This window comes from Gordonia marina, assembly GCF_052036135.1.
GTDB lineage: Bacteria > Actinomycetota > Actinomycetes > Mycobacteriales > Mycobacteriaceae > Gordonia.
In genome coordinates this window covers 1-57475 of the sequence record NZ_JBPSDN010000007.1, presented here as the reverse complement: position 1 = coordinate 57475, position 57475 = coordinate 1, and the positions used below count along the sequence as shown (strand labels likewise).

Annotated in this window: 55 protein-coding genes (1 of these 55 cut by a window edge); 16 read left to right on the top strand and 39 right to left on the bottom strand. The window is 71.1% G+C overall.

The genetic code is table 11. The features are described 5' to 3' along the window. The 10 genes from ACSEEN_RS05940 to lspA all read right to left on the bottom strand — a co-directional run. Positions 1-66 carry the 5' end (the start) of an MCE family protein gene (locus tag ACSEEN_RS05940; protein WP_247868042.1) on the bottom strand. It extends 1227 nt beyond the left edge of the window, so the window shows 66 of its 1293 coding nt (coding positions 1-66); its start codon is at positions 64-66; the stop codon falls past the left edge of the window. Between the two features lie 9 nt (positions 67-75). Beyond that, positions 76-942 (bottom strand): ABC transporter permease, encoded by an 867-nt coding sequence (locus ACSEEN_RS05935; protein ID WP_247864000.1) that lies wholly within the window; start codon positions 940-942, stop codon positions 76-78. 1 nt (position 943) lies between these two features. Further along, complete coding sequence (locus tag ACSEEN_RS05930) at positions 944-1810, bottom strand: MlaE family ABC transporter permease (RefSeq protein WP_371308603.1); 867 nt, start codon at positions 1808-1810, stop codon at positions 944-946. Between the two features lie 363 nt (positions 1811-2173). Then, complete coding sequence (gene ilvA / locus ACSEEN_RS05925) at positions 2174-3571, bottom strand: threonine ammonia-lyase IlvA (protein ID WP_247864001.1); 1398 nt, start codon at positions 3569-3571, stop codon at positions 2174-2176. After that, complete coding sequence (locus tag ACSEEN_RS05920; RefSeq protein ID WP_247864002.1) at positions 3540-3815, bottom strand: hypothetical protein; 276 nt, start codon at positions 3813-3815, stop codon at positions 3540-3542. The genes ilvA and ACSEEN_RS05920 overlap by 32 nt, the downstream gene beginning before the upstream one ends. An 87-nt stretch (positions 3816-3902) precedes the next feature. After that, positions 3903-4517 (bottom strand): IMPACT family protein, encoded by a 615-nt coding sequence (locus ACSEEN_RS05915; protein ID WP_247864003.1) that lies wholly within the window; start codon positions 4515-4517, stop codon positions 3903-3905. Between the two features lie 16 nt (positions 4518-4533). After that, positions 4534-8073, bottom strand: coding sequence for a DNA polymerase III subunit alpha (gene dnaE, locus ACSEEN_RS05910; protein ID WP_440712625.1), 3540 nt, complete (start codon positions 8071-8073; stop codon positions 4534-4536). A gap of 118 nt (positions 8074-8191) precedes the next feature. Further along, on the bottom strand, positions 8192-8692 hold the full coding sequence (locus tag ACSEEN_RS05905; RefSeq protein ID WP_371308607.1) for a hypothetical protein: 501 nt from the start codon (positions 8690-8692) through the stop codon (positions 8192-8194). Next, positions 8682-9608, bottom strand: a complete 927-nt coding sequence (locus tag ACSEEN_RS05900) for an RluA family pseudouridine synthase (RefSeq protein WP_371308608.1) — start codon at positions 9606-9608, stop codon at positions 8682-8684. The genes ACSEEN_RS05905 and ACSEEN_RS05900 overlap by 11 nt, the downstream gene beginning before the upstream one ends. Beyond that, a complete protein-coding gene (gene lspA, locus ACSEEN_RS05895) occupies positions 9601-10254 on the bottom strand; it encodes a signal peptidase II (protein ID WP_440712624.1) in 654 nt (217 codons plus the stop codon). The genes ACSEEN_RS05900 and lspA overlap by 8 nt, the downstream gene beginning before the upstream one ends. A gap of 35 nt (positions 10255-10289) precedes the next feature. Here lspA and ACSEEN_RS05890 point away from each other — a divergent pair, with 35 nt between their 5' ends. Continuing rightward, positions 10290-11243, top strand: a complete 954-nt coding sequence (locus ACSEEN_RS05890; RefSeq protein ID WP_440712623.1) for a hypothetical protein — start codon at positions 10290-10292, stop codon at positions 11241-11243. Between the two features lie 112 nt (positions 11244-11355). Here ACSEEN_RS05890 and ACSEEN_RS05885 read toward each other — a convergent pair whose 3' ends face one another. Further along, positions 11356-11958, bottom strand: coding sequence for a WKL family lipoprotein (locus ACSEEN_RS05885; RefSeq protein WP_247864009.1), 603 nt, complete (start codon positions 11956-11958; stop codon positions 11356-11358). A gap of 176 nt (positions 11959-12134) precedes the next feature. Between ACSEEN_RS05885 and ACSEEN_RS05880 the strand changes: the two genes are divergently transcribed. After that, positions 12135-13073, top strand: a complete 939-nt coding sequence (locus ACSEEN_RS05880) for an asparaginase (protein WP_298446723.1) — start codon at positions 12135-12137, stop codon at positions 13071-13073. A 159-nt stretch (positions 13074-13232) separates the two neighbouring features. Here ACSEEN_RS05880 and ACSEEN_RS05875 read toward each other — a convergent pair whose 3' ends face one another. Beyond that, positions 13233-14585: a DNA polymerase IV gene (locus ACSEEN_RS05875; protein ID WP_440712674.1), complete on the bottom strand. Its 1353-nt coding sequence runs from the start codon at positions 14583-14585 to the stop codon at positions 13233-13235. A gap of 71 nt (positions 14586-14656) precedes the next feature. Beyond that, positions 14657-15112 carry a nitroreductase/quinone reductase family protein gene (locus tag ACSEEN_RS05870; protein ID WP_247864011.1) on the bottom strand — a complete coding sequence of 152 codons (456 nt, stop codon included), beginning with the start codon at positions 15110-15112 and terminating at the stop codon, positions 14657-14659. A gap of 99 nt (positions 15113-15211) precedes the next feature. Here ACSEEN_RS05870 and ACSEEN_RS05865 point away from each other — a divergent pair, with 99 nt between their 5' ends. Further along, entirely contained in the window at positions 15212-15949 is a 738-nt protein-coding gene (locus ACSEEN_RS05865) for a TetR/AcrR family transcriptional regulator (RefSeq protein ID WP_247864012.1), read from the top strand. On the opposite strand, the gene ACSEEN_RS05860 is transcribed toward ACSEEN_RS05865, so the two are convergent. After that, on the bottom strand, positions 15888-16571 hold the full coding sequence (locus ACSEEN_RS05860) for a type 1 glutamine amidotransferase domain-containing protein (RefSeq protein ID WP_440712622.1): 684 nt from the start codon (positions 16569-16571) through the stop codon (positions 15888-15890). The genes ACSEEN_RS05865 and ACSEEN_RS05860 overlap by 62 nt on opposite strands. A gap of 113 nt (positions 16572-16684) precedes the next feature. Between ACSEEN_RS05860 and ACSEEN_RS05855 the strand changes: the two genes are divergently transcribed. Next, the gene (locus ACSEEN_RS05855) at positions 16685-17263 is read left to right on the top strand and encodes a TetR/AcrR family transcriptional regulator (protein ID WP_440712621.1); all 579 of its coding nucleotides are present in this window, start codon (positions 16685-16687) and stop codon (positions 17261-17263) included. Between the two features lie 88 nt (positions 17264-17351). Continuing rightward, complete coding sequence (locus tag ACSEEN_RS05850; RefSeq protein WP_440712620.1) at positions 17352-18275, top strand: acetoacetate decarboxylase family protein; 924 nt, start codon at positions 17352-17354, stop codon at positions 18273-18275. A gap of 21 nt (positions 18276-18296) precedes the next feature. On the opposite strand, the gene ACSEEN_RS05845 is transcribed toward ACSEEN_RS05850, so the two are convergent. Next, positions 18297-18494, bottom strand: coding sequence for a hypothetical protein (locus tag ACSEEN_RS05845; protein ID WP_247864016.1), 198 nt, complete (start codon positions 18492-18494; stop codon positions 18297-18299). Positions 18495-18525: 31 nt separating this feature from the next. Here ACSEEN_RS05845 and ACSEEN_RS05840 point away from each other — a divergent pair, with 31 nt between their 5' ends. Next, positions 18526-19290: an SGNH/GDSL hydrolase family protein gene (locus ACSEEN_RS05840; protein ID WP_440712619.1), complete on the top strand. Its 765-nt coding sequence runs from the start codon at positions 18526-18528 to the stop codon at positions 19288-19290. A gap of 325 nt (positions 19291-19615) precedes the next feature. Here the strand turns inward: ACSEEN_RS05840 and ACSEEN_RS05835 are convergent, their stop codons facing one another. The 22 genes from ACSEEN_RS05835 to ACSEEN_RS05730 form a co-directional block, all read right to left on the bottom strand. Further along, positions 19616-20461 (bottom strand): phosphatase PAP2 family protein, encoded by an 846-nt coding sequence (locus ACSEEN_RS05835; protein ID WP_440712618.1) that lies wholly within the window; start codon positions 20459-20461, stop codon positions 19616-19618. Then, on the bottom strand, positions 20462-23632 hold the full coding sequence (gene ileS / locus ACSEEN_RS05830; protein WP_440712617.1) for an isoleucine--tRNA ligase: 3171 nt from the start codon (positions 23630-23632) through the stop codon (positions 20462-20464). Positions 23633-23898: 266 nt separating this feature from the next. Then, the gene (locus ACSEEN_RS05825) at positions 23899-24762 is read right to left on the bottom strand and encodes a hypothetical protein (RefSeq protein ID WP_440712616.1); all 864 of its coding nucleotides are present in this window, start codon (positions 24760-24762) and stop codon (positions 23899-23901) included. 45 nt (positions 24763-24807) lie between these two features. Continuing rightward, the gene (gene wag31, locus ACSEEN_RS05820; RefSeq protein WP_247864021.1) at positions 24808-25608 is read right to left on the bottom strand and encodes a DivIVA-like cell division protein Wag31; all 801 of its coding nucleotides are present in this window, start codon (positions 25606-25608) and stop codon (positions 24808-24810) included. A gap of 283 nt (positions 25609-25891) precedes the next feature. Then, complete coding sequence (locus ACSEEN_RS05815; protein WP_247864022.1) at positions 25892-26188, bottom strand: YggT family protein; 297 nt, start codon at positions 26186-26188, stop codon at positions 25892-25894. 60 nt (positions 26189-26248) lie between these two features. Beyond that, a complete protein-coding gene (locus ACSEEN_RS05810; RefSeq protein WP_247864023.1) occupies positions 26249-26974 on the bottom strand; it encodes a cell division protein SepF in 726 nt (241 codons plus the stop codon). A 55-nt stretch (positions 26975-27029) separates the two neighbouring features. After that, entirely contained in the window at positions 27030-27767 is a 738-nt protein-coding gene (locus ACSEEN_RS05805) for a YggS family pyridoxal phosphate enzyme (RefSeq protein WP_440712615.1), read from the bottom strand. Continuing rightward, positions 27764-28492: a peptidoglycan editing factor PgeF gene (gene pgeF / locus ACSEEN_RS05800; RefSeq protein WP_440712614.1), complete on the bottom strand. Its 729-nt coding sequence runs from the start codon at positions 28490-28492 to the stop codon at positions 27764-27766. Before pgeF ends, ACSEEN_RS05805 begins: the two co-directional genes overlap by 4 nt. Then, positions 28492-29655, bottom strand: coding sequence for a cell division protein FtsZ (ftsZ, locus tag ACSEEN_RS05795; protein WP_440712613.1), 1164 nt, complete (start codon positions 29653-29655; stop codon positions 28492-28494). The genes pgeF and ftsZ overlap by 1 nt, the downstream gene beginning before the upstream one ends. A 136-nt stretch (positions 29656-29791) precedes the next feature. Then, positions 29792-30559: a cell division protein FtsQ/DivIB gene (locus ACSEEN_RS05790; protein WP_247864027.1), complete on the bottom strand. Its 768-nt coding sequence runs from the start codon at positions 30557-30559 to the stop codon at positions 29792-29794. After that, positions 30556-32016 (bottom strand): UDP-N-acetylmuramate--L-alanine ligase, encoded by a 1461-nt coding sequence (murC, locus tag ACSEEN_RS05785; protein WP_440712612.1) that lies wholly within the window; start codon positions 32014-32016, stop codon positions 30556-30558. The genes ACSEEN_RS05790 and murC overlap by 4 nt, the downstream gene beginning before the upstream one ends. Beyond that, complete coding sequence (gene murG / locus ACSEEN_RS05780; RefSeq protein WP_440712611.1) at positions 32013-33149, bottom strand: undecaprenyldiphospho-muramoylpentapeptide beta-N-acetylglucosaminyltransferase; 1137 nt, start codon at positions 33147-33149, stop codon at positions 32013-32015. The genes murC and murG overlap by 4 nt, the downstream gene beginning before the upstream one ends. Beyond that, positions 33146-35155, bottom strand: a complete 2010-nt coding sequence (gene ftsW / locus ACSEEN_RS05775) for a putative lipid II flippase FtsW (protein ID WP_440712610.1) — start codon at positions 35153-35155, stop codon at positions 33146-33148. Before ftsW ends, murG begins: the two co-directional genes overlap by 4 nt. 1 nt (position 35156) lies before the next feature. Then, a complete protein-coding gene (gene murD, locus ACSEEN_RS05770) occupies positions 35157-36707 on the bottom strand; it encodes a UDP-N-acetylmuramoyl-L-alanine--D-glutamate ligase (RefSeq protein WP_440712609.1) in 1551 nt (516 codons plus the stop codon). Then, positions 36692-37774, bottom strand: a complete 1083-nt coding sequence (mraY, locus tag ACSEEN_RS05765; RefSeq protein ID WP_247864032.1) for a phospho-N-acetylmuramoyl-pentapeptide-transferase — start codon at positions 37772-37774, stop codon at positions 36692-36694. Before mraY ends, murD begins: the two co-directional genes overlap by 16 nt. Positions 37775-37898: 124 nt before the next feature. Next, positions 37899-39974 (bottom strand): UDP-N-acetylmuramoyl-L-alanyl-D-glutamate--2,6-diaminopimelate ligase, encoded by a 2076-nt coding sequence (locus ACSEEN_RS05760; protein ID WP_440712673.1) that lies wholly within the window; start codon positions 39972-39974, stop codon positions 37899-37901. Between the two features lie 107 nt (positions 39975-40081). After that, positions 40082-41926 (bottom strand): peptidoglycan D,D-transpeptidase FtsI family protein, encoded by a 1845-nt coding sequence (locus ACSEEN_RS05755; protein WP_440712608.1) that lies wholly within the window; start codon positions 41924-41926, stop codon positions 40082-40084. Positions 41927-41948: 22 nt separating this feature from the next. After that, positions 41949-42803 (bottom strand): cell division protein FtsL, encoded by an 855-nt coding sequence (ftsL, locus tag ACSEEN_RS05750; RefSeq protein WP_440712607.1) that lies wholly within the window; start codon positions 42801-42803, stop codon positions 41949-41951. After that, the gene (gene rsmH, locus ACSEEN_RS05745; protein ID WP_440712606.1) at positions 42800-43822 is read right to left on the bottom strand and encodes a 16S rRNA (cytosine(1402)-N(4))-methyltransferase RsmH; all 1023 of its coding nucleotides are present in this window, start codon (positions 43820-43822) and stop codon (positions 42800-42802) included. Before rsmH ends, ftsL begins: the two co-directional genes overlap by 4 nt. Positions 43823-43980: 158 nt before the next feature. Then, a complete protein-coding gene (gene mraZ / locus ACSEEN_RS05740; protein WP_247864037.1) occupies positions 43981-44418 on the bottom strand; it encodes a division/cell wall cluster transcriptional repressor MraZ in 438 nt (145 codons plus the stop codon). Positions 44419-44832: 414 nt separating this feature from the next. Further along, positions 44833-45225: an SCO2097 family morphological protein gene (locus ACSEEN_RS05735; protein ID WP_247864038.1), complete on the bottom strand. Its 393-nt coding sequence runs from the start codon at positions 45223-45225 to the stop codon at positions 44833-44835. Between the two features lie 140 nt (positions 45226-45365). After that, positions 45366-45845: an SAV_6107 family HEPN domain-containing protein gene (locus tag ACSEEN_RS05730; protein ID WP_440712605.1), complete on the bottom strand. Its 480-nt coding sequence runs from the start codon at positions 45843-45845 to the stop codon at positions 45366-45368. 251 nt (positions 45846-46096) lie between these two features. Here ACSEEN_RS05730 and ACSEEN_RS05725 point away from each other — a divergent pair, with 251 nt between their 5' ends. Both ACSEEN_RS05725 and ACSEEN_RS05720 read left to right on the top strand, forming a co-directional pair. Continuing rightward, positions 46097-46777 (top strand): GNAT family N-acetyltransferase, encoded by a 681-nt coding sequence (locus ACSEEN_RS05725; protein ID WP_247864040.1) that lies wholly within the window; start codon positions 46097-46099, stop codon positions 46775-46777. 4 nt (positions 46778-46781) lie between these two features. Beyond that, positions 46782-47636 (top strand): LppM family (lipo)protein, encoded by an 855-nt coding sequence (locus ACSEEN_RS05720; protein ID WP_440712604.1) that lies wholly within the window; start codon positions 46782-46784, stop codon positions 47634-47636. Positions 47637-47658: 22 nt separating this feature from the next. Here the strand turns inward: ACSEEN_RS05720 and metF are convergent, their stop codons facing one another. Further along, positions 47659-48618 (bottom strand): methylenetetrahydrofolate reductase [NAD(P)H], encoded by a 960-nt coding sequence (gene metF / locus ACSEEN_RS05715; protein ID WP_440712603.1) that lies wholly within the window; start codon positions 48616-48618, stop codon positions 47659-47661. Positions 48619-48773: 155 nt separating this feature from the next. On the opposite strand from metF, the gene ACSEEN_RS05710 reads away from it, so the two are divergent. From ACSEEN_RS05710 to ACSEEN_RS05695, 4 genes are read left to right on the top strand one after another with little or no spacing between them, the layout of a single operon-like run. Beyond that, the gene (locus tag ACSEEN_RS05710; RefSeq protein ID WP_440712602.1) at positions 48774-49892 is read left to right on the top strand and encodes a polyprenyl synthetase family protein; all 1119 of its coding nucleotides are present in this window, start codon (positions 48774-48776) and stop codon (positions 49890-49892) included. Positions 49893-49901: 9 nt separating this feature from the next. Further along, on the top strand, positions 49902-51407 hold the full coding sequence (crtI, locus tag ACSEEN_RS05705; protein WP_440712601.1) for a phytoene desaturase family protein: 1506 nt from the start codon (positions 49902-49904) through the stop codon (positions 51405-51407). Beyond that, on the top strand, positions 51404-52996 hold the full coding sequence (gene mptB, locus ACSEEN_RS05700; protein WP_440712600.1) for a polyprenol phosphomannose-dependent alpha 1,6 mannosyltransferase MptB: 1593 nt from the start codon (positions 51404-51406) through the stop codon (positions 52994-52996). The genes crtI and mptB overlap by 4 nt, the downstream gene beginning before the upstream one ends. Beyond that, on the top strand, positions 52989-53912 hold the full coding sequence (locus ACSEEN_RS05695; protein WP_440712599.1) for a phytoene/squalene synthase family protein: 924 nt from the start codon (positions 52989-52991) through the stop codon (positions 53910-53912). The genes mptB and ACSEEN_RS05695 overlap by 8 nt, the downstream gene beginning before the upstream one ends. A gap of 52 nt (positions 53913-53964) precedes the next feature. On the opposite strand, the gene ACSEEN_RS05690 is transcribed toward ACSEEN_RS05695, so the two are convergent. Then, on the bottom strand, positions 53965-54333 hold the full coding sequence (locus ACSEEN_RS05690) for an Rv2175c family DNA-binding protein (RefSeq protein WP_371308626.1): 369 nt from the start codon (positions 54331-54333) through the stop codon (positions 53965-53967). A gap of 87 nt (positions 54334-54420) precedes the next feature. Between ACSEEN_RS05690 and ACSEEN_RS05685 the strand changes: the two genes are divergently transcribed. From ACSEEN_RS05685 to ACSEEN_RS05670, 4 genes are all read left to right on the top strand, one after another. Further along, positions 54421-55731 carry a protein kinase domain-containing protein gene (locus ACSEEN_RS05685; protein WP_440712598.1) on the top strand — a complete coding sequence of 437 codons (1311 nt, stop codon included), beginning with the start codon at positions 54421-54423 and terminating at the stop codon, positions 55729-55731. A gap of 155 nt (positions 55732-55886) precedes the next feature. Beyond that, positions 55887-56399, top strand: a complete 513-nt coding sequence (locus ACSEEN_RS05680; RefSeq protein WP_440712597.1) for a DUF4352 domain-containing protein — start codon at positions 55887-55889, stop codon at positions 56397-56399. Continuing rightward, the gene (locus ACSEEN_RS05675) at positions 56396-56896 is read left to right on the top strand and encodes a hypothetical protein (RefSeq protein WP_440712596.1); all 501 of its coding nucleotides are present in this window, start codon (positions 56396-56398) and stop codon (positions 56894-56896) included. The genes ACSEEN_RS05680 and ACSEEN_RS05675 overlap by 4 nt, the downstream gene beginning before the upstream one ends. A 278-nt stretch (positions 56897-57174) precedes the next feature. Further along, positions 57175-57475 (top strand): hypothetical protein (locus ACSEEN_RS05670; RefSeq protein ID WP_440712595.1); only part of this gene is annotated, 301 nt, incomplete at its 3' end.

Genomic DNA, 57475 nt, shown 5'->3' with positions numbered 1-57475 from the left:
GAAGGCGACGCCACGCCAGAAGTACTGCGCGACCGAGGGGTCGCGGCCGCCGGTATCGACTCTCACCATGGTCAGTTACCCCGAGATCTGGATTCCGGCGGTGGTGCCCCAGAACACCAGCGTCAGAATCAGGTTGGCGAAGACGATCGTGATGATCGACAGACGGATCGCGTGGCCGGCCGCCACGCCCACTCCCTCCGGGCCGCCGGAGGCGAAGTACCCGTAGTAGCACTGGATGAAGGTCGTGAGCAGCACGAAGACCACGACCTTGAGGAAGGAGAAGAGCACGTCCGTGGACAGCATGAACTGCTGGAAGTAGTGGACGTAGGTGCCGGCACCCTGACCGCTCTGCACCTGGAAGATCAGCTGGGAGGCGATGTAGTTGGCCGCGAGCGCCACCGCGTACAGCGGGACGATGGACAGCACGGCGGCGGTCATCCGGGTGGTGACCAGATACGGCAGCGGGCGGATGGCGATGGCCTCGAGCGCGTCGATCTCCTCGCTGATCCGCATGGAACCGAGCTGCGCGGTGAAGCGGCAGCCGGACTGGGCGGCGAAGGCGGTGGCCGCCAGCAGCGGGGCGATCTCGCGGGTGGTCGCGAACGCCGACAGCGCGCCGGTCAGCGGTTCCATGCCGAGCAGGTTCAGGGCGGTGTAGCCCTCGATGCCGACCGTGGCGCCGCCCATCACACCGAGGATCACCATGACGCCGACGGTGCCGCCGCCGACCACGATGGCGCCGTTGCCCCAGGCGACGTCGGACAGCAGCCGCCAGACCTCCTTCTGGTAGTGCCGGAAGGTGATCGGCGCGAGGCCGATGGACTTGATCAGGAAGGTGATCAGGTGGCCCATCGAGACGATGCCGTCGCGCGGGATCTCCCAGAGCTTCTTCAGCCATTCGAAGGGCCGCAGGATCGGCGCGGTATAGCGGGATGCGGTCACGTCACACCACCTTCGCCGGAACGACGAGCGCGAACACCTGGGTCAGCACCACGTTGACGGTGAACAGCAGGATCACCGAATTGACGACGGCCGCGTTGACCGAGTTGGCCACACCGGACGGGCCACCGCTGGTGGTGAGACCGCGGTCGCAGGCGACGATCGCCACGATCGCGCCGAAGATCACGGCTTTGACCAGCGCGAAGATCAGGTCGGGCGTGCCGGCGAACGACGCGAACGTGCCCGTGTAGCTGCCCGGTGTCCCGCCCTGGAAGTAGACGTTGAACAGGTAGCCGGTGATGAAGCCGACGAAGCAGACGAAGCCGCAGAGCAGGAAGCTGACCACCATGGTCGCCAGCAGGCGCGGCGAGATGAGGCGTTCGACCGGGTTGACGCCCATCACCTTCATGGCGTCGATCTCGTCGCGGATGGTGCGCGAGCCGAGGTCGGCCGCGATGGCCGAGCCGATGGCGCCGGCCATGATGAGCGCGGTGACCAGCGGGGCGCCCTGCCGGATCACGCCGAGGCCGGTCGCGGCGCCGGCGAACGACGTCGCACCGATCTGGCCGGCGATGTTGGACACCTGGATCGAGACGATCACACCGATCGGGATGGCGACCAGCAGCGTCGGGAACACCGACGTCGAGGCCATGAACCCGCACTGGCGGACGAACTCGGCGAACGGGAAGCGGCCCTTCGCGAGGTCGGTGATGAGGACCTTGAAGACCTCGACGAACATCGCGAGCTGGCGGCCGAAGGTCTCGAACGACTTGGTGATGTGCTCGCGCCACCACTTGCCGAAGCCGGTGTCCGAGAACCGGCGGCGACTCCGGGCGAGCGGTACGCCCGCATCGGCTGCGTCTGTGCTCACTCCCCTGCCTTCACGATCGTCGCTGCGGCCTCACACCCCCGTTAGCGGATGACCTGACCCGTGAGTAGGGATACTACAGCCTGAGAAAATCATTTGTGTCAGGGGTCACGATATTTGCCGAGTGTGTCCTAAGCGACCCTCGGTCCGCTCCGCTAAACTACGCCGGACGTGCGATAAGCCTGGTTACGCCGCCGGCCGGGCGATGTCGCACGAGCGATCCGGCGTGTCGCCGACGGCCCCTTTCGGCATCCGCGGCGCTCGTCGCGAACGATTCAGCCGGGCACATCCGAGGCACTCGCCGATGACGCGGATGTGCCCCGGCGCCGCCGATGCGGGGCCGGGCGTCGCGGCTCACCGCGCCGATCAGGTGAGGTAGTCGTAGGCGGGGGTGCCCGGTTCCAGCAGCTCGACGTCGAGGCGGGAGTGCGCCATCCGGTCCATCAGCGCACCGAACGACTCCCGGCTGCCGAGTTCCACGCCGACCAGCGCGGCGCCGGTCTCCCGGTTGTTGCGCTTGACGTATTCAAAGAGGGTGATGTCGTCGTCGGGGCCGAGGACGTCGTCGAGGAAGCGGCGCAACGCACCCGGCTCCTGCGGGAAGTTGACCAGGAAGTAGTGCTTCAGTCCACGGTGCACCAGTGAGCGCTCGATGATCTCGCCGTAGCGCGACACGTCGTTGTTGCCACCGGAGACCAGCACGACCACCGACGCACCGGCCGGCAGGTCCAGTTCGGCGAGCGCGGTGGCGGTCAGCGCACCGGCGGGTTCGGCGATGATGCCCTCGTTCTGGTACAGCTCCAGCATCGTCGAGCAGATCGCGCCCTCGTCGACATGGGTCACGGTGACACTGCCCGGCGCGAGGTCGATCTGATCGCGGGAGATCACCGGAACCTGGGGGTCGTCGGTGATGGTGGCGAAGACCGGGTGGTCGACGACGCGGGCGCCGGCCTGTGCCATCACCCGGTGTCCGAGGCCGCCGATCCGCTTGACCGCGGCACCGTCGACGAACGGGTCGATGTCGTCGAGCGTGTACGGCTCCCCCGCCACCAGCGCGGCGGCCAGCGAGACGGCCCCGGCGGGCTCGACGCCGACGATCGCGGTGTCCGGGCACGTCGCCCGCAGGTAGGTCACGATGCCGGCCAGGCAGCCACCGCCGCCGACCGGCAGGATCACCACGTCGGGGGCGGTACCGAGTTGCTCGACGATCTCCTTGCCGATAGTGCCCTGACCGGCCGCGGTCCGGGCGTCGTCGAAGGCGTGGATCCAGGTGGCGCCGGTGCGCAGCACGTCGGTCTGGGCGGCGGAGGCGGCGGCGTCGTACGTGTCGCCGACGGCGAGCAGTTCCACGAACTCTCGGCCGTGCCAGGAGATCCGGTCACGCTTCTGCTTCGGCGTCGTGGTCGGGACGTAGATGCGGCCCTTCACACCCATCGTGCGACACGCGTACGCGACGCCCTGGGCATGGTTTCCGGCGCTCGCGGCGACGACACCCGCAGACAGTTCCTCCGGCGTCAGCTGCGCCATCACGTTGTACGCGCCGCGAATCTTATAGCTCCGGACGGTCTGCAGATCCTCCCGCTTGAGGCGCACCTGCGTGCCGGTGGCCTCGGAGAGGCGCGGGCAGGTTTCGAGGGGCGTGCGGGCGACGACGCCGTCGAGCCGGTCGGCGGCGGCTTCGATGCTGGCCCGGTTCAGGCCAGGTACGACCGCGTCGTCGGGGGTGGAGACGTCAGAAGTGGGTGCGGTGGTCACGACCACCATCGTCCCACCGCGCCGCCAGTGCGGCGCGCTCGCCCCACCAGACCAGCAGCAGCGCGGACGCGCTCGTCCACATCGCGGTGGCGCCGGACCCACCGGCGGCCAGAACGACCACCAGCACCAGACCCGCGACCGCGAGCGCGTGCAGCTTGTACAGCGGCCACGAGACGCCGAACACCTCTGCCGCGGGCACGGCGTGCCGAATCCGCGTTGCGGGCTGGGTGACAGTGTGGTTCAGCGTGGTCACAACTTCAGGATAGCACCAACCGGAGAGATATTGTTCGGGTGACCGAATTCATGGGTGCGGTACGCCCGCCGGCCGGATCGACGACGGTCACGCGAGGTGGTGGACCGCGTCGAGCACCTCCGCGGCGCCGGAGGTCACCGACAGCACACGGTCACGGAGTGCCGCTTCGGCGGCCGCGGCCACGTCGACGGTGAAGGTCACACTCTCCGCTCCGTAGTCGACCGCACCGACGTCACCGGCGGCGTAGAGGACCTTCTCGACCCGGCCGGCCATCTCGATCGGCACCCGGAGGCGGAGCGTCGCACGCTCGCGGGCCGCCCGGAGCGGAGCGGCGTCGAGCACGGCGCCGGCGGCACCGCCGTAGGCGCGGACCAGTCCCCCTGCACCCAGCTTGATGCCGCCGAACCAGCGGACGACGACGATCGCGGCCCCGGTCACCTCACGCGATTGCAGTGCGGCGAGGATCGGCGGGCCTGCGGTGCCGCCGGGCTCGCCGTCGTCGCTGCACCGGGCGATCTGTCCGGGGCCGCTGCCGATCACCGCACCCCAGCAGGCGTGGTTCGCCGACGGGTCGCGCTTGCGCGCGATCAGCGCGGCGAGTTCGGCTTCGGTGGAGACCGCCGCGAGAGTCGCGACGAACCGCGACTTGCGGATCGTCGTCTCCGTGACGATCTCGCCGGACGACCTGTCGAGAACCAGCACCGCTCGTCCGGTCCGTTCAGCTCAGGCAGCTCGGACCGAGGAGGGCCTTCAGGTCGCCCATCAGGGCCGAGGACGGGGCGACGCGCAGCGACTCGGTCAGCCGCAGCCGGGTCTCCTTCTTGTCGCTGATCAGCGTCACGTGGACGTCCGACGTCCCGGCGTGCCGCTGCAGCACCTGCTTGAGCGAGGCCACGGTCGACGGTGTGCAGGCCCGTGCCTGCAGGGTGAGGCTCAGCGGTTTGGTGGTGCCCGCCGCGGCCAGATCGGGGACGGCGAGGTCGTTGGCGCTGATCATCATCGAGTCGTCGCGCTTGTTGACGCGCGCCTTGACCAGCACGATGTTGTCGACCGTCAGGTCCATGCCGAAGGCCATATAGGCGCGCGGGAAGAAGTAGACCTCCACGCCACCGACCATGTCTTCCACGGTCACCGCGGCCCACGGCTCGCCCTTCTTGTTCACCCGCCGGGTGACCGAGGAGATGATGCCGCCGATGGTGATCTGCGCGCCGTCGGACACCTGGTCCTCCAGCAGCTGGGTGATCGAGGTGTCGGTCTGCGCGGCGAGAGCGTGCTCCACCCCGGCGAGCGGGTGCCCGGAGACGTACAGGCCGAGCATGTCGCGCTCGAGCGCCAGTTTGTGCTTGGACTCCCACTCCTCGTCGGGCACCTTGACGGCGAACACCTCGGACAGCGATTCGTCGCCGCCGCCCATGTCGCCGAACAGGTCGAACTGCCCCATCGCCTCGGCCTTCTTGGTGCCGAGCACCGAGTCGACGGCGTCGGCGTGCACCAGGAACAGACCCTTGCGCGGATGCTCGAGCGAGTCGAACGCGCCGGCCTTGACCAGCGATTCGGTGACCTTCTTGTTGCAGGCGGTGACGTCGATCTTCGACAGATAGTCCGAGAAGTTGGTGAACGCGCCCTTTTCTTCCCGGGAGGCGATGATCGAGCTGACCACGCCCGAGCCGACGTTGCGGATCGCCGCCAGCCCGAAGCGGATGTCCTCGCCGACGGCGGCGAAGTCGGCGCGCGACTCGTTGACGTCGGGCGGGAGCACCGTGATGCCCATCTTCCGGCAGTCGGCCAGGTAGATCGCCGACTTGTCCTTGTCGTCGCCGACCGAGGTCAGCAGGCCCGCCATGTATTCGGCCGGGTAGTTGGCCTTCAGGTACGCGGTCCAGAACGACACGAGGCCGTAGCCGGCGGCGTGCGACTTGTTGAACGCGTACCCGGCGAACGGGAGAACGGTGTCCCACAGCGCGGTGATGGCGCCCTGGGAGAAGCCGTTCTTCTTCATGCCCTCGGCGAATCCGCCGTAGGCCTCGTCGAGGATCGCCTTCTTCTTCTTACCCATGGCACGACGAAGCAGGTCGGCTTCACCGAGCGAGTAGCCGGCCACCGTCCGGGCGATCGCCATGATCTGCTCCTGATACACGATCAGGCCGTAGGTCTCGGCGAGGATGTCGCGCAGCGGCTCCTCCAGCTCCGGGTGGATCGGCTTGATCTCCTCCAGGCCGTTCTTGCGCCGGGCGTACGAATGGTGGGCCCCGACGTCCATCGGGCCGGGCCGGTACAGGGCGAGCACGGCGACGATGTCCTCGAAGCCGGTCGGCTGCATCATCTTCAGCAGTTCGCGCATGCCCGCGCCGTCGAGCTGGAACACGCCGAGCGTGTCGCCGCGCGCCAGCAGCTCGTAGGTCGCGGTGTCCTCCAGCGGCAGCTTGTCCATGTTGAGGTCGATGCCGCGGTTGGCCTTGATGTTGTCCAGCGCGTCACCGATGACGGTGAGGTTGCGCAGACCCAGGAAGTCCATCTTCAGCAGGCCGATGGCCTCACACGACGGGTAGTCCCAGCCGGTGATGATCGCGCCGTCCTGCGCGCGCTTCCACACCGGGATCGCGTCGGTCAGCGGGTCGCACGACATGATCACCGCGCAGGCGTGCACGCCGGCGTTGCGGATCAGGCCTTCCAGACCGAGCGCGGTGTCGTAGATCTTCTTGACGTCCGGATCGGTCTCGATCAGGGTCCGGACCTCGGCCGCCTCGGCGTAGCGCTCATTGGACGGATCGGTGATGCCGGCGACCGTGATGTCCTTGGCGGCGACCGGCGGCGGCAGCGCCTTGGCGATACGGTCGGCGATCGCGAAGCCGGGCTGCCCGAACTGCACGCGCGCCGAGTCCTTCAGCGCGGCCTTGGTCTTAATGGTGCCGAAGGTGATCACCTGGGCCACCTTGTCGTGGCCCCACTTCTGGCTGGCGTAGGTGATCATCTCGCCGCGGCGACGATCGTCGAAGTCGATGTCGATGTCGGGCATGGACACGCGCTCGGGGTTGAGGAAGCGCTCGAACAGCAGGCCGTGCGGAATCGGGTCGATATTGGTGATGCCGAGCGCCCAGGCGACCAGCGAACCGGCGGCCGAGCCACGGCCCGGGCCGACGCGGATCCCGACTTCCAGGGCGTGCGCGATGAGGTCGCCGACCACCAGGAAGTACGCCGGGAAGCCCATCTGGTTGATCACGCCCAGTTCGTAGGCGGCGCGCGTCACGTACTCCTCGGGCACCGGGCCGCCCTCGAACCGGCGATCCAGGCCCTTGTCGACCTCCCGCTCCAGCCAGGTCTCCTGGGTGTAGCCGTCGGGCACCGGGAAGATCGGCATCCGGTCGCGGTGGGTGAACACCTCCTGGTACGACGAGACGCGCTCCCCGATCTCCAGGGTGTTGTCGCAGGCCCCGGGCACCACGTCGTCCCAGAGCGCGCGCATCTCCTCGGCGGACTTGAGGTAGTAGCCGTCGCCGTCGAACTTGAACCGCGTCGGGTCGGAGAGCGTCTTACCGGTCTGCACGCACAGCAGTGCCTCGTGCGCCGACGCGTGGTCGCGCGTCACGTAGTGACAGTCGTTGGTGACGATCGGCTTGATGCCGAGCTTGCGGCCGATGTCGAGCAGTCCGTTGCGCACCCGGCTCTCGATCTCCAGCCCGTGCTCCATCAGCTCCAGGTAGAAGTTCTCCTTGCCGAAGATCTCCTGCCACTTGCCCGCCGCTTCGAGCGCCTCCGCGTCGTGCCCCAGCCGCAGACGCGTCTGCACCTCGCCGGACGGACAGCCGGTGGTGGCGATGATGCCCGACGCGTGCTCGGCGATGATCTCGGCGTCCATCCGCGACCACTTGCCGAGCTGGCCCTCGATCGAGGCCAGCGACGACAGCCGGAACAGATTCCGCAGACCGGTCGCGTTCTCGGCGACCATCGTCATGTGCGTGTACGCACCCGAACCGGAGACGTCGTCGCTCTTCTGATCCCGGGTGCCCCACAGCACGCGCTTGGTGTTGAACCGCGAATCGGGCGCGATGTACGCCTCGATCCCGATGATCGGCTTGATGTCGTGCTTGATCGCGGCGTTGTAGAACTCGCTCGCACCGAACATGTTGCCGTGGTCGGTCATCCCGATCGCGTTCATTCCGAGGCGCTGCGCCTCCGCGAACAGCGGAGACACCTTCGCCGCACCGTCGAGCATCGAGTACTCGGTGTGATTGTGCAGGTGAACGAACGAACCGGCCACGCGGCAACGCCTCCTATCGGAACTGGACCACCCCACTGTAGGCGGCCCCTCCGACAAGCCTGGATCGGCTCGCCCGGGGTGTGACGAATGAGGCCCCGGGGATCCCGGCGGAGCCTGTTCAGCCGTCGCCGGGCTCCAGCGCCGAGTGCCTCGTCGGCGCCAGTGCCCGGCTCCAGATCTCCCTGATCGCGACTCCGGCGAGGACGAGCGCGAACAGCAGTTCCGATCGCAGCAGCACGTTCCCGATACCGCCGCACGACGCCACGAACACCAGCACCCCGCCGGCTGCCGGGGCGACGACCGTCAGCACACCGCTGGCCCAGTGTCCGCCCAGCACCGCCTCGGCGACCGCGGCCGCCAGGACGATCACGCCCGCGGCCAGAACACAGCCGGTGAAGAGTGACACGGGCACAGCGGCACCACCGACCGTCGTGTCGCCGGTCGACGCGTACGCGGACCACCAGGGTCGCTCATACGACAGGTAGTCGGCGTAGCGCCGCGGCATGGTCGAACCGTTGCGGCCCGACGACAGGAGGACGAACAGCGCAGCGACCACATACAGCCACCACGCGCCGTGACCCGCGGCGCGGACGAGCCGCAGGCCCCTTTCAGGCGTCACGCAAGACGTCCAGCGCGTGTGTCAGATCGTCCGGGTAGGGCGCGGTGAATTCGACGCGGCGGCCGTCGGCGGGGTGCGCGAAGGCCAGCGAGCGGGCGTGCAGCCACTGCCGGTCCAGGCCCAGCCGGGCCGCCAGCTTCGGGTCGGCGCCGTACGTCGGGTCGCCGACGCACGGGTGGTGCAGCGCCGAGAAGTGCACGCGGATCTGATGGGTGCGCCCGGTCTCCAGGTCGATGTCGAGAAGGCTGGCGGCCGCGAACATCTCCACCGTCTCGTAGTGCGTCACCGATTCCTTGCCGTTCGACGTCACCGCGAACCGCCAGTCGGAGCCGGGATGGCGGCCGATCGGCGCGTCGATGGTGCCCACCGGCGGATCCAGGTGTCCCTGCACCACCGCGTGGTAGACCTTGTCGACCTCGCGCTGCTTGAACGCCCGCTTGAGCATCGTGTACGCGTGCTCGGACGCCGCGACGACCATCGCACCGGACGTGCCGACGTCGAGCCGGGACACGATGCCCTGCCGTTCGGCGGCCCCGGAGGTGGAGATCCGGAAGCCGGCGGCGGCCAGCGCGCCCACGACCGTCGGCCCGGTCCAGCCCTGCGACGGATGCGCGGCCACCCCGGGCGGCTTGTCGACGACGATGATGTCCGAGTCGTGATAGAGCACGTCGAGGTCTTCCACCGGGGTCGGCTCCACGCGCAGCGGTCGTTCCGGCCCGGGCAGCGTGACCTCGAGCCACGTCCCGGCGCGCAGCTTGTGAGATTTGGGGACGGTCGCACCGTCGACGGCGACGTCGCCCGCGTCGGCCAGCGCGGCGGCGGCGGTCCGGGACAGCCCGAGCAGCCGGGCGACGCCGGCGTCGACCCGCAGCCCGTCCAGTCCGTCGGGCACCGGCATCGCTCGTGACTCACGCATCGCGGTCCCCCTCGTCATTCGCGTGCTCGTCGGTCAGGTCCTCGTCGGTCAGGTCCTCGTCGGCCGGCGGGTCGTTGCGGGCCGCCCAGCCCGATCGCGAGCCGTCGTAGTCGTAGCCGAGCACGGTGAGCGCCACCAGCAGCACGGCGCCGCACACCACCGCCGAATCGGCGACGTTGAACACCGGCCAGCGGCCCCAGGAGAAGCCGAACGACAGGAAGTCGACGACGTGCCCGCGCAGCGGACCGGGCTCCCGGAAGAACCGGTCGGTGAGATTCCCGAGTGCGCCGCCGAGGATCAGCCCGAGGCCGATCGCCCAGCCGGCCGAGCCCAGCCGCCTGCTGAACCGGATGATCGTGATCACGACCGCCAGCGCGATGATGGTGAGGATCCAGGTGTACCCGGTCGCCATCGAGAACGCGGCGCCGCTGTTCCGGAGCAGCGTCAGCCGGAAGAAGTCGCCGATCACCCGCGTCGGCTCGTCCGGGTCCAGATGACGGACGGCGAGCGTCTTGGTGCCGAGATCGGCCAGGTACACCAGGACGGCGACCGCGGCCAGGGCGATCAGCAGGGTGCGCGACCGGCCGGTGTCCGGCGGCGAATCGTCCTGGGTGCCGGGTGCACCGAGCGGTGCGGCGTCGTTCATGCCTTCGATTCTCCACATGTCCTAGGGTGGGACGCGTGTCGGCCCCACGTCTCTCCCCGTTCCGGATCGGTCTGCTGCCCGTCGCGTGTGCGACCGCACTGGTACTGACCGGCTGCGGCGACGATGCGAAGCCCGCCGCCGACGCCGACCGCCCGTGCACCGCGGAGACGTCGGTGGCCGGCGCGTCGACCATCGACCTCTCGCCGGCCACCGTCGCGGTGACCAGCCCCGGAACCGGCACCCTCCGGGTCCCGGCGCCCGTGCCGCGGACCGACGCCGCGCAGAAGGTCACGCTGAGCACCGAGTCGAAGGAGACCAGCGTGGTCAGCGGCCAGAATCAGCCGCCGACGTCGACCGTGGAATCGGTGACGCTGCCGCTGACCACCCGCGCCGGGTGCACCGACCCGAAGTTCGCCGATTTCACCTTCGGCACCCCGACCACGCCCGATACGGCGCTGAAGCCCGACCTCGCCGCGTTCGACGGCGCCGAGGGCGGGGTGCGCTACGCCGACGGTCTGGTGACCACCGAATTGCAGATCGCGCCGCCGAAAGATGCGCAGGCTCCGGCCAGTCGTGCCATCGAGCAGTCGCTGACCAGCGCCTTCACGTATTCGGTGCCGCTGCCCACCACGCCGATCGGGACCGGTGCCACGTGGCGGGTCACCCGGACCGTCACCGCGGCGACCACCGTCACGCAGACCATGGACGTCACGATGACGTCGTGGACGGGCGACCGGCTCACCCTCGACGTGCACGTCTCGGAGGAGCCCGACCAGCCGATTTTCCGGATCCCGGGATCGGACAAGACACTCGATCTGAGCAGGTTCCTCAACGCGGGGTCGGGCACCGTCGTCGTCGATCTGACGCGGCCGCTGCCGGTGTCCGCCGAGGTGGCCCTGTCCGGGGCCCGCGAGCTGGTCGGCGACGACCCCGCCAAGCCCATCGTGCAGCAGACCTCGTTCACCCTGCGCTGGACGTCACCGTCCTAGGTCGTGTTGCGAGAATCCCTTTGCGGGCCTCGTCGGCGAAGACTTTCGCAACACGACCCAGCGCGAACGCCGCCCGCGCGGTGCGCGAGCGGCGTTCGGTACGGCGTGCCGGTCAGCCGGCCGACTTGGTGGTGGTCTTCGCCGGCTTCTTGTGCGGAGACGACGCGCTCGGCGCGATCGAGTTCTCCGGGCACAGCGGCGTGGCGACCTCACCCATCTTCAGCAGCGGGCAGACGGTGGTCTTCGACAGCTTCCAGCGGCCGTTGTCGAAGACGATCGCGGCGTCCAGCGGCTGCGGCGGGTTGTCCGGGAGCTTCACCTCGACCTTGACGCTGTAGCGCTTCGGGCCGTCCTTGGTGATCGGGTTCTTGATCTTGTAGGTGACGCCCGGGTTCTCCTTCTTCGCCTTCACCAGCTGGTTGAAGAGGCTCGGGTCGACCTCGGAGCCCTCGACCAGGTCGGTCTTGTCCTTGGCCGGAATGCTCGGATCCAGCGCCTTGTCGAGCATGTCGTTCAGCGCGGCGACCGTCGGCTTCTTGTTCGGATCGGTCAGCTGGGCGTCGAGGCTGTTGTCGGCGCTCGTCGCCGCGGCGGACGTCGTGGTGGTGGCCGGCGGCACCGGCGGCTGGTCCGACTTGTCGTCCGAGCCACAGGCCGCGGTGAGGGTCACCGCGCCGGCGACGACACCGACCAGCAGGAACTTACGGAACTTCACCGAATCAAACCTCCATTGAGAATCCGCTCGGCCGTTCGGGATCCGAGCTTTCCCCACTATGCCAAAGAAAGCTGAGGCCGCCCACAGGTTCCCACAAGCAACAGTCATCACATGTGCCACATCGCGAGGGCGGCGACCAGCGCACACGCCCGCCGCCGAAGTGCAAGAATCGGGACATGAGCCCACGCCAGGTTGTGATGATCACCACCGGCGGCACCGCCGCCTCCCGCACCACCGACGACGGCGCCGTTCCCGTTCTGCACGCCGCCGACCTGATCCCGGCCGGGCTCGACGACGTCGTCGTGCGGCCGGTCGACCTGATGGCCGTGGACTCGTCGGCCATGTCCGTGCGCCAGCAGTTCGCGGTCTGCGCGGCGATCGCCGAGGCGTTGCGGGACGACGAGGTGACCGGCGTCGTGGTGACACACGGCACCGACACCCTGGAGGAGACCGCGTTCCTGGCCGATCTGTTCGCGCACGACCCGCGGCCGGTCGTCTTCACCGGCGCGCAGTACCCCACCGATCACCCGATGTCCGACGGCCCGGCGAACATCGCGGCCGCCATCGCGCTCGCCGCCGCCTCCGAGACCAGCGGGCGCGGTGTGCTGGTCGCGCTCGGCGGCCAGGCCCTCGGCGCCCGCGGGACGTTCAAGGTGTCGACGACCTCGGTCGACGCCTTCGATACGGTGCACCCTCAGCTGCCGCGGCCCCTGCTCGACGCCCCGGTCCCCGGCGGCGTGCCCGCGCGCGTGGATCTGCTCGCGCTCTACCCGGGTGTCTCCCCGGGACTGATCGCCGCGGCCGTCGCACAGCGCGCCGCCGGCATCGTGCTGTCGGCGACCGGATCGGGGAACACGCACCCGGACATCACCGCCGAAGTGGCCCTCGCCCAGCAGCGGAACGTCCCGGTCGTCGTCTCCACTCGCGTGCCCTACGGCAAGGTGGAGGCGACCTACGGCGGCGGTGGCGGCGGCGTCGACCTGGCCCGCGCCGGCGCCGTCATCTCCCCGTGGCTCCGTGCGCCGCAGGCCCGCATGGCGATGATCGCCCTCCTGACGACCGGCGCCGCGCGCTCGGAGATCGCCGACTTCTTCCGCGCCTCCGAGCCCGACTGAGCGCCTGGCCGGAAACCACCCCACCCCGCCCGTCGAGCACCCCGAACCACCCCGCCCCTGCCCGTCGAGCACCTCCGAGCCACCCCACCTTGCCCGTTGAGCACCTCCGAGCCCCCAGGGCGAGGAGGTTGTCGAAACGACCCCCACGGCCGCGAGCCGTCACTCCGACGCGACATCCTCCCAGGCCAGGCTCGCGAGCGGGTCGGCCCGGGCCAGCCGGTCCTCGGGCAGCCGGAACGTGTGCGCGCGGCCGGGACCGGTCGCCCGCGTCTCGAAGCGCACGGTCACGAAGCCGTGTCCGCCGCCCTGGACCCAGCCGTGCCCGAAGTCCGGATGCGTCACGTCGGTGCCCGTCGGCCACTCCTGGAACGACGCCGAATGACGTGGCGGCACCACCGTCTCCGGTGCGGTCTCGGCGTCGTCGCCCGGCGCCCCGCCCTCCGATTCGGCATCGCCGAACTCCCCGAGGTCCGGGAACAGGCTGTACTGCTCGGTGTCGGTGAGGCCGGAGTAGCCGACCCCGACCAGCCGGATCGGCCCGACCTCGAGCGGGTCGAGCACGATCCGCTGTGCGGCGGCGGTCAGCACGTCGAGGTCGGTGCTGGCCGACGGCATGGTGATCGACCGGGTGAGGATCGACATGTCGGCGCGGCGCAGCTTCACCACCACCGTGCGCGCGCCGCGCCCGTCGGCGGTCAGCCGCCGGTAGGCATCGGCGGCGGCCGACGAGACCGCCGCCCGCAGGCGTACCAGATCGATGATGTCGACGGCGAAGGTCGACTCGGCGCTGATCTGTTTGGCCTCGGCGCGTTCGGCGACCGGCCGGTCGTCGATGCCCTGGGCGAGCCGGTGCAGGGCCAGCCCCACCGTCGCGCCGAGCACGGACACCACCTCGGTGGGCGCCATCGCGGCGAAGTCGCCGATGGTCTCGACACCGAGCCGGGCGAGCCGGTCACCGGAGACCGGACCGATCCCCCACAGCTTCCGCACCGGAAGCTCCTGCAGAAAGGCCAGTTCACCGCTCGGCGCGATCACCGCGACGCCGTCGGGCTTGGCCTGACCGGAGGCGATCTTGGCGATCTGTTTGCCCGAGCCGAAGCCGACCGAGGCCGGCAGTCCGGCCTCCGCCCGGATGGCCGCCCGCAGTCGTTCGGCGAACTCCCGGGCCTGCGCCGCGGTGGCGCCGGCCAGTTCGGCGGGCTCGCCGAAGGCCTCGTCGAACGAGAGCGTCTCGATCACCGGGACATACCGGCGGATGATCCCGAAGACGCGGCCGCTGACCTCGCGATACACGCCGCCGCGCGGCGGCACGACCACCGCGGACGGGCCGACCATCCGCCGTGCCTGGTGCATCGGCATCGCCGAGCGGGCCCCGAAGGCCCGCGCCTCGTACGACGCGCCGGCCACCACCCCGCGCCCGCCGGCCCCGCCGACCAGCACCGGCCGCCCGGCCAGCGTCGGCCGAGTGAGCTGCTCGACGGACGCGAAGAAGGCGTCCATATCAAGGTGCATCACCCAGCGCGCACTCGTCTCGGCCGCGCGGAACTCCACCGCCCGATGGTATCGGCGGACCCGGACACGACTCAGGCCGCGCGCACCTGGAAGACCGGCACCAGGTCGAGATGACGGCGCAGGGTGTCCGCGTCGGCGTCCGGGGTCAGCCCGTCGGGCAGCAGCCGCCCGACCTCCCAGCCCCACCGGGCGAGGTACCGCTGCAGCACGACGACGTGCCGGTCGGCGTCGCCGCACTCGTCCAGCACGACGTCGGTGACGCGCCGGCCGCGCCGCAGCTGCGCCTCCGGGTGGACGCGCACGTTACGCACCCAGTCGGTGACGCCGCGCGGCGCGACCAGGTAGCGCACCCCGTCGACGGTCACCGGATTCACCGGAACCCGGTGCGGCACACCGGATTTCCGTCCGGTGACGGTCAAGGTCTGCGCACCGGCGAGATTTACACCGCGGTCGGTGAGCCAGCGGACGGCACCGTTGAAGACGCGGTCCGCCCGGGTGACGGGCGCGTGGCTGGTCTGCTCGGTCATCGGATTCTCCATTCTGTGAGCACTGCTCTCGTTTTCGAGTGTGCGCCGGACACCCGGATAAATCAAGAGCACCGCTCTCGAATGTGCGAGAATCACGTCATGACCACTCCGCGCGCACGGCGCAGGCAGGAGATCGAGACCGACGTCCTGCGCCTCGGCCGGGCCCAGCTGGCACAGGTCGGCGCCGCCGCCCTGTCGGTCCGGGCGATCGCCCGCGACCTCGGGCTCGCCTCGTCGGCCGTCTACCGGTACGTCGCCAGCCGCGACGAACTGCTCACCCGGCTCGTCGTCGCCGCGTACACCGAACTCGCCGACGCCGTGGAGGCCGCGGTCGCCGGGCACGACGGCCCGCCCGGCGAGCGTCTGCGCACCGCCCTGCGCGCCTATCGCGCCTGGGCCGTCGCCCACCCGGCCGACTTCTCCCTGCTCTACGGCAGCCCGGTCCCCGGCTACGACGCACCCGCCGAGCGGACCACGCCGCCCGGCATCCGGGTGATCGGCCTGCTCCTCGGATTGCTGTCCGAGGCCGCCGACTCCGCCCCGGCCGACGGCCCGGACCCCGATCTGCCCGCGCCGCTGCACGACGAACTGCGCGCCGTCGCCGACGAATTCGGCGCCGATCTCGACGATGCGGCGCTGATCGCCGGTCTCGCCCTGTGGACATGGCTGATCGGTGCCGTCGGCCAGGAGGTGACCGGCGGATTCGGCGACACCACCTTCGCCGACCCCGCCGCGATCTTCGACGCCCAGCTCGACCGGCAGGCGTCGGCGGCACTCAGAGCAGCGCGGCGACCCGCTCGGCCGTCTCCTTCGCCGAGCCCGGATTCTGCCCGGTGACGAGGTTGCCGTCGACCACCGCGCTCGAGACGAACGGCAGCAACGCCTTCTCGTAGCGCGCACCGCGCGCCTTCATCTCCGCCTCGACGTTGTACGGAACCAGCTTGTCGACCCGCGCGAGGACCTCCTCGCGCCACGAGAAGCCGGTGAGACGACGCCCGGCGACCAGGTACGAGCCGTCGGACAGAGTGACGTTGAGCAGGCCGCAGTAGCCGTGGCAGACCGACGAGACGATGGCGCCGCGCTCGAACATCTCCCGGGTGATGCGTTGCAGGTCCGCACTATGGCGGAAGTCGAACATCACGCCGTGTCCGCCGGTGTAGTAGATCGCGTCGAACTCCGCCGCGTCGATGGCACCGGGCTCGGCGGTGGTCTCCAGCAGCGCCATCCGTGCCGGATCGCCGTGCCACGCTTTGGCCGTCTTGTCGTAGTTGGGAAACTTCAGCGAGCGCGGCTCGAGCGGCGACGGCCCGCCGCTCGGGCTGACCAGCACCTGCTCACACCCGCGTTCGGCGAACACCTGCCAGGCGTGGGTCAGCTCGGACAGCCAGAGCCCCGTCGGATGCGACGGGTCGTCGTAGTGGCCGACGTTCGTGACGACGTGCAGAACTCGCGGGGCCATGGGATTCCTTCCGGAGGGTCGCCGAGACTTTCGGTGTAGACAGCGCTTACATTAGGCCGCGCCGGAGAGTCCCGTCAACAGCCGACCCCGCCCACCTTGATAAATTCGCGACCATGGAACCGCGTTCGGCGTACCACCACGGCGACCTGCCCGCCGCACTAGTCCGGGCCGCTCTCGAACTCCTCGATGCCGACGGAGCCGAGGCCGACCTGTCGCTGCGCGCCGTCGCCCGGCGCGCCGGCGTCTCGGCCGGCGCCCCGTACCGGCACTTCGCCGACCGTAACGCATTGCTCTCCGCCGTCGCGGCCGTCGGCTATCGCGAACTCGCCGACAGCCTGGCCGCCGCGGCACCCGATGCGCACACACCCGACGACCTGGCCGCGATCGCGGTGGCCTACGTCCGCTTCGCCCTCGACCGGCCCGGCCTGTTCCGGGTGATGTTCGGCGGACTCTGCGACACCGACAACGCCGATCGGGTCGCCGCCGTCACGGCGATCAACACCTATCTGACGAACGTCATCGCCCGCACTGTGACGTCGGACGACCCCGCGGTCGCCGCCACCGGCGCCTGGGCGCTGGTCCACGGACTGGCATTCCTCTTCCTGGACGGCAAGCTCGATGCGTCGTCGCCCGACCAGGTCGCGGAGACCGTGCGCACCGTCGTGGTCACCACATTGCACCTCGGTGCCTGAGAATCCACACCGGGAGTGACTCCCGACACTTCGATGTTGACGATGTTCACACCACGCTCGTAGCCTCATGTGAACATCGACCACATTGATGAGGAGCCCGCTCGTGACCACTTCCACCACCGTCGACGTCGATCTCGCCGGCCGAACCGTCCCGGTTCCCGCCGGCGGTCTGTACGACCGCTACCGCATGCGGGCACCGTTGAGCGCCGTCGCCGGCGATCCCCGCGTACCCGGGGTCGACTTCTTCGAACGGCTGCCTAAGACGCAGGTGCAGTCGCCCGTCGGCACCACCGCGACCCCGAATTTCTACTACGCGATGAGCTCGGCCCGACTCACGATGCTCGCCCCGTCGAAGGCCATCCGCGCCCGGATCCCGGCGGAGCTCACACCGCTCGAGGTGGCGCCCGGCCTGGGCCTGGCGTCGCTGATGCTGTTCCGCTACGACGTCTGTGACATCGACTTCTACACCGAGGCCGCCGTCGGTGTCGCCGTGCGGCCGGCTCGCCACGGCGGACGGAGCACGGCCGCCGCCGAGCTGATCACCGCCCTCGGCGACGACCATCTGCACACGTACGTGCTGTCCCTCCCGGTCAACACGGCGATCGCGCAGGTTCGCGGCCACGACGGCTACGGCTTCCCGAAGTGGGTCACCGACCTCGACGTCGAGATCGATACCCGGCGCACCACCGCTCGCATCGCGAACGACGCCGGCGGCGTCGACCTGGCGTTCTCCGCGCCGACGCCCCGGCAGCGCACGTATCGCAGCGGCGAGCGGGTCGGGGCTCTCACCTCCTACACGCAGCGTGACGGTGCCTGGCTGGCGACGCTCAACCAGACCAATGTCCTCGCCACCGGCCGCGCACGACTGCCCGGCGGCTACGACCTCACCCTCGGCGAGGGGCGCATGTCCGAGGACCTGCGCGCGCTCGGCGCCCGACGGGCCCTGGCCCTCGATGTGACCACCCGCGCGCAGGCGGCCCTGCACATGCCGGTCCCGGTATCGGTCCGCTGAACCCTTCCGGCCGGTCCGGCGCTACCCCGACGCCTCGGCGTCCGGGTTGGCCGCGCACCACTGCGCCACGCGGGGGTCGTCGCTCACCAGGCGCCCCATCTCCTCGCCGCCGTCACACGTCAGCAGCGCGACGGTCGTCGTACCGCCGCGGGAGGCCAGCACCCGGAACAACGCACCGGACTCCACCCAGCGCCGTAGCCGGTCGAGGTCGTCGGACATGCCTCCAGAGTAGGACGGCTACCCTGATCCGATGACGTTCACTCGCTATGTGGCCCTGGGCGATTCGTTCACCGAAGGGGTCGGCGACGACGCCCCGCAGCTGCCGAACGGCGTCCGCGGCTGGGCCGATCGGGTCGCCGAAGCGCTCGATGATGCGTACGGCGGCGTCGAGTACGCGAACCTGGCGATCCGCGGTCTGAAACTGCGGCCGATCGTGGTCCGGCAGGTGCCGTCCGCCCTCGCGATGAAGCCGGACCTGGTGTCGATCCACGCCGGCGGCAACGACATCCTGCGTCCGCGGGTCGACCTCGACGACCTCCTCACCTACTACGACGACGCGGTCGCGCGCCTCACCGAGTCCGGCGCGACGGTGGTGCTCTTCACCCCGCACGACCCCGCCGAGGCGCCGCTCATCAGGCGCCTGCGCGGACGATTCGCGATCTTCGCCGAGGGCATCCGCGAGATCGCCGACCGGCGCGGCGCGGTGCTGGTCGACTACTGGCGGATCCGCGACTACGACGACCCGCGGATGTGGGCGTTCGACCGGCTGCACATGTCGCCCGCCGGGCACCAGCGGATGGCGATCGCCGTGCTCGACGCCCTCGGCGTCCCGCACGACCTCGCGCCGCTCGAACTCCCGGACGTGCCGGCGCGGTCCCGCCGCGACGACCTGCGGTGGACCCGCGGCTTCCTGGCGCCCTGGCTGGGCCGCCGCCTGCGCGGCGTGTCATCCGGCGACACCCTCGCCCCGCGCTACGGCGAGCCGACGGCGGTCGAGACGATCACCACGGGCTGACCGACCCCGGCCACCTCGACGCCGTCACCCGGAAGCCGGCCTCCCATCCGAACACTTGTTCTTGTCGGTGGTGAGATGTAGCTTATCGGTACGGAGGTGATCCGGCCGGTGCCCGCACCGTCGCGGCCCACCTTCGTGAGGCCATACCGGAGCGATCCGGCGCGGTGTGTTGTTTGAGAATTCCATACTCCTGCGACACCCTCGGGTGGCCGCACCCGACGTCGCCCGAACGACAGGCCGGGCGTCGTCGGCCCGATCGGCGCCTCCCCCTGCTCCGATCGGGCCGCCCGGTGCGGCTACCCGTGGCCGTCGACCGTGTCGCGTGTCAGGCCGATTCGAGGCGGTGCCACGACCACCAGGCCAGCAGGATGGTCAGCACCGACCCCACCGACGCCAGCGTCTGCGCCGCCAGATAGAGGTTGAAATCAGCGACGTCGCCGGGTGTCTGGCCGGCCCCGGCCAGGCCGACGTAGACGCCGGTCGCCCCGGCGCCGAACACGTACACCGCCGCGAGCACCACCAGCACGGTCCGGACGGGCGCACGGCGATCGGCCGGGACCCGGCGCACCAGTCCCCGCCGTACCAGATAGAGCGCACCGAGCGAGGCCGCCAGCAGTGCGATCGCATCGGCGCCGAGGGTGTCCGACAGCCGGTGCCACCGCGCGATCACCGTGTACGCGCCGACACCGACCGTCCACGTCGTCACGATCAGCATCGCGACGGTCCGCCACCGCCAGGAGATCACCAGCAGAGTCGCGCAGGCCACCGCCATCGCGACCGTGGTGTGACCGCTCGGGAAGCTGTTGTGCAGCCACTGCGGCGGGCCGTCGACCAGGTCGGGCCGACGCAGGACGTAGCGTTTGAGCACCTCCGTCGCCGCGGACGCCCCACCGACCACGGCCACCGCGACGACGGCCAGCCGGAATCCACCGCGCACCCATCCGATCACGGCGAGGATCACCACGGCGACCGCCAGGCTGCCGACCGTGAGCGTCGCCAGCGCGTTGTCGGCGGCGGTCACCTGATCGGCGTTGATCTGGTACGACCCGCGCAGGGCGGCGTTCTCCACCCGCTGCCCGGTGTAGGTGCGCACCGCCGCCCAGTAGACGCCGATCAGCACAGCCAGCGCGCCGACGGCGAGCACCGCCCAGCGGGCTCTCCCCGCGGCCACTCAGGCCTTGCGGAGGTCGGCCGTGACGCCGTCACCCAGTTCGATCGCACCCGCGGGCCCCTCGGCGACGCTGAATTCGGTCGCCAGGACCTCCCCGGAGATCAGGCCGGCGTGGGTCTGGGCGGTCGCCACCTTGTCGGCGGGCACCACCAGCCGCACGACGATCCGGTCGGAGATGTCGAGCCCGGCGCCCCGGCGCGCATCCTGCAGCTCGCGGATCCGGTCCTTGGCCCAGCCCTCGGCCTCCAGTTCCGGTGTCACCGCGGTGTCCAGCACCACGAGGCCGCCGCCGTCGGGCAGCTCGCCCGTCGACTCCGGGGCCACCGCGACGAGCTTGCGGGTGAACTCCTCGCCGCGCAGCTCGATGCCGTCGGCGATCACGACGGGCTCCCCGTCGGCGCCGGTGGACAGCTCGTAGTTCCCGGACTTGACCGCCTTGATCGCCCGCTGGACGTCTTTGCCGATGCGCGGTCCGGCGGCGCGGGCGTTGACCGCGACCTCCACTTTTCCGTAGGCGTCGACGTCGGTGGACAGTTCGACGTTCTTGACGTTCATCTCGTCGGCGATCAGACCCGCGAACGGCGCCAGCGCCTCCGCGTTCGGTGCGGCGACGGTCAGGCTCGGCAGCGGCAGCCGCACCCGCAGCTTGTTGGCCTTGCGAACGCTCGAGGCCACCGAGCACACCGACTGGACGGCGTCCATCGCCGCCACCAACTCGGGATCGGCGGGCAGGTCACCGGCGGCCGGCCAGTCGGTGAGATGCACCGAGCGCTCACCGGTCAGACCGCGCCACATCGCCTCGGTCGCCAGCGGCAGCAGCGGCGCGGCGAGCCGGCCGGCCACCTCGAGCACCGTGTACAGGGTGTCGAAGGCGTCCGGGTCGGCGTCCTGACCGGCCCAGAAGCGGGCGCGGGACCGTCGCACGTACCAGTTGGTCAGCGACTCGCAGAAGGTCCGGAAGCTGTCGCAGGCACCGGCGATGTCGTAGACGTCGAGGGCCGCGGTGATCTCGTCGCGGGTCACCGCCAGCTTGGCCAGGATGTACCGGTCCAGCACGTTCTCCGAGTCGGTCCGCCACGTGGCCGGACGCTCGGCGTACAGCTGCAGGAAGCTGTAGGCGTTCCACATCGGCAGCAGCGCCTGGCGCACGCCCTCGCGGATGCCGCGCTCGGTGACCACCAGGTTGCCGCCGCGCAGGATCGGGCTGGCCATCAGGAACCAGCGCATCGCATCGGAGCCGTCGCGGTCGAAGACCTCGTTCACGTCCGGGTAGTTGCGCTTGGACTTGCTCATCTTCTGCCCGTCGTCGCCGAGCACGATGCCGTGCGCCGCGACGGTCTTGAACGCCGGGCGGTCGAACAGCGCCGTCGCCAGGACGTGCAGGTTGTAGAACCAGCCGCGCGTCTGACCGTTGTATTCGACGATGAAGTCGCCCGGATTGTGCGCGATCTCGCCAGTCGAGGAGTCGCCGTCGAACCAGGAGGTGTTCTCGAACGGGTAGTGCACCTGCGCGTACGGCATGGAGCCGGACTCGAACCAGCAGTCCAGCACCTCGGGTACGCGGCGCATCATCGACCGCCCGGTCGGATCGTCCGGGTTCGGGCGCACCAGATCGTCGATCTCCGGCCGGTGCAGGTTGGTGGGCCGCACACCGAAGTCGGCCGCCAGCTCGTCGAGGCCGCCGTAGACGTCGATCCGCGGGTAAGCGGGGTCGTCGGACATCCACACCGGGATGGGTGCACCCCAGTAGCGGTTACGGCTGATGTTCCAGTCCTTGGCGCCCTCCAGCCACTTGCCGAACTGGCCGTCCTTGATGTGCGCGGGCGACCAGGTGATCTCCTGGTTCAGCTCCAGCATCCGGTCCTTGATCTTGGTCACGGCGACGAACCACGACGGCACCGCCATGTAGATCAGCGGCTGTCCCGACCGCCACGAATGCGGGTAGGAGTGCTCGATGGTCTCGTGTCGCAGGACGCGGCCCTTCGCCTTGAGATCCCGGATGATGTTCGGATTGGCGTCGAACACCATCTGACCCTGGTAGTCGGGCACCAGCTCGGTGAACTTGCCGCCCGGATCGAGCGGCTGCACCGTTGAGATGCCGTGCGCGGTCGCGACGTCCATGTCCTCCTCACCGAAGGCCGGGGCCAGGTGGACCACACCGGTGCCGCTGTCGGTGGTCACGTAGTCGGCGGTCAGGATCACGTGGGCGTTCGGGTGCCCGAGGAAGTAGTCGAACGGCGGGCGATAGCTCAGTCCGGCCAGATCGCGGCCCAGGTGAGTGCCGACGGTCTCGGTCTCCCCCAGCTCCTTCGCGTACGCGCCGACCAGGGCACTCGCCAGCAGGTACTCGGTCCCGTCGGCGGTGCGCACGTGCGCGTACTCGGTGTCCGGGTGCACGGCGATCGCCAGGTTCGACGGCAGCGTCCACGGGGTGGTCGTCCAGATCAGCGCGTTGACGCCGTCGAGCGACGAGCCGGGCGCCACCAGCGGCATGGTGACGGTCAGCGCCGGGTCCTGACGCATCCGGTAGGCGTCGTCGAGCTTCGCCTCCTGATTGCTCAGCGGGGTCTGCTCGTACCAGGAGTACGGCAGCACGCGGTAGCCCTGGTAGACCAGCCCCTTGTCGTACAGGCGCTTGAACGCCCACATGACCGACTCCATGAAGTCCAGATCGAGGGTCTTGTAGTCGTTGTCGAAGTCGACCCAGCGAGCCTGGCGCGTCACATAGGTGCGCCACTCGCCGGTGTAGCGCAGCACGGAATCGCGGCAGTACTCGTTGAACTTGTCGACGCCCATCACCTCGATCTCCGACTTGTCGGTGATCCCCAGCTGGCGCTCGGCCTCCAGCTCGGCCGGCAGACCGTGGGTGTCCCAGCCGAAACGGCGCTCGACCTTCTTGCCGCGCATCGTCTGGTAGCGCGGCACGATGTCCTTCACGTAGCCGGTGAGCAGGTGCCCGTAGTGCGGCAGGCCGTTGGCGAACGGCGGGCCGTCGTAGAAGACGAATTCCGGCGCATCGGCGCGATTGGCGATCGAGGCGGCGAAGGTGTCGTCGTCGGCCCAGTAGTCCAGGACCCGCTCCTCGACGTCCGGGAACGACGGCGCACCGGGACCGGTGCCACCGGTCAAGTCGACGAGCGGATAGGCGCGTGCTGGGGGGTTCTCGGTCATCGGCGTGCTCCTCGTGCCTGCACGTCAGCCGCGGCTGACTCACTTCGGGCACGGGGACGCGTTCGTCGTTCTCGGCGGACGCGCGGTACCACCCCGCTTGCAGCGCTGCGGCGCTGCCACTCGGCGGAAGCCCCCGGAGGTGACTTCTCAGCGGCTGTCTCGGGCCGCACCCGCCCGGTTCTACTGGGATCGCGGCCCGAGGGCGGCTATCCGTTCTTCCAGGAGCTCCCCGGTGATGGCCGGATCAACGCTGTCGCGTGAAGAGTCTACTCCTCGTCACCGGCGTAGCTGATCTTGGGCAGCGGACCGGTATGGTCGTGCACGACGATGCCGTCGCCCGCCCGCTCGGCGACCGCATCGGCCCGATGGGTGTCCGCGGCCTCGGGATCGGCCGCCGCCGGCTCCGGACCGGTCGCCGCGGGCGTCTCGCCGGTGTCCGGGGCGTTCTCCGTGTCGGCGTGGCGGCGGCGCCGTCCCACGTAGGGAGACTGCGCGCGGATCGGGCCGGTGTCCGGGCCGCTGTCGGCGTGCACCGGTGCCGGGGCCGGGCCGGGCTCGCTCGCCGCGTCTTGCGCGAACGGGCTCGCGGCCACCGGCCAGGAACCCGACGACGGCGGCACCGACGGGATCGGGCCCGATTGAACCGGGAACGAGCCGGTCACCGACTTGATGTAGTCGTTCGCGTCGCCGGTCACCGTCTCGTCGTCTCCGACGGGCTCGGGCTCCTCGGGCGCGGTGGCCCCGGGGACGACCAGTCCGCCCAGGCCAGTGTCCGAGACATCGGCCGGACCGGTGTCGGTCACGGTGTCCGCGGTCACGACCGTCGCGTACTCCTCGACCACCGTGTCCGGCGCCCCGCCGGCGGGCGGCGTGGCCTCGGCGGCCGGCGATTCGTCGCCGAGGAGCGGCGCGGGACGGCTCTGCGGCGCGTCGTCGCGGATCGTGAACAGCGGCTCGTCGGCGTCGGCGGCCGAGCGGCGGCCCGAACGGAGCGCATCGGCCAGCAGGATCAGCAGACCGATCGCGCAGACGACGATGCAGGCCACCGCGAGCCAGAAATTACTCGTGATCAAGGCCACCACGAGGAGGCCGAAGCCGACCAGCGTCGCGGCCAGTGCCAAGGTCAGCATCGACAGCCTCTTATCAACTCGTCCAACGACTCGCCCGGGGTGAGATCAGCCCTGCGGGTAGCCGGTCTCCTGACCGTAGCCCTGCTCCACCGGGGCCGCGCTGCCGCGCTGCTGCAGCTCCTCGAGCTGCGACTCCAGGTAGGTCTTCAGGCGGGTACGGTACTCGCGCTCGTAGGTCTTCAGCTGCTCGATGCGACCTTCCAGCACGGTGCGCTGCTGGTTGATGGTCGACATGATCTCCGAGTGCTTCTGCTCGGCGTCACGCTGCAGGAAGTCGGCGCGCTCCTGCGCCTGACGGACCTGGGTCTCGGCGCGGGTCTGCGCATCGGCCAGCAGCGCCTCGGCGCGCTGGCGCGAGTCGGCCAGGGTGGCGTCGGCGGTGGCCTGCGCCTCGTTGACCATCGCGTCGCTGCGGTGGCGCGCGTCGGCGAGCAGGGCCTCGGCCTCGCTGCGGGCGCTGCCGGTGACGCGGTCGGCGGTGTCCTGGGCCAGCGCGAGCACGCGGGCGGCGCGGACGCTGGCGTCCTCGTCGAGCACCGGCTGCGGCGCGGGCGCCTGCTGCGGGGCCGGCTCGGGCGCGGCCTGGACCGGGACCGCGGCGGTCTCGGCCGGCGCGGCGGCGGCGAAGACCTGGGTGCGGTCGGCGCCTCCGGCGCGCGCGGCGTTCAGCTCGGACTCCAGATCGGCGTTGCGCTGACGCAACTCGGAGTTCTCGTCGAGCAGGCGTGCCAGCTCGGCCTCGACGAAGTCGAGGAACTGATCCACCTCGTCCTCGTTGTAGCCGCGCTTCCCGATCGGCGGTTTGCTGAACGCGACATTGTGCACATCAGCTGGTGTCAGCCGCATTTCGGTTTCCCCTTTGGTCGTCGAGTGAGTCCGTCGAGCACGCACCGCTGCGCGCTCGATCGCCGGCGACAGGCCGGTCGCAGTTCTATTAATACCAGTAGCACTGCGTAACTAGCGTGTCATCTTGTCACATCCGGACCAAGTTCTGTTGCCCGGCTGCGTCCTGTTCGCAACCAAAACTCCGCCCGGCCGTGTTCCACGACGACCCCGTCGGCCGACCCGGTCGCCTTCACCGACATGCCCCTGACCAGCGATTACTCCGGGCGTGTCGCCGCGCGGGCCGCTACAGGACCGTCGCGTAGGTGCGCGAGATGCTCATCCCGATCGATACCACAATCAACACCAGAAACAACGACAAATCCAGTCGCACTGATCCCAAATCCACCGGCTTGAGGACGCGGCGGATGGCCTTCAGCGGTGGGTCGGTGAGGGTGAAGACGGTCTCGACCACCACCACGGTGAAGCCTCGCGGGCGCCACCGGCGCGCGATGGACTGGACGAACTCGACCACCAGCCGGGCGATCAGCAGCAGCCAGTAGAGGAAGAGGACCAGGTAGAGGATCCAGAGGAAAGTCACCACGATGTCTACAGTGCCAGACGGGGCGCCGGGTCAGCCCCGGCGCCCCGCGTGGCGATCCTCTCAGCTCTGGCTGTGGAAGCCGGTTTCGGCGAGGCGGCGACGATCTTCCGGGGTCACCTCGACGCCGGCCGGCGACAGCAGGAACACCTTGGTCGCGACCTTGTCGAACGAGCCGCGCAGCGCGAAGACCAGGCCGGCCGCGAAGTCGACCATGCGCTTGGCGTCGTCGTTGTTCATCTCGACCAGATCCATGATCACCGGGCTGCCGCTGCGGAAGCGCTCGCCGATGGTGCGGGCCTCCGAGTAGTCGGCCGGACGCAGGGTGGTGATCCGGCTCGCGGTCTCGGCGACCACCTCCGGCCGCACCTCGGGGGCGAGCGCGTTGGCGCCGCGGACGGCCATCACACCGCCGCGGGCGGTGACGTTGGCGCTCCGCGAGAGCGGCTCCAGGCGGCCACGCATCGGCGCCGGGCCCAGGTCGGCCTCCACGTGCACGGCGCGGGCGGCGTACACCCGATCGTCACCGCGGCGGGCGTAGTCGACCTCGGCGTAGTCGGCCTCGTAGGGCTCGTCGTAGTACTCGTCGTGCGCACCGGCACCGCGGTAGCGCTCCATGTACAGGCGCTCGCGGGCGCTCATCGCCTCGCCGTGGCGGGCGGGCGCCGGAGCGTAGGCGTCGCCCATCGGCGCGGGTGCGCGGTCGGCCGGATCGGTCAGGTAGTCGTCCTCGTATTCACTCGGAGGCACCATGCCGAAATATGCCTTGAACTTCTGCATCGTCGTCATCGAGATGCCTTCCTGGTGATGAATGATCTTTTTGGTTCCCGTGTGACCAATGTGACTAGGGCGAGAGTAACGGCCGCGGCCCCATGATTGCGGTTCCGACACGCACACACGTCGATCCGTGTGCGATCGCCGCCTCCAGGTCACCGGACATGCCCGCGGACAGTTCGGCGGCATCCGGATACGCGCCGCGGAAGCGCTCGGCGATCGCGGCCGCCTGTGCCAGGTGCGCATCCGGGTCGCCGTCGAGCGGCGCGACGACCATCAGGCCGTCCAGGCTCAGGATGCCGCCGTGCGCGGTCACCGCGTCGGCCAGTGCGGGCAGATCGGCCTCGATCACTCCCCCGCGCGCCGGGTCGCCGTCGAGGCTGATCTGCAGCAGGACGCCGAGCGGCGTATCGCGCTCGCCACGCTCGAGCGCGGCCGTCGTGGCGGTCGCCAGCGCCGCCACCAGTTCCGGCGAGTCGACGGACTGGACGCGCCGGGCCCAGCGGGCGATGGTCTTGGCCTTCTTGCGCTGCACCGAACCGATCATGTCCATGGTGAAGTCGGCGCCGGGCAGATCCGCGCGCACCTGCGCCACCTTCCGGCCGGCCTCGGGCTCGCGGTTCTCGCCGAACTCGGTGGCGCCCAGCCGGACCAGGCGGGCCAGATCGTCGGCCGGAAAGTACTTGGTGACCACCATCAGCCGGGCGCTGCCGGGTGCCCGGCCGGCGACCGCCTCGGCCGCGGCGATCCGCTCCCGGGTGGCGGCCAGCCCGGCCGCCAGCTCGTCGCTCCGCGGGTCAGCGCTCACTCCCGCTCCATCCAGATCACCGACGCGAGACGGCCGGTGGGCGCGCTGCGGCGATGGCTGAACAGGTCCGGGTCGGCGATGGTGCAGCGCGGGTCGACGGCGATGCCGGTGACCCCCGCGGCGCGGAGCTGGCGCTCGATGCCGGCCCGAAGGTCGAGTCCGGCGGTGCCCTTGGCGGTGCGGCAGGCGCTGCCGGGCAGATGCTTCTCCACGTCGCGCTGCATCTCCGGCGGCACCTCGTAGCGCTCGCCGGACGCCGCCGGGCCGAGCAGCACACCGATGCGCTCCGGCCGGGCGCCCAGACCGATCATGGTGTCCAGGACGGCCGGCACGATACCGATACGCGCGCCCACGCGCCCGGCGTGCACGGCGGCGATCACGCCGGCCTCGTCGTCGCTGAGCAGCAGCGGGACGCAGTCGGCGGTGAGGACGGCCAGGGCAAGGCCTTCCGCGGTGGTGACGAGGGCGTCGGTGGCCGGCACCGGCTCGGTGACGGGGCCGTCGACCACGGTCACGGTGCGGCTGTGGATCTGCTCCATCCACACCACGTCGCGCGGCGCGAGGCCGAGATCGGTGGCCAGTCGTGTCCGGTTGGCCGCGACGGCGGCCGGATCGTCGCCGACGTGGTCACCCAGGTTGAACGAGTCGTAGGGCGGGCGCGACACACCGCCGGCGCGGGTGGTGACCACGCGCCGCACCCGCCGCGCGGGCGTGTGCGGTGCCATCACTTCATGAAGTCGGGGACGTCGACCTCGTCGTCGTCGAGCCGGACCGTGTTGCGGCGCGGTGCCGGCGCGTCGGCGAACGGGTCCGCCTGCCGGGACGACCGCGAGCCGAACAGCGGGTCGTCGGCGGGCGGGGTGGCCGTGCGGCCGGCCTGCGCCTGCTCGACGGTGCCTGCGGCCCGGGTGGCCGCCGGGTTCTCGACCCGCTTGCGCGGGGTGCCGCCGTCGAAGCCCGCGGCGATCACCGTGACACGCACCTCGTCGCCGAGGTTGTCGTTGATCACGGTGCCGAAGATGATGTTCGCGTCCTCGTGCGCGGCCTCCTGGACCTGCGTGGCGGCGTTGTTGATCTCGAACAGGCCGAGGTCGCTGCCACCGGCGATCGAGATGAGCACGCCGCGCGCGCCCTCCATCGAGGCCTCCAGCAGCGGCGAGTTGATCGCCGACTCGGCGGCCTTGCGCGCCCGGTCCTCGCCGCGCGCGGCACCGATGCCCATCAGCGCGCTGCCCGCATCGCTCATCACGCCCTTGACGTCGGCGAAGTCGACGTTGATCAGACCCGGGGTGGTGATCAGGTCGGTGATGCCCTGCACGCCGTTGAGAAGCACCTCGTCGGCGCTGCGGAACGCGTCCATCAGGCTGACCTGGGAGTCGCCCAGCTGCAGCAGACGGTCGTTCGGGATGACGATGAGCGTGTCGCAGGACTCGCGCAGCGCCGCGATGCCCTCGTCGGCCTGGTTGCCGCGCCGCTTGCCCTCGAAGGAGAACGGGCGGGTCACGACGCCGACGGTGAGCGCACCGAGTTTGCGCGCGATTCCGGCGACGACGGGCGCGCCGCCGGTGCCGGTACCGCCGCCCTCGCCCGCGGTCACGAAGACCATGTCGGCGCCCTGCAACAGATCCTCGATCTCGTCGCGGGCATCCTCGGCGGCCTTGCGGCCGACCTCGGGATTGGCGCCGGCGCCGAGTCCACGGGTGGACTCGCGGCCGATGTCGAGCTTCACGTCGGCATCGCTGATCAGCAGCGCCTGCGCATCGGTGTTGATGGCAATGAATTCGACGCCCTTGAGGCCCTGCTCGATCATGCGGTTGACGGCGTTGACGCCGCCGCCGCCGATGCCGACGACCTTGATGACGGCCAGGTAGTTGTGGGGTGGCGTCATGATGCCTTCCTGTGCTGCAGAACCCTAAAGCTCAACCAAAGGGTTATAGTTATGTCAAGTACCGGTGTTGAGAACGACGGTATCGAGCCCTCCGCGCTGCGCACGGAGGCGCGCCGAACGACGCCGGAATTTCTGCTCAGCTCACGGCCGGATAGTCGGGCGCGGAGACGTTGTAGGTGTTCCCCGCCATCGGGAGGATGTGCGAGAGGGCGTCGGCCTTGTCCGCGCCGCGCTCGGCATCACCCCAGATCACCGTGCGCCCCTTCGTCAGATGCAAGGTCAGGTCGGCCGGCGACGACGCCGACACCGACTCGACCTGCGGGCGAAGCCAGCCGGGCAGCCCGCCGATCATCTCCAGCGCGGCGAGCGTGGTCGGATCGCGCGGGCCCGGATCGCTGACGTCGAGCACCGGCAGGTCGCGCAGCGCGACACCGCCGATCGCGGTCTTGCCCATCGCCGCGCGCGACGCGTACGCGACGTACACCACCCCGAGCCGGTCCATCACGCCGAGCCGGCCGTCCGCCTGCTTGATCAGCGCCCGCGGGGTCCGCTCGGTGACCGCGATGTGCAGCGCCGAGGGATAGCTGCGATCCACCCGGACCGCCTCCACCGCCGGGATCCGTGAGACGCGCCGGGCGATCGCCGCGGTGTCGACCTGGAGCAGCGGCTTGCCCATCGGCACCTCGGCGACGGTCAGGACCTCCTGCTGCGGCACCCCGGCCGTGCCGGTCACCTGGACCTCCCGCACCGACATCAGCGGCGAGAAGTAGGCCGCGGCCACCAGACCGCCGAGCACCGCCAGCAGCGCCAGGATGCCGAGTGCCCGCCAGAGCCGACGGCGGCCGGCGCGCCGGAGTTCGGCACGTTCGGCGCGCTGCGGGTCGTGCGTGCGGGCCTGTCTCACGATTCGAGTGCGGCCAGGATCGGCGGCGCCTGCATGGTGATGTCACCGGCGCCGATGGTGAGCACCAGGTCGCCGGGCCGGGCCCGGTCGGCGACCGCCGCGGGCAGGTCGGACACCGAGGCGACGAAGACCGCGGGCACGGTCACCGCGTCGGAGATCAGCCGCCCGGTCACCCCGGGGCGCGGCTCCTCGCGGGCGCCGTACACGTCGGCGACGATCACCTCGTCGGCCAGGCTCAGGGCCTGCGCGAACTCCGGCGCGAACTCCTCGGTCCGCGAGTAGAGGTGCGGCTGGAACAGCGCGATCACCCGGCCGCCGGAGTCGCCGACCACCGAGCGCGCCGCCGTCAGCACCGCCCGGACCTCGGTCGGATGGTGCGCGTAGTCGTCGTACAGGGCGACCCGGCCCGCGGTGCCGCGGAACTCGAAGCGCCGATGCACCCCGCCGAAGCTCTCGATCCCGTCGAGGACCGAGGCGGCCTGTGCCCCGGGATCCACCGACAGGCAGCCGAGCAGCGCGCCGAGCGCGTTGAGGGCCATGTGATCGCCCGGGAGAGTCACTTGCATGCCCCGCTTCACCGGCGTCGGGACCACCGGGCGGGTCAGTTCCACCTCGGCGCTGCTACCGGTGCCGCGCGGGGTGATCGACCGCACCCGTCCGGCGAGCGGCACGCCCGGGGCCAGGTCGGCGTGCCGGCCGGTGCCGTAGCCGATCACCCGGACGCCGGACTGCGCCAGCGCATCCGTCTGCCGCCCGGCCAGCGCCGCCGCGCCGGGATCATCGAGGCAGACCACCAGCGTGCCGCCGGGGCGGATGAGGCCGGTGAAGTCGTCGAAGACCTGGACGTACGCCGCTTCGGTGCCGAAGAAGTCGAGATGGTCGGCCTCGATGTTGGTCACCACCACCACGTCCGGCCGGTATTGCAGCAGCGACCCGTCGCTCTCGTCGGCCTCGGCGACGAAGATCCGGCCGCTGCCGTGGTGCGCGTTGGTCCCCGACTCGTTGAGTTCGCCGCCGATCGCGAACGACGGGTCGGTGCCGCAGTGCTGCAGCGCGACGACCGCCATCGACGTGGTCGAGGTCTTACCGTGGGTTCCGGTGATCAGCAGCGTCCGGTAGCCGTCCATGAGCTGGGCCAGCACCTGCGGCCGGTACAGCACGGGGACGCCGCGGCGGCGGGCTTCCACCAGTTCGATGTTGTCGGCCGGGATCGCGGCCTGGGTGGTGACGACGACCGTGGGGCCGCCGTCGAGCAGGTCGAGGGCCGACGGGTCGTGCCCGATGCGCACCTGCGCGCCGCGCGCCCGCAAGTCGATCAGCGCCCGGCCGTCGCGGCCGTCCGAACCGGACACCTGGCCGCCGCGGGCCAGCAGGATCCGGGCGAGACCGGACATGCCCGCTCCCCCGATGCCGACCATGTGGACGCGGGCGAGTTGCTGCGGCAGCGAGTCGCTCATCGTTCGGCCCGCCCGGTGCGATGCTCGGCGGCCAGCGACAGCGCGGCCGCAGCGACCTTGTCCGCGGCATGGCGGTGTCCGCTGCCGACGCCGGCGGCGGTCATGGCGGCCAGCCGGGCCGGGTCGCCGAGCAGGGCGGGCACCTCGCGGGCCACGTAGTCGGACGTCATCTCGGCGTTGTCGACCAGCAGGGCGGCACCGGCGTCGACGACGGGCAGCGCGTTGAGCCGCTGCTCGCCGTTGCCGTGCGGCAGCGGCACGTAGATCGCGGGCAGACCCGCCGCGGTGACCTCGGCGACCGTCATCGCGCCCGATCGGCAGATCACCAGGTCGGCGGCCGCGTAGGCCAGGTCCATCCGGTCCACATAGGGCACGGCGACGTAAGGCGGCGCCCCGGCGGGCGACTCGGGCGAGACGGTGTTCTTCTTCCCGTGTGCGTGCAGGACGCCGATCCCGGCGGCGCCGAGGGCGCCGGCCGCACCGGCGACGGCCTCGTTGAGCTGCTGCGCACCCTGCGAGCCGCCGAAGACGAGGAGCACCGGCGCCTGCGGGTCCAGGCCGAAGAAGGCCCGCGCCTCGTCTCGCAGGGCGGCGCGGTCGAGGTCGGCGATGGCGCGCCGGACCGGGATACCGACCACCTCGGCGCCGGCCAGACCGGAGCCGGGTACCGCCGCCATCACCTGGTCGGCCAGCCGCTGTCCCACCTTGTTGGCGATGCCCGCACTGGCGTTGGCCTCGTGGATCAGCACCGGAATCCGGCGGCGGCGGGCCGCCCGGCCGCGGGCGGCCAGGTAAGCCGGCAGCGCGACGTAACCGCCGAAACCGACGACGACGTCGGCGTCCACCTCGGCGAGGACCCGGCGGGCGGCACGCACCGACCGGTCGAGCCGGTACGGCGTCTTCAGCAGGTCCATGCCGGGTTTGCGCGGCAGCGGCGCGGGCGGAATCAGCCGCAGGTCGTAGCCGCGCGCCGGGACCAGCGTGGTCTCCAGGCCCTTCGGCGTGCCGAGCGCGGTGACGCGGGCGAGCGGGTCGAGGCGCCGGACGGCATCGGCCACCGCCAGCGCCGGCTCGATGTGTCCCGCGGTGCCCCCGCCGGCGACGACCACCGAAAGGCCAGAATTGCTGCTCACCGGTGCCTGTACTCCGTTCGTCGCGGCGAGCCTGCCGCCCGGTCGCGGGCCGCGGACCGGCGCGGATCCGGCGGAATCCGGGTGCTCGCCTGCCGATCAGGATAGTGGATCTCGTCGCTGCGCTGTGCGGCCGCCCGCGGCGCGCGGCGCCGGTCGTCGAGGGGCGGCAGCGAGGTCCGCGGCGGTGGGACGCGGCCGGCCCGCGAGCGGGAGGCCTGCTGCCGCGGCGCCGACGGCCTGTCCATCGGCGTGCGCGGGGCCGGGGTCCGCAGCGGTGGAGTCCGCAGCGGTGGCGTCCGGAGCGGCGGGGTCCGCGGCGCTGACCGGGCATCGGGACGGCCGCCGCGGTGCGGGGCACGCCGCTGCTCGCGCCGGGGCTCGGGGGCACGCCCGGCGGTCCGGCGCCGGTCGAGCCGGTCGCGGGCGCCGTCGACCACCTGGGCCCGATAGGCGGCCGGCCGGGGCAGCCGCAGCAGCCGGGACAGGCCGCGCTGGCCGGCACCGGACAGCGCGACGACCGCCTCGGGTTCGTGCCGGGCCGCACTCGCCATCAGGCCGAGCATGGTGAGCATGGTCAGCATCGACGTGCCGCCCTGGGACAGCAGCGGCAGCTGGATACCGGTCACCGGCAGCAGTCCGACCACGTAGCCGACGTTGATGAACATCTGCGCGGTGATCAGCACCGTGATGGAGCCGGTGAGCAGCCGCAGGAACGGGTCGGCGGACCGGCGGGCGATCCGCATGCCGACGTACGCCAGCAGCAGGAACAGGCCGACCACGATCAGCCCGCCGATCAGGCCGGTCTCCTCGACGAGGATGGCGAAGATGAAGTCGTTGTGCGCGTTCGGCAGGTAGTTCCACTTCGCGGTGCTCTGCCCGAGACCCACGCCGAAGACGCCGCCGTTGGCGAGTGCGTACTTGGCCTGCATGGCCTGGTAGCCCCCGTCGAGCGGGTCGGCCGAGCCGAGGAAGCTGAACACGCGCGCCGCGCGGTATTCGGCGGTGAACGCGGCGACGGCACCGGCCAGCACGAAGAAGCCCGCGAACCCGGCGAAGACCGGGCCGGGCAGCCCGGCGAACCACAGCAGCGCCGCCGTGATGAGGACGACGATGATCGTCGTCGAGAGATTCGGTTCGAGGATGATCAGCGCGCACATGAACACCACCACCGGGAGCAGCGGGAACAGCAGCTCCTTGCCGGTCGCCCCGGCCGTGCGGCGCGAGGCGAGCAGGTGCGCGCCCCAGATGCAGAGCGCCAGTTTGGCCAGCTCGGACGGCTGGATCGAGACGCCGGCCACCTCGAACCAGCGGCGCGCGCCGTCCACCTTGACGCCCAGGTGCGGCACCAGCACCAGGATCAGCAGCGCCAGGCTGACCAGCAACCCGAAGGTCGCGAACCGGCGGAAGAAGCGGATCGGCAAGCGGAGCACGACGTAGAACAGGATCCAGCCGATGATCGCGAACACGACCTGCATGGCGAACGCGCCGTAGGCCGAGTGACTCTCCGAGTAGCCCTCCACGGACGACGCGGACTGCACCATGATCAGGCCGAACACGGTGAGGATGGCGGCCAGCCCGACCACCAGGTGGAACGACGTCAGCGGGCGCGCCATCAGGGTGCGGATGCCCTCGCGGGCGGTGGAGATCCAGGTCCGCAGGTCGACGGTGGGCAGACCGAAGGTCAGCGGGCGCGCGGCGGACCGCCGCGGCGCGCGGCCCGGCCGGCGGCGCGCGGACGCCGCCGCGGCGCGGCGCCGCGGACGAACGTCGTCACCCGCGGGTTCGGTGTCGTCGCCCGCGGCGGCGTCCTCCCGAGCGTCGTCCGCTCCGGCGCCGTCCTCCCGGACGTCGTCGGCCGGGGCCGCGTCGGGCACGTCCGTGTCGTCGATGGGCGCGTGGTCGGCGGGTGCGTGGTCGACGGCCTCGTCGTCGATCGCCGCCTCGTCGGCGACGGTGTCCTCGATCCCGGCGTCCGCGTCGTCGCGCTGCGAGCCTGGGCCCGGCATGTCAGCGCTCCGCGACGGCGCCGGCCAGCCTCGTGGCGGCGGCGGCGAAACTGTCGCCGCGGGCACCGTAGGAGGCGAACATGTCCAGCGACGCGGCGGCCGGGGCCAGCAGCACCGCACGGGTGTCCGGCGCGTCCTGGGCCAGCGCCCAGGCCTGGCCGACGGCCTGCGCCATCACGGCGTCGGCGTCGCTGAGGTCCGGCCGCCCGGCAGCGAGAGCGCCGTCCGCGGGAGCCGTCACGTCGGGACCGGCGATGCGTTGAAGAGTCACCCCGCCATCGTCTCCTGTGAACACTGTGACTACTGGGACCTGTGGGGCGTGTCGCGCGATCGCGTCGACAATCACCTGCCGATCGCGGCCGATCGCGACCACTCCGGTGAGCCGTCCGGCGCAGGTGCGCACCAGGTCGTCGACCGGCGCCCCCTTGAGCAGACCGCCCGCGATCAGGACCACCCGGTCGTGCCCGACGATCGCGGCCTGCGCCGCGTGCGGGTTGGTGGCCTTGGAGTCGTCGATGAAGTCGACCTCACCGATCCGGGCCACCACCTGCCCGCGATGCGCGGCCGGCGAGAACGTCGCGAGTCCGCGGGCGACGGCCGCCGTGGACACCCCGATGGCCCGGGTCAGCGCCGCCGCGGCGAGCGCGTCGGCCATCCCGGAGGGTCCGGCCGGGCGCACCCGGTCGGCCGGCAGCAGTTCGGCGGGCGCCCGGGTGATCGGCCGCGGGCCGCCGGCATCGTCGAAGGCCGCGTCGACCAGCATCCCGTGCTGGCGACCGAGCTGCCCGGGGCCGGGCGCGGCGAGGGTGAAACCGACCCGCCTGCTCCCCGCCGGTGTGGCGAGTGCCCCGGCCACCGGATCGTCCAGGCCGACCACCGCGACGTCCCCGAGAAGCACCTGCGCCTTGGCGTCGCGGTACGCCTCGAAGGAGCCGTGCCAGTCGAGGTGGTCGTCGGCGATGTTGAGCACCACTCCGGCCCGCGGACGCACCGACGGCGCCCAGTGCAGCTGGAAGGACGAGAGCTCCACGGCCAGCACCTCGGCCCGCGGCTCAGCAGACAGCGCGTCGAGCACGGTGAGACCGATGTTCCCGCAGGCCAGCGCACTGATTCCGGCGGCCCGCAGGATGGACTCGGTCATCGCCGTGGTGGTGGTCTTCCCGTTGGTGCCGGTGATCACCAGCCAGGTGCGGGGCGCGCCGGTCAGACCGGCACGGTCCAGCCGCCAGGCCAGCTCCACGTCGCCCCACACTCCGATCCCGGCGGCCTGGGCCGCGAGCAGGAAGGGGTTCGTCGGGTTGAAGCCGGGCGAGGTGACCACCAGGTCGACGCCGGAGAAGGCCCCAGCCCCGGTCAGATAGCGCTCCGGCGCGTGCTCGGCGTCCGACTCGGCGCCGGCGAACCGGCGGTCGACGACGACGGCCGAGGCGCCCAGCCCGGTCACGGCGCGCACCACCGCGGCCCCGGTGGTCCCGGCGCCGGCGACGAGGATGCGGGCACCGCTCAGGTCGAGCGGATCGGTCGAGAATCCCACGATCAGCCCGACACCCATTCGCCGTAGAAGAGTCCCAGGCCGAGCGCGCACGAGATGGCGGTGAGCAGCCAGAACCGGATGATCACCGTGGTCTGGTCCCACCCGCCGAGCTCGAAGTGGTGGTGGAAGGGCGCCATCCGGAAGGGCCGCTTGCCGGTGGTCCGGAACGACGCGACCTGGATCATCACCGATACGATCTCGGCGACGAAGAGCGCGCCGATCACGATCATCAGCAGCTCGGTGTGGGTGGTCATCGACAGACCGGCGACGACGCCGCCGAGGGCCAGCGAGCCGGTGTCGCCCATGAAGATCTTGGCCGGGGCCGCGTTCCACCAGAGGAAGCCGAGGCAGGCCGCCGCCGCGACCATCGCGACGAGCGCCAGGTCGTGCGGGTCGCGGACGTTGTAGCAGGTGGCGAGCTGATCGCTCTTGTCCACGATGTCGCAGGCATGCTGTTCCTGCCAGATGGTGATCAGCACATAGGTGCCCATCACCATGGCCGTCGACCCGGCGGCGAGGCCGTCGAGGCCGTCGGTGAAGTTGACCGCGTTGGACCAGGCGTACACCACCAGCCAGCAGAAGATGACGAAGCCGACGCCGGTCAGCGTGATGGCCTCGATGTCGCGCACGTACGACAGGTGGTCGTTGGCCGGGGTCCGCCCGCGATCGTTGCGGAACTGCAGGAGCAGGACGCCGAAGACCACCGCGACCACCAGCTGGCCGATGGTCTTCTGCGTCTTGTTCAGGCCCAGGTTGCGATGCTTGGCGAGTTTGATGAAGTCGTCGAGGAAGCCGACGAAGCCCAGGCCGGTGGCGAGCCCGAGGACCAGCAGGCCGGAGGCGGTCGGCCCGCCGTCGCCCATCGCCCAGCTGTACACGTACGAGCCCAGGTACCCGGCCCACATCGCGAGGATGATCGCCAGGCCGCCCATCGACGGGGTGCCGGCCTTGGCCTGATGGCTGGCCGGGCCGTCCTGGCGGATCTCCTGACCCCAGGCCCGCCGCGAGAACTCCCGGATCAGTACCGGCGTCAGCAGAATCGCCACGGCCAGCGCGATCGCCCCCGCGATCAGGATCTGAGTCATGCCGAGTGTCCTTCGTCATCGACCGCCGCCGTGTGCGAGGGCCGGTTGAAAACCCTAGCGCGCACCCGTCCTACCGACGGGTATCGACCTGGGTGATTGTGGCCGGTGTGACACGGGTGAGGTGTCATGAGGTCCGTACCCGCACGTCGAGGGCGGGGTCGGCCTCCCACAGGGAAAGCAGCGACCGGCGCAGGTCCGGTCCGCCGCACACCAGCACGATGTCGCCGGCCCGCGGGGCGCCCGCGGTGCCCGCCGCCTCGGTCAGCTGCGCGACGAGCTCGTCGACGGTGGCCGCGAACCCGGCCTCGTCGCCCCACGAGCCCTCCATGATGGCGCCCTGGTACAGCGCCCGGACGGCGCGCGAGCCGCCGACGGCGACCGTCTGGTCGACGGCCAGGCGCACGGCTTGGCGGCCGAGCAGGTCGTAGGCGAGGCAGCGCGCGTTCTCGTCGTCGACGGGCGCGTCGTCACCGGCGGCGAGTTCACCGAAGATCGCCCAGGTGCGACGATGGGCGGCCTCGTCGTCACCGGACTCCCGGTGCGCGCTGCCGACCCCGCTGTCGGCGGCCTCGGCGACCAGCTCGCGCAGCGCGCTGCGTGCCGTATCCACGGTCACCGGCTCGGCCGGCAGGTGCACGGCCAGCACCTGGTCGCCGGCTGCGCGCTGGTCCAGCGCGTCGGCGAGCACCCGGCGGTCGTCGAAGGGGTACTTGTGCCCGGCGATCTCCTGGCCGGTCTCGTGTCCTTTGCCCGCGATCAGCACGGTGTCGCCGGTGGCGGCCCAGGCCACGGCCTCGGCGATCGCCGCCGCCCGGTCACCGGTCTCCCGGATCTGCGCCGCACGACGTTCCGCGGGCGGCACGGCGCGCGCCCCGGCGGCCACCGCGGCCCGGATCGCGGCCGGGTCCTCGCTGCGCGGGTTGTCGTCGGTGACGATCACCAGGTCCGCGCCGCGCGCGGCGGCGGCGCCCATCAGCGGGCGTTTCTCGGTGTCTCGGTCGCCACCCGCGCCCAGCACCACGGCGATCCGCCCGGGAGTCTGCGCGGCGAGCGTCGCCAGCACCGCCTCGACGGCCGCCGGCTTGTGCGCGTAGTCGACGACGGCGAGGAAGTCCTGCCCGCGATCCACCTTCTCCAGCCGGCCGGGAACCGCGACCTGCGCCAGACCGCCGATCGCGGTCGGCACCGGCACCCCGGCGGCGTCCGCCAGCGCGACCGCCAGCAGCGCGTTGGCGATGTTGTAGGCACCCGGCAGCGGCACCGTCATGACATGCTCGGCGCCGCCCGGTGCGGCCACCACGACGGTCTGCGAGCCGGCGTCGGCGGTCACCTCACCGGCCACCGACCACGACGCGTCACCGGCCGGGCCGGTGGTGGCGACCGTGGCGACCCGCTCCGCGCTCTCCCGCGCGAGCCCGGCCATCCGCTCACCCGCGGCATCGTCGACGCAGATCACCGCGACGGCGGCGCGCACCGGCGAGTCACCGGCGAACAGCCGCGCCTTGGCGTCGAAGTACTCGTCCATGGTCCGGTGGAAGTCCAGGTGATCCTGGGACAGGTTGGTGAAACCGCCGACCGCGAAGCACGAGCCGTCCACCCGGCCCAGCGACAGGGCGTGGCTGGACACCTCCATCACCACCGCGTCGACGCCGCGCTCGGCCATCACGGCGAACAGCCGCTGCAGGTCGGGGGCCTCGGGGGTGGTCAGTGAACTCGGCTCCGGAACCCCGTCGATGCGGGTCTCGACGGTCCCGATCAGCCCCACCCGGTGTCCGGCGGCCCGCAGCGCCGCCTCGGTCAGATACGACGTCGTCGTCTTCCCGGAGGTGCCGGTGACGCCGATCAGCGTGAACTTCCGCGAGGGGTCGCCGTAGACGCGGGCCGAGATCACGCCGAGTACCGCGCGCGGATCGTCGTGCACCAGGACCGGAACACCGGCCGTGGCCTCGGCGGCGCGGAGCAGCGTCAGCCCGGCCGGATCGGTGAGCACCGCGATGGCACCGGCCGCGACGGCGTCCGCGGCGTACTGCGCACCGTGGGCCCGGCTGCCGGGGAGCGCTGCGAACAGATCGCCGGGGGCGGCGTGCTGCGCGCGCAGCGTGGCCCCGAGCACACGCCGATTGTCGCCGACCAGTTCGGCACCCGACACACCGGCCAATTCGGTCAGGTCCGCGCCGACCGGCCGCTCCGGGCGCACCATCGCCCGCTGCGCGTTCTCCGCCACCTGCTGCTCACACCCTTACCGTCGTCACGCCCGGATCGCCGTCTTGACGCCGATCACTCCGATTGTCGTCCCCGGGGAGAAGCCTATGCTTCCAGCCGGAGCCGCGGTGCCCTGGTCGTCGAGTAAGGCACCTTTTCGTGCTGCAGCAGCCATCCACCGATGGTGCTGAACAGCGGCGCCGCCGACTGGCCGCCGCTGCCGTCCGAGCTGCGCACCGGGTTGTCGAGCATGATGCCGATCACGTAGCGCGGGTCGTCGGCGGGGGCGATCCCGGCGAAGGTGATGTTGTAGCTCGACTTGGAGTAGCAGTTGCACGACGGGTCCACCTGCTGGGCGGTACCGGTCTTACCGGAGGTCTGGTAGCCGGCGATGGCGCCCTTGGCGCCGGTGCCGTTCTGGACGCCCATCGGATCGTCCTGCATCACCGCGCGGAACATGTTGCGGACCGTCTTCGCGGTCTCCGGGCTCACCACCCGCACCGGCTCGGGCTTGCTGAACCCGGCCCCGCGCTCCCCGTCGGCCGGGACCAGGATGCGTGGCGGCACGCGCACGCCGTTGTTCGCGATCGCCTGGTACATCGAGGTCATCTGCAGGAGCGTCATCGACAGGCCCTGGCCGATCGGCAGGTTGGCGAACGAGCCGCCCGACCACTGGCTGAGGGCGGGCACGTCGCCGGCCGATTCGGCGGGCAGGCCCACACCGGTGCGCTGGCCGAGACCATAGGCGTCGAGCATGTCGGCGAAGCGCTTCTCCCCCACCCGCTGCGCCAGCATCAGGGTGCCGACGTTCGACGACTTCCCGAAGATCCCGGTGGTGGTGTACGGCGTCACCCCGTGCACCCACGCGTCGTTGACGGTGATCCCGGCCATCCGGATGGAGCCGGGCACCTGGTGCACCTCGTCCGGGGTGGTGAGGCCGTATTCGATGGCCGCCGAGGCCACCACCAGCTTGTTCACCGAGCCGGGCTCGAACGGCGAGGTGACCGACCGGTTGCCCAGGTCGGCGCCGCTCTGTTCGCTGAGCGGGCGCGAGGCGTTGAAGGTGTCGTCGTTGGCCATGGCCAGCACCTCGCCGGTACGCGCGTCGAGCACCACCGCGGAAGCGCTCTTGGCGCCGGAGTTCTTCTTCGCCGCGTTGACCTGCGCCTGCACGAACCACTGCACGTCGGAGTCGAGCGTGAGCCGGACCGTCTTGCCGTCGATGGCCGGATGGACGTTGCGCTTGCTGCCCGGGATCACCGCGCCGTCGGAACCGCGGTCGATGGTCTCGGTGCCGTTCATCCCGGCCAGGATCGGATCGAGCGACGACTCCAGCCCGATCAGGCCGTTGCCGTCGAAGTTGACGTCGCCGACCACGTTGGCGCCCAGCGAGCCGCCCGGGTAGACGCGGATCGACTGCGGGTCCGCCCCCACCTCGGGGAAGTCGGTGGTGATGCGGTTGGCGGTCTCCGGGCTGACCGAGCGGGCCAGGTAGACGAACTGATCGTTGGAGGTGAGCTTGGCCAGCAGGTCGTCGGACGAGATGGATCCGCCGAGGTCGGTGGAGACCCCGTCGGCGATCTGCCGCAGCCGGGTGTTCACGTCGGGCAGCTGCGGATTCTTCTTGTGCTCGGCGTCGATCGACTTGCGGACGGCCTGCGGCAGGAAGGTCAGTGCCCGGGCCTCGCCGGTGTACGCGAGCGGGCGGCCGTTGCGGTCGACGATCGCGCCGCGCTTGGCGTAGAGGGTGACGACGTCCTCGCGCTGCTGCGCCGCCTTCGCGGACAGTTCGGGCGCATCGATGACGTTGAGGTAGACCAGCCGGCCGCCGACCGCGAACGCGAGCACCAGCGCGAAGATGCCGAGCAGACGCTGACGCCCGATGAAGCGGCGGGTCGGCGCATCGGCGTCACGCCGGGTGTCCGGGGCCGGGGGGTGAGGGGAGCTCATGATCGTTCCATCCTCTCCCTGGTCAGCGTTGCGGTGGGTTATTGCGGCTCGGCGTGGCGCCGCGCGGCAGAACATTCGGGGCCGGGATCTGGCCCTGATCGTCGGTGGCCGACGATGTCGTGGCGGCCGGCGGCTGCGAACCGGTGGACGGGGTCGCGGCCGGGGCGGGGGTCGTGGTCGACGGCGAGGCCGAGGGTGCCGCCGACGGGGCCGGCTGCCCACCGAGGCCACCGGAGTCGTCGACCTTGCCCGGATCGATCTGCGACACCGGGTCCGGGGCGGGGTTCAGCGAACCGAGGCGCTTCCCCTCGGCAGGGGTGAGCTCGCCCTTCAGGCGCGCCTTGCCGTCCGGCCCGACCACCAGGTGGGCGGAGTCGGCGGCCGGCACCATGCCGAGCTTCTGCGCCTTGTCGGCCAGTTCGGGCGCCGAGTCCCCGGCGTCGACGGTGCGCTTGAGACCGTCGCGCTGGTCCTGCAGCGCCGAATTCTGGTTCCGGACGGTGGTGAGCGCGTAGGAGTCCTGCGCGGATCTGGTCGTCAGGAACAGCGTGAGTCCGAGCGCGCCGACCACCAGCAGGACGATCGGAATGATGAACGGGATGTCGGCCAGGCCGGACAGCACGCCGGAGGGCCCCCGCGCACCCGGCCCGGCCGCCGGCGCCTCCGCGCGGCGCGGACGGCGCACACGGGGCGACGCCGGGACGGTCTCGGCCGTACCGGCGCGCGCCCGCGGGGTCCGGGCGGCTGGACTCGCCGTCGCCCGGGACGTGGAGGTCCCGGGCGACGAGGTCCGGGGCGTGCGGCTCGCGGCGGTGCGCTCACGGCGGCGGCGAGCGGCCCCGGGACGCGTGGTCGATCGGTCGTCGAGAAGTGTCACCGCCGATTCCTCTCTTCGGGTGCGGGGGCGATTCGTTCGATGGCGCGCACCCGGACCGGGGCGCTTCGGGGGTTGTCCCGGCGCTGCTGCTCATCCGCCTGTTCGGCGCCCCGGGTGACCAGAGCGAACTGGGCCGATGTGCCGGGCAGGTCGACGGGGAGGCCGGCCGGGGTGGTGTTGCGCACCGCCTGGGCGAAGTCCCGCTTGACGATCCGGTCCTCCAGCGACTGGTAGCTCATCACGGCCAGCCGGCCACCGACCGCGAGCAGCGCGAGCGACGCCGGGACGACGGCCCGCAGCGAGTCCAGTTCGCGGTTGACCTCGATGCGCAGCGCTTGGAAGGTCCGCTTGGCCGGGTGCCCGCCGGTACGGCGGGTCGCGGCCGGAATCGTCGCGTACAGCAGTTCCACCAGCCGTCCGCTGGTCGTGAACGGCTCGATCTCGCGTTCCCGGAGGACCGCCGAGGCGATCTTCCCGGCGAACCGCTCCTCGCCGTATTCGCTGAGGACCCGCGCCAGGGCACCGTGGTCGTAGGTGTTGAGGATGTCGGCGGCGGTCAGCTCGTCGCCGGGGTTCATCCGCATGTCGAGCGGCGCGTCGATGGCGTAGGCGAAGCCGCGGTCGGCCTGGTCGAGCTGCATGGACGAGACGCCCAGGTCCAGCAGGATCCCGTCGACCTGCGCCAGACCCGCATCGCGGGCGACGTCGGCGATCTCGTCGTATCGGGCGTGATGGAACACGGCGCGATCACCGAACGGTGCGAGTCGTTCGCGGGCGATCTCGAGCGCGTTCTCGTCCCGGTCGATGCCGTGGACGGTGAGTCCGGGGAGCCGGGTGAGGAAGAGTTCGGTGTGTCCGCCGGCACCCAGGGTGCCGTCGATCAGGACCGCGCCGGTGCCGTCGTCGTGCACGCGGGTGAGCGCCGGGGTCAGCAGTTCGACCATGCGGTCGGCCATCACGGGGACGTGGCCGTGCTCGCCCGGGGACGGGGAGTCGGCCGGGGCGCCGGATACGATCATCGCCTCTCCCCTGTCTCGGTGGTGGTCAAGACGGTGGAGAAATGGAACGGCGGTGAGGCGGGGTCCCCGCCCGAGTCGCACCTGGCGTTGGGGAAGTACGTCAGGGTCGGCCGGGCCGAGGCCTCGCCTCACCGCAGCGGTCCATTTCTTCACTTGTCTTAGAGGATCGCGTCCAGCGCGGCGGAGCCGCCGGCCGCGAAGGCCTCCTCGTGTGCAGCCTGGTAGGCGTCCCATGCGGCCGCATCCCAGATCTCCAGGTGGTCGAACTGCCCGGTGACCACGCAGTCTTTCTGCAGGCCGGCCCATGCGCGAAGCCCCGCCGACAGGTTGACCCGGCCCTGGCCGTCGAGACTCTGCTCGTCGGCGTTGGCCATCATCAGCCGGACGTACGCGCGGGCTTCCGGATCGTTGCGCGACGCCTGGTTCGCCCGCTGGGCGATGGCGCCGAACTCCTCGGCCGGATACACCGCCAGGCTGTGATCGAGGGCTTTGGTGACCACGACCCCTCCTGACAAGGCGTTCCGGAACTTCGCGGGCAGTGTGAGCCGCCCTTTGTCGTCGAGCTTGGGCGAGTAGGTGCCGATGAAGCCAGCCACATCGCCACCTCCTGCCCGGGTATCGGTGAGGAGATTCCGGGTTCCCCCTCATCGACATCCACCACATTACCCCACTTTCCACCACTTTCCACCCCCTGCGCCCCACTCGCACACCACCGAGCATTGTTTACGCAGGTCATGGCGTCTTACATGAAGGAGATTCTCAGGAAAGGCCAGTGGCGTCCGGCGCGTCTCAACGGATGCCAACGAGGCTGAACAGCACAAAAGTGGCAGGTGGGACTCATCTAAGGAACTCAGTGGGGCGAAGTGGGTGATCGGGGTGGGGCGAAGTGGGTGGTCGTGGTGGAGCGCTCACGAACGCGTGCCACCGGTCCCGGCGGCACGACGAAAAAAGCGGGGCCGCGGTCTCCGTGGAGACTGCGGCCCCGCTTCTGCGGAACTCTTCTCAGGCGGTCAGTGACCGTCCTGGTGGAAGCGCCGGTTGAACCGGTCTTCCATGCGGGAACTCAGCGAACCCTTCGAGCCGTTCTTCGACGACTTGCCGGAACCGTCCGCGGACGCCGAACCGCCACGCGGACCGAGCACCAGGATCAGCCCGCCGCCGAACATCACGAAGAATCCGACCAGGCTCAGGATCGGGAAGTCGCCGATCCGGACGCGCACCATGATGCCGCCCACCAGCAGCACCAGACCGAGCAGCAGGAGGAGGACCGCCTGCCACTGGCGGCGCGCGGAAGGACGACCGACCCGCTGCTTACTGACGTTCGAGACGAACTTCGGGTCCTCGGCGTACAGCGCGCTCTCGATCTCATCGAGCATCCGCTGCTCATGCTCTGAAAGCGGCACCGCGCCCTCCCTTACTCCGTCGCGACGGGCACCGCGGAATTCGGCGACCGTTTCTCACTCCATGATAGGAGCAGAATCCTCCGGCGACCACTATTCCCTCTGGGACGATCCGCCACCCTCCCCCACCGCGGCCCACCGGATCAGGCGCCGATCCGGCGAGCCGGGCGTTCGGCGCCGGGCAGCGCCCCCTGCTCGTAGGCGAGCAGGCTGGCATCGGCCGCGTCGAGGAACTCGGCGGCGCGTCGTTCGACGCGGGCGCAGAGGGTGTCGTCCACCTGCCGGACCAGGCCCACCTCCACCTTCTCGCGCATGGCGGACAGGCCGCCGAAGTATTCGGCCAGTTCGGCGTACTGCGGCGCGGCCGCTTTGATCCGGCTCCACGCGTCGCGGGCGTTGCGGCGCCTGCGCACCGGGCCGGGCGGCTCGTAGACGGCCAGCACCGCGCCGGCCGCCCGGATGGCGGCCAGATAGAACTGCCGGAACCGCTCGGCGCCGTCGTCGGTGACGCGCGCGGCGTCCTCGAACAGCACCTCGGCCCGGTCGAGCAGGTCCCGGCTGCGCAGGACCACCCGCGGGTCGGCCGTCGCCGCCATGCGGCTCGTCGTCGACTTTCCGGTCATGTGAACCCCTCGCCTCCTTCTGTCGACAAGAACGTCTCACGTGCCTACGACAATCCCGGGCCGGCGGGCCTTCGCCGAGATGCGCGAGAGCCGGCGGCCCGGTGTCTTCCCCACCGGTCCGCCGACTCTCGGCTCATCGAAACTTTGTTCGATACCGGAAGACTAACCCCCACTAGGGGCCGTCGGCAAGTGCCGCTAATCTCACTGGCAACGCACCCGGATACGACGGCGAAAGGCAGGTGGGTCCGCCCATGGCGGTTCGGATCGTCTCCCTGGCCGCCGCCGATGCCGATCAGTGGATCGATCCGGCCGTGCACACCTATGTGACCGCCATGCGGTACGCGCGCGGCACCGAGCAGAGCCGCACCGGACTGTGGCGCGATCATCTGCATCGGCCGGGCTGGACGGCGGTGGCCGCGCTGGCCACGGCGTCGCCGATGGATCTGCTGCGGCCGACGTACGCCCGGCTGCGGGTCACCGCGCCGTGGACCGCCGACCGCGAGGTCCTGGTCGGTATCGCCTACGGCTACACCGGCGCCGCGGACCAGTGGTGGAACCGGCAACTGCGCTCGGGCCTGGCCCGCCACGGCTGCTCACCGGACCAGGTGGCGGCGATCGCGTCCGACTACTTCGAGCTCACCGAGCTGCACGTCCACCCGGTGGCGCAGGGCCGCGGCCTCGGCCAGGCACTGCTCACCCGGCTGCTGTCCGGGCGCCCCGAGTCCCGGGTCCTGCTGTCCACGCCGGAGGTACGGGGTGAGGAGAACCGGGCGTGGTCGCTGTACCGGCGGCTCGGATTTGACGACGTGCTGCGCGGTTTCACCTTCGCCGGCGACCCCCGGCAGTTCGCCTTCCTGGGCCGGTCGCTGCCGCTGCCGGACGCGCCCGGCGACGTCGCGGCGGGGGAGAACCCGCCCACTCTGGCACGATGACACCGTGTCCCGTCGCCAGCGTCTCCCGCGTCACCGTCACCCCGCCCTGGGCCTCGTGGTCCTGCTCGCGCTGGTCCCGCTGCTGAGCGGATGCCTGACGAAGTCGGAGAACGTCGGCGACCAGTACTCGGGATTCGTGGTGGTCGCGGCCGCCCCGGACGCCGGAGCCACCCCCACCTTCGACGTGCCCGCCTCGATGGCCGGATCGGTGTCGGTGACCAAGTTCCCGGCGGACGGCGACACGCAGACGTCACCGGAACCGGCGCAGACGGACGCGGTCACCGGGAAGGTCGGCTCCCGGATGACCTTCACCGATCTCACCGCGGGTCAGTTCTCCCAGCTCGGCGACATCATCTCCGGCGCGCTGGATTCCGGCGCGACCGTCGATCTGACGGCCACGCGCAGCGGCGACGTGGTCCGGATGCGCGGCGGGGCGGCTCTGGCCGGGCTGTCGCCGAAGACCTCGTATCTCTCGATCACCGTCGACTTCGGCGGCGAGGTCGTCGCCACCAACGGACATCTGGCCGGCGACAACTCCGTCACCTGGGTGCCCGAGCCGGGCCAGAACGCCCAGTTCAACGCCGATGCGAAGTACCCGGATCCGGCCACGGCGGCGCTGCCGAGCTGGACCTGGTTCATGGTGATCGCCTGCCTGGCGATCGTCGGCGCCGTCGCCGCCCTCGCCTACCGCTTCCGTGATCGCACGCCGCGGTACACCCCGCCGGCCGGACAGGGCGGCGGACCGAATCCACTGCGCGCCCTGACACGGCTGCGCCGGAAGAAGAACGACGACGCGGCCGCCGCCTCCGAGACGGAGGCCGAGGAGATCGAGGAGCCTGCCGCCCCCACCGGCCGGTAGGGCGCAGAGGCCGCGGCCCGGTTCAGGCCGGGGTCAGCGCGCCCCGGGTGTCGATCCCGATCCGCTCCAGCACCTCGCTGGTCGCGCGGGTGAAGTTCAGGCTGCAGAAATGCAGGCACGGCGCGCCCTCGGCCACCAGCCGCTGCGCCATCTCGGTGCACAGGTCGATACCGACTTCGCGGACCGCGGCCCGATCCTCCTCCGGACCGTCGCCGGCCGCCGCGGCCAGTCGCTCCGCCACGCGCTGCGGCAGCACACTGCCGGACAGCTCCACCATGCGGCGCACCGTGGCCAGCGAGGTGATCGGCATGATGCCGGGGATGATCGGCTTGGCGCCCTGCTCCGGATCGGCGGCCACCACGCGATCGCGCAGCCGCAGGTAATCGTCCACGTCGAAGAAGATCTGGGTCACCGAGTACTCGGCGCCCGAGCGCAGCTTGCGGATCAGGTTCCCGGTGTCGGCCGCCAGATTCGGCGCCCGATGGTGCCCCTCCGGGAACGACGCCACGCCGATGTGGAAGTCGCCGAGCGAGCCGATCAGCTCCACGAGCTCCGAGGCGTACGACACGCCCTCGGGATGCCGCACCCACTCGCCCAGCGGGTCGCCCGGCGGATCGCCGCGCAGCGCGAGCAGATTGGTGATGCCCTTGTCGGCGTACGCGCCGACCAGGCCGCGCAGCTCGTCGAGGCTGTGATTCACCGCGGTCAGATGCGCGACGGTGGTCAGCGTGGTCGACGTGGCCAGCTCCCCCGCGATGCGCACCGTGCGGTCCCGGGTGGAACCGCCGGCGCCGTAGGTCAGCGACACGAACGCCGGGTCCATTCGCTCGAACACCCGCACCGCGTGCCACAGCCGGGCCTCGTCGGCCTCGGTCCGCGGCGGGAAGAACTCGACGGAGAAGGGCACTGGGCCGTCGTGCGGCGCGGCGAGCCGCTCGACGACGGTCGAGGGCGCGAAGGCATCGGCGGAAACGTCACTCACCCGGCCGATCTTACCGACGGGTACCGCAGTGGACCGATTTCCAGCGCCGGTTTTACGCACCGGCCGGGGCCGTCTTGACCTGCCCGGACCGCTGAGGTATCAAGCGGGTCCCGCCGCGGCCGGACCGCGGGTGACGCCCCGGTAGGCTTACCCGCGTGTTGAGTCAGCAGCAGGTGCCCGGCGCCGTGGAGGAGGTCCTGCGGGACTTCTTCGCCACCTCCGCCGCCGCTCTCGACGAGATCTCGCCGGTGGTGGCCGATGCCGGGAGCGTTCTGGCCGACTTCGTCCTCGGCGGCGGCAAGCGGATCCGGCCGCTGTTCGTGCACGCGGGCTGGCACTGCGGCCTCACCGAATGTCCGCCGTCGGGCCGGCCCGCCCCGGATCGGCAGCGCGCGGAGAGCGAACCGCTGGTCGTGCGCACCGGCGCCGCGATCGAGCTGATCCAGGCGTGCGCCCTGGTGCACGACGACATCCTCGACCGCAGCGACACCCGGCGCGGACGTCCGACGGTGCATCGCCGCTTCGCGGAGCGGCACCGCGATCGGGCCTGGTCGGGAGACGACGATCACTACGGCGCCTCCGCGGCGATCCTCCTCGGCGACCTGGCGCTCGCCTGGGCCGACGATCTGGTGCACGGATACCGCCCGGTGCCCGGCGCCGTCGCCGGAGACCCCCTGCCGCCGCGCGCGGCCGGCCTGTGGTCGCTGATGCGCACCGAGGTGCTCGGCGGGCAGCTCCTCGACATCACCAATGAGGTCTCCGGCGACGAGAGCGTCGACGCCGCGTACCGGGTGATGGAGTACAAGACCGCCGCCTACACCATCGCCCGGCCGCTGGAGATCGGCGCGGCTCTGGGACGGTCGACCGGCGAGACGGCCGCCGCGTTGCGCCGGATCGGCACCGGGCTGGGTCTGGCCTTTCAGCTGCGCGACGACGTCCTCGGCGCCTTCGGCGATCCCGCCCAGACCGGCAAGCCCTCCGGCGACGATCTGGTCGCCGGCAAACGCACGGTGCTGGTGGCCCTCACCCTCGCCGGGGCGCCCGCGGCCGACGCCGACGTGCTGCGCGGCCTGCTCGGCCGCCGGATCGACGCCGCCGAGCTGGCCACCGCCCGGACGATCCTCATCGACTCCGGTGCGCTCGCCGCCGTCGAGCAGCAGATCGACGACCACCTCACCGCGGCGCTGGCCGAGATCGACGCCCTCCCGGTCGGTGCGGCCGCGCGCGACGATCTCACGGCCCTCGCGCACCGCATCGCCCACCGGCAGACCTGAGACGCAGCCATGACCGCCACCAGACACGTCGTCATCATCGGCGCCGGCCTCTCCGGGCTGGCCGCCGCCGCCCGCCTGCGGGGCCGCGGCCACGAGGTGACCGTCCTCGAATCCGCTGCCGTCCCGGGCGGGCTGGTCCGCACCGAGGAGATCGACGGACACCGCTTCGACACCGGCGCCACCCTGCTCACCATGCCGGGCCTGATCGTCGACGCCCTCGCCGAGCTCGGCGTCGACCGCGCCGAGGCGCTGGCGAGGCTGTCCCTGACGCCCGTCGATCCGGGCTACGTGATGAACTACGCGGACGGGTCCGTCCTCGCGCTGCCGCACGACGTCGCCGCGATCCCCGCCGCCGTCGCCCGCGCTTTCGGCCCGGACACCGCACGCGGCACCGCCGACCTGCTCGAATGGCTGCGCGCGGTGTACGACGCCGAGTACGGGGTCTTCATCGACCGCAACTTCGGCGGTATCGGCGACCTGACCGGACCCGAAACACGCAGGGCCGCAGCACAACTGGTGAAACTGCGCGCCCTCGGCGGGCTCACCGGCGCCGTCGCGCGCTTCGCCCCCGACGAGCGCGTCCAGCGGGCGTTCACCTTCCAGTCGCTGTACGCCGGGGTACCTCCGCACCGGGCGCGCGCCATCTACGCGATCATCGCCGACATGGACATCGGCCGCGGCCTCTGGGCACCGGCCGGCGGCATGGGCCGGATCGGCGAGGTGCTCGCCGGAGCGCTGATCGACGCCGGCGTCACCATCGCGTACGACTCCCCGGTCCGAGCGGTGCTGCGGGACGGGCACACGGTCCGCGGCGCGGCGACCGACGACGGCGTGATCGCCGCCGACGCGGTGATCGCGACGCTGGAGCGCGACCAGGTCGCCGATCTGCTCGGCGCGACCCCGCGGCGCAGGCTCCGCTACTCGCCCAGCGCCGTCGTCGCCCACGGTCTGCTGCCGGCCGGAACCGCGCGGGAGTGGTCGTCGGGGCACCACACGCTCGACTTCGGTGCGGCGTGGACGCAGACCTTCGCCGAGATCACCGGCCGTGGAGGCAAGCCGATGACCGACGGGTCGTTCCTGATCACCCGGCCGGCGGTCAGCGACCCGGACACCTTCGTCACCGGCGGGCTGGAGTCGGTCTCGGTCCTGGCCCCCACCCCGAACCTGGACAGCGCACCGCTGGCGTGGGACGCGGTCGCCGGCCCCTATGTGACCGAGGTGCTGGGCACCCTCGCCGGCCGCGGCTATCGCGGGATCGACGAGCTGAAGGTGCTGCGCGTCGACCATCCGGGTACCTGGCGGCGTGCCGGACTGCCCGCGGGCACGCCGTTCTCGGCGGCCCACACGGTTATGCAGACCGGTCCGCTGCGCACCCGCAACACGTGGCCCGGCCTGCGTAATCTGTTCCTGGCCGGCAGCGCCACGGTGCCCGGTGTCGGCATCCCGCCGGTCCTGATCTCCGGTGGCCTCGCGGCCGATCGCGCCGACGCGCTCCTCACGGGAGCGGCACGATGAGCGCGCGGCTGCGAGGACTGCTCAGCCACCCCGACGCACTGCTCGGGTTCGTGGGCGCGGTCCTGTTCGCCGTCGGCACCTACGGAGTGGCCGACATCCCGCGCAACGACACGACCCTGCAGAACCTCGGGCTGGCCCCGATCACCTACGGCAGCGGCAAGGCGCTCGCCTGGATCGCGTTCTGGACCGGCGTCACGCTGATGGTGATCGCCTGGATCCGGATCGGCCGCGCGGTGCTCGCCGGCACCAGCGATCTGGACGTGCGCGGCACCCGCTGGACCGTGTGCGCCTGGGCGCTGCCGATGCTGTTCGCCGTGCCGGTGTTCAGCCGCGACGTCTACGCGTATCTCGGTCAGGCGTGGGTGCTGGCGCAGGGCTACAACCCCTATCTCGACGGCCCCGCACACGCGCCCGGCCCGATCGTCGACTCGATGGCGCAGATCTGGGCGCCCACCACGTCCCCGTACACCCCGCTGTTCATGCTGATCGCACGCGGTGTGGTCGCGGTGACCGGGCAGAACGTGATCGCCGGGGTCTTCGTGATGCGCCTGGTGCTGCTGATCGGGCTCGCCCTCTCGCTGTGGGCGCTGCCCGCGCTCGCCGAGCGGTTCGGCGCCTCCCGGCGGCTCGCGCTGTGGCTGGTGCTGCTCAACCCGATGCTGCTGGCGCATCTGGTCGCCGGGCCGCACCTGGAACTGCTGATGATGGGCTTCCTCGCGGCGGGCGTCGCCGTGGTGGTCGGCGCCGGGAGCACGTCGACGGAGCCCGGCATGAACTCCGCGAGCGGGCCGGACGACATCCGCGGGCGCCCGGTGTACGGCCTGCTTCTGCTCGGCGTCGCCGCGTCGATCAAGATCACCGCGGCCGTCGCGATCCCCTTCGTGGTGTGGATGTGGCTCGATCAGCTGCGGAGACAGCGCGCCGCCCGCGGCGACCCGAGCATGCCGGTCGAGCGGAGTCGAGACCAGGTCCGTCGCGTCGTCGGCGTCTTCGCGGCCACCGCCCTGATCCCGGCCGCGGTCTTCGGCGTGTTCACCCTGATCCTGGGGCTCGGCCTCGGGTGGCTGAACGGTCTGTCGTGGGCGTCGCGCATCATCAATCCGTTCACCATCCCCACGCTGGCCGGGCACCTCGTCACCTATGTGGCCGCGCCGTTCCACGTCTGGAACCTGCAGCAGGTGCTGCCGGTGACGCGGGCCATCGGCGAAGTGGTGCTGGCGGTGCTCCTGGTCTGGTTCTGGTGGCGTTCGCGCACCGATACGCGGGCGGCCGTCGCCGGGGCCGCGTGGGCGATGCTGGCGGTGCTGCTGCTGGAGCCGTCGACCCTGCCCTGGTACTACGTGTGGACGCTGGTGCTGGCCGTCGCGTTCGACCTGCCACTGTGGGTCCGGCAGGTGGTGGTCGGGGTGAGCGTGTTCTTCCTCATCACCTTCCAGCCCGACGATTCGATCACCTTCTACAAGCCGATTCCCTCGTTGGTCGCGCTGCTGCTCGCGGTGCTCGCCGCGGTCTCGCTCGACCGCCGGGATCCGCTGCGCCTGCGCAGGCTGCGGGACTGGGCCTTCGCGATCCCGCCGAAGCATGACTGAGCGCGGCTACCGCATCGGCCGGGCGATGACCGCGCGCGCCGGGCGCACCTACTACCTGGCCGCGGGATTGCTGCCGGCCGACCGGCGGCGCGGCGTCTACGCGCTGTACGGCTTCGCGCGGATGGCCGACGACATCGTCGATCGGTCGCCGCAGGCCCCGGCCGCGCAGGTCGCCGCGCTCGACGCGCTGGCGGCCGGACTCACCGCGGCCCTGGACGGCGAAGCTCTCCCCGATCCGTCGCTGACCGCCGACCAGTGGGCGCTGCTGCGTTCACTGGCCGCTACGGTCGAGCGGTTCGGCATCGACCCGGCGACGTTCGGGGCGTTCCTGCGCTCGATGCGGATGGACGTCCCGGGCACCGCCGAGTTCCGCAGCCGCTATCGGTCGTTCGCCGAACTGCACGACTACACGTACGGCTCGGCGGCGGTGATCGGCCTGCAGATGCTGCCCATCCTGGGGGTGCCGCCGGGCGGCAGCGGCGGCGTGTCGTACGACGACGTCGCCGGCGGCGCGGCGCTCCTCGGCGAGGCGTTCCAGCTGACCAATTTCCTGCGCGACGTCGCCGAGGACCTCGACCGCGACCGGATCTACCTGCCCGCCGACCATCTCGCGGCGTTCGGCGTCGACGAGGAGGTGCTGCGCGCGGACGTCCACCGCGGACGGCCGGGTCCGGCCCTGCGCGCGGCGCTGCGCCACCTGATCGCGATCAACCGCGACCAGTACCGGCGCACCGCCCCGGCGATCGCGGCGCTCCCGGGCCGCACCCGTCCGGCGATCGCCGCCGCGGCGCGCAGCTACGCCGACATCCTCACCGAGATCGAGCGCAGCGACTACGACGTGCTCTCCCGCCGCGCGGTGGTGCCGAAACGGCGGCGCGTCGTGCACGCCGCCCGCGCTCTCCTGCCCGCCGGCTGAGCCCGCCCGCCGGCTGAGTCTGTCCAGACCCGCCGGCTGAGCTCGTCGAAGCCTAGAAGGCCTGCGCCTGAGCGCGGCGGATCACCTCGCGCGCGGAATGCGTGTGCAGTGCCTGCGCCGGGTGCATCCCGAGGTCGTCGTACACGGTGAAGAACCACTCCATCGCCTCGTCCCGGGTGTAGCCGCCGTCGAGCAGCACCGACACCAGACCCTCGAAGTGCTTGGCCAGATGACCTTCCTCGCCGAAGAAGAGCGCCGGGATCACCGGCTGCCCGTTCCGCGAGGCGGCGAGCAGGTTGTGATCGCGGATCAGGGTGCGCACCCGGTTCGGGGAGACATGCAGGTGATCGGCCGCCTGGTCGAGGTCGAAGACCTCGGCGTCGTCCGGAAGAATGCCGATGGCCAGCGGAAGGGAACTCACGGGAGGTGACGATACCCGACAGGGCCGACACCCGAACGGCTCCGGCGCTCACGGATCCGGCCCACCCCGCACGGTAGATTCACTCCCGTGAGTTCCCCCGAGGATCCGCTGCTGGGTCGCGTCCTGGAGCGGCGCTACCGGATCGACGCGCCGATCGCGCGCGGCGGCATGTCGGCGGTGTACGTCGGCACCGATCTGCGGCTCGGGCGGCGCGTCGCGGTCAAGGTGATGGACGCACGGTATGTCGGCGACCCGCAGTTCCTGCGGCGCTTCGAGTTCGAGGCCCGCGCGGTCGCCGGGCTGAGCCATCCGGGGCTGGTCGCCGTGTACGACCAGAGCATCGACGGCGACATCGCCTTCCTGGTGATGGAACTGGTCCGCGGCGGCAGCCTGCGGGAACTGCTGCGCGAGCGCGGCCCGATGCCCCCGCACGCGGTCGCCGCCGTCGGTATCCCGGTCCTCGGTGGGCTGGGCACCGCGCACCGCGCGGGGCTGGTGCACCGGGACGTGAAGCCGGAGAACGTGCTGATCTCCGACACCGGCGACATCAAGGTCGCCGACTTCGGTCTGGTCCGCGCCGTCTCCGAGGCCGGTGTCACGTCGGCGAGCGTCATCCTCGGCACCGCCGCGTACCTGTCCCCCGAGCAGGTGAGTTCCACCGACATCGACGCCCGCAGCGACGTGTACTCCACGGGCGTGCTCTTCTACGAGTTGCTGACCGGCCGCCAGCCGTTCCACGGCGCCACTCCCCTCGCACTCGCCTACCAGCGCCTGTCGTACGACGTCCCGGCACCCAGCGAGATCATCGCCGGGGTGCCGCCGCAGATCGACGACATCGTGCTGCGCGCCACCGAGCGCGACCCGGCCCACCGCTTCCCCGACGCCTTCGCCATGCAGCACGCTCTGCTCGACGCCGTCGACGACCTCGTCCTTCCGCCGTTCACGGTGCCCGCCCCGCGGCAGGCGTCGGCCCGCGTCACCTCCGCGATCGCCCGCCCGGTCGCCCCCGCGCGCCGCGCCCCCACCGTCGGCCGCGGCCCCTCGCCGGACGGATACGGCCAGGCGGACGACGACTACCCCGGCGACGGTCCCGTGGACGACGACTACGACCCCCGGCCGGACTACGAGGGCCGGCCGGACTACGAGGGCCGGGACCCCGGGCCGGGCGCCTACGGCCCCGGGCCGGGCGAGGTCCCGGCTCCGCCCGACCGGCATCTCGGTGGAGACCGATACGACGCCGACTACGACGACCCCTACGACGACTACCCCGACGTCGCCCAGCGCCCCGTGCACACCGGCAGCACCCTGGTCGTGATCGCCTGGTTCGTCGTCGTTCTGCTGATCGCCGCTCTTCTCGGCGGCGGCGGCTGGGCTCTCGGTATCGCCCTGACGACCTAGGGCCGCACCCCGCCGCAGGCTTCCGGCCTGCGGTTTTCTTTCACTTTTCGGCCTGTTCGGGCGAATTGTCGTACCCCGGTGACAGAGTCTGCTCCGCACCGCAGCTCCGGCGAATCACGCCGGGTCAGCTGCCCCGCCCCTGAAAGGAAATCACCATGAGCAAGCTCCGCAACACCGCCATCGCCGTCATGGCCTGCCTGGCCCTGGGCGCGACCATCGCGTCCGGCAGCGAGGACAAGGCGACCAAGGTCGACGGCAACGGGTCGACCCAGCAGGGCGACACGTTCAAGGTCGGCGACACCGTCAAGCTCGGCGACTGGAAGGTCAAGGTCAACAAGGTGACCGATCCGTACGTGCCGAGCAACGAGTTCGTGACGCCGAGCCCCGGCAATCGCTACGTGCTCGTCGACACCGAGGTCACCAACGACAGCAAGAAGTCGCAGACCGTCTCGTCGATGATGTGCTTCGACCTGCGGGACGACTCGAACCGCAAGCACGACATCACCATCACCGGCGACGAGACCTCGTCGCTCGACGGTGAGGTGGCACCGGGCGGCACGCTGCGCGGCGACCTGGCGTTCGAGGTTCCGGATTCGGCGAAGAACCTGCAGCTGCAGTTCAAGTGCGACCTGTTCGGTTCCGGCTCGGCCGTGATCGACCTATCGTGACGGCGACCACTCCGGCTCCCGCCGCGACGCACCCGCGTCGCGCCGGTCCGGGCGACCTGCTCCTGCACCCGTGGGTGGCCCTGTCGGTGCTGGTCCTGCTGCTGAACGATCATGTGCTCAAGTGGATCTTCGGCAACACGGTGACCGGGAAGCTGTCGGATGTCGCCGGCGTCTTTCTGCTGCCGCTCCTGATACTGACGGTCGCCGAACTCGCGGCGCGGGTATGCGGAGTGCGCTGGATCGCCGGTCGCCGGGCCGTGATCACGACGATCGCCGTCGTGGGTGTCGGCTTCGCGGCGGTGAAGACCGTGCCCCCGGTCGGCGACGCCTACGAGTACATGGTCGGCCTGCTCCGCGCGGTGGCGACCTTCTCCGGCGGCCCGGTCACCCCGATCATCGTCTACCGCGACGCCACCGATCTCCTCGTCCTCCCAGTGCTGATCGGCACCTATCTCGTCGTCACCCGGTGCCGCCGCATCGTCCCGCATGACTCCTGAGCGGAGTCGAAGGGCTTCGCCGCGCCAGCTCAGGACCCGGCGCGTGTCGAAGCTACCCCAGAATCGAACATCAGCTCAATGAGTGAGCACCATACCGCCCCAAACGGTGCCCGCAACTCGCCTGAACCACACGTGAACTCTCCACGAAAGATTGTCATAACCAGGCGATACCCTTGACTCAGAACACGAAACCGACACTGGCACACACCGAAATGTGTGAGTAGTATGAATCATATAGTCATCGAACACAGATGGTTCGGGGCAAGGGGGTGAGACCGGTGACCGATGTATTCGCCGCCCGCTGGACGGCTATGGATTTCACTCCGGCCGGGATGGTCGCCCCCGACGCCGCTGATGATGAGAAGACGCAGTGTCGCGAGTGGATCGTGTATGCCGAGGCGGCGTGGCGGGGTCAGGCGTTCCTGTATTGGCAGCAGATCCATGCGATCGGGCAGTTCCTCGACATCACCCTCGCCGCACTCGATGACCGGGTGTGCGGCGGGGAAGAGCAGAAGGACTTGTTCGATCCGTACACGCAGGCCGTGGAGGTGTTCGCGATCGTGTTCGCCGGGAACCGGC

Bases quoted from the DNA above. Each gene is read 5' to 3' on its own strand.
- ilvA (WP_247864001.1), bottom strand. From the start codon at position 3,571: ATGGTGGTCGTGACCACCGCACCCACTTCTGACGTCTCCACCCCCGAC.
- ACSEEN_RS05900 (WP_371308608.1), bottom strand. From the start codon at position 9,608: ATGCGTGAGTCACGAGCGATGCCGGTGCCCGACGGACTGGACGGGCTG.
- lspA (WP_440712624.1), bottom strand. From the start codon at position 10,254: ATGAACGACGCCGCACCGCTCGGTGCACCCGGCACCCAGGACGATTCG.
- ACSEEN_RS05880 (WP_298446723.1), top strand. From the start codon at position 12,135: ATGAGCCCACGCCAGGTTGTGATGATCACCACCGGCGGCACCGCCGCC.
- ACSEEN_RS05875 (WP_440712674.1), bottom strand. From the start codon at position 14,585: ATGCACCTTGATATGGACGCCTTCTTCGCGTCCGTCGAGCAGCTCACT.
- ACSEEN_RS05870 (WP_247864011.1), bottom strand. From the start codon at position 15,112: ATGACCGAGCAGACCAGCCACGCGCCCGTCACCCGGGCGGACCGCGTC.
- ACSEEN_RS05865 (WP_247864012.1), top strand. From the start codon at position 15,212: ATGACCACTCCGCGCGCACGGCGCAGGCAGGAGATCGAGACCGACGTC.
- ACSEEN_RS05860 (WP_440712622.1), bottom strand. From the start codon at position 16,571: ATGGCCCCGCGAGTTCTGCACGTCGTCACGAACGTCGGCCACTACGAC.
- ACSEEN_RS05855 (WP_440712621.1), top strand. From the start codon at position 16,685: ATGGAACCGCGTTCGGCGTACCACCACGGCGACCTGCCCGCCGCACTA.
- ACSEEN_RS05850 (WP_440712620.1), top strand. From the start codon at position 17,352: ATGAGGAGCCCGCTCGTGACCACTTCCACCACCGTCGACGTCGATCTC.
- ACSEEN_RS05845 (WP_247864016.1), bottom strand. From the start codon at position 18,494: ATGTCCGACGACCTCGACCGGCTACGGCGCTGGGTGGAGTCCGGTGCG.
- ACSEEN_RS05840 (WP_440712619.1), top strand. From the start codon at position 18,526: ATGACGTTCACTCGCTATGTGGCCCTGGGCGATTCGTTCACCGAAGGG.
- ileS (WP_440712617.1), bottom strand. From the start codon at position 23,632: ATGACCGAGAACCCCCCAGCACGCGCCTATCCGCTCGTCGACTTGACC.
- ACSEEN_RS05825 (WP_440712616.1), bottom strand. From the start codon at position 24,762: ATGCTGACCTTGGCACTGGCCGCGACGCTGGTCGGCTTCGGCCTCCTC.
- wag31 (WP_247864021.1), bottom strand. From the start codon at position 25,608: ATGCGGCTGACACCAGCTGATGTGCACAATGTCGCGTTCAGCAAACCG.
- ACSEEN_RS05810 (WP_247864023.1), bottom strand. From the start codon at position 26,974: ATGACGACGATGCAGAAGTTCAAGGCATATTTCGGCATGGTGCCTCCG.
- pgeF (WP_440712614.1), bottom strand. From the start codon at position 28,492: ATGGCACCGCACACGCCCGCGCGGCGGGTGCGGCGCGTGGTCACCACC.
- ftsZ (WP_440712613.1), bottom strand. From the start codon at position 29,655: ATGACGCCACCCCACAACTACCTGGCCGTCATCAAGGTCGTCGGCATC.
- murC (WP_440712612.1), bottom strand. From the start codon at position 32,016: ATGAGCGACTCGCTGCCGCAGCAACTCGCCCGCGTCCACATGGTCGGC.
- ftsW (WP_440712610.1), bottom strand. From the start codon at position 35,155: ATGCCGGGCCCAGGCTCGCAGCGCGACGACGCGGACGCCGGGATCGAG.
- murD (WP_440712609.1), bottom strand. From the start codon at position 36,707: ATGGGTGTCGGGCTGATCGTGGGATTCTCGACCGATCCGCTCGACCTG.
- mraY (WP_247864032.1), bottom strand. From the start codon at position 37,774: ATGACTCAGATCCTGATCGCGGGGGCGATCGCGCTGGCCGTGGCGATT.
- ACSEEN_RS05760 (WP_440712673.1), bottom strand. From the start codon at position 39,974: ATGGTGCGCCCGGAGCGGCCGGTCGGCGCGGACCTGACCGAATTGGCC.
- ACSEEN_RS05755 (WP_440712608.1), bottom strand. From the start codon at position 41,926: ATGAGCTCCCCTCACCCCCCGGCCCCGGACACCCGGCGTGACGCCGAT.
- rsmH (WP_440712606.1), bottom strand. From the start codon at position 43,822: ATGATCGTATCCGGCGCCCCGGCCGACTCCCCGTCCCCGGGCGAGCAC.
- ACSEEN_RS05730 (WP_440712605.1), bottom strand. From the start codon at position 45,845: ATGACCGGAAAGTCGACGACGAGCCGCATGGCGGCGACGGCCGACCCG.
- ACSEEN_RS05725 (WP_247864040.1), top strand. From the start codon at position 46,097: ATGGCGGTTCGGATCGTCTCCCTGGCCGCCGCCGATGCCGATCAGTGG.
- crtI (WP_440712601.1), top strand. From the start codon at position 49,902: ATGACCGCCACCAGACACGTCGTCATCATCGGCGCCGGCCTCTCCGGG.
- mptB (WP_440712600.1), top strand. From the start codon at position 51,404: ATGAGCGCGCGGCTGCGAGGACTGCTCAGCCACCCCGACGCACTGCTC.
- ACSEEN_RS05695 (WP_440712599.1), top strand. From the start codon at position 52,989: ATGACTGAGCGCGGCTACCGCATCGGCCGGGCGATGACCGCGCGCGCC.
- ACSEEN_RS05680 (WP_440712597.1), top strand. From the start codon at position 55,887: ATGAGCAAGCTCCGCAACACCGCCATCGCCGTCATGGCCTGCCTGGCC.